The sequence below is a fragment of the Bradyrhizobium yuanmingense genome (assembly GCF_029167105.1).
GTDB lineage: Bacteria > Pseudomonadota > Alphaproteobacteria > Rhizobiales > Xanthobacteraceae > Bradyrhizobium > Bradyrhizobium yuanmingense_A.
Genome location: NZ_JARFML010000013.1, coordinates 168,897 through 225,251, shown reverse-complemented (window position 1 = coordinate 225,251; position 56,355 = coordinate 168,897). Strand labels below are relative to the sequence as shown.

At 61.6% G+C, this 56,355-nt stretch carries 56 protein-coding genes and 2 pseudogenes (2 of these 58 running past the window's edge); 38 read left to right on the top strand and 20 right to left on the bottom strand.

The features are described from left to right. Nucleotides 1-883, bottom strand: partial view of a basic amino acid/polyamine antiporter gene (locus tag P0R31_RS19310; RefSeq protein ID WP_275515589.1) — the 5' portion only. It extends 557 nt beyond the left edge of the window; the window shows 883 of its 1,440 coding nt (coding positions 1-883); its start codon is at nucleotides 881-883; the stop codon falls past the left edge of the window. Nucleotides 884-972: 89 nt separating this feature from the next. Then, nucleotides 973-1,254, bottom strand: a complete 282-nt coding sequence (locus tag P0R31_RS19305) for a DUF6894 family protein (RefSeq protein ID WP_275515547.1) — start codon at nucleotides 1,252-1,254, stop codon at nucleotides 973-975. A 247-nt stretch (nucleotides 1,255-1,501) separates the two neighbouring features. Here P0R31_RS19305 and P0R31_RS19300 point away from each other — a divergent pair, with 247 nt between their 5' ends. Beyond that, entirely contained in the window at nucleotides 1,502-2,215 is a 714-nt protein-coding gene (locus tag P0R31_RS19300) for a Bax inhibitor-1/YccA family protein (protein WP_275515544.1), read from the top strand. A 20-nt stretch (nucleotides 2,216-2,235) separates the two neighbouring features. Here P0R31_RS19300 and P0R31_RS19295 read toward each other — a convergent pair whose 3' ends face one another. Beyond that, nucleotides 2,236-2,739: a DUF1269 domain-containing protein gene (locus tag P0R31_RS19295; protein WP_275515542.1), complete on the bottom strand. Its 504-nt coding sequence runs from the start codon at nucleotides 2,737-2,739 to the stop codon at nucleotides 2,236-2,238. 373 nt (nucleotides 2,740-3,112) lie between these two features. Here P0R31_RS19295 and P0R31_RS19290 point away from each other — a divergent pair, with 373 nt between their 5' ends. The 12 genes and pseudogenes from P0R31_RS19290 (at nucleotide 3,113) to P0R31_RS19235 (ending at nucleotide 13,307) form a co-directional block, all read left to right on the top strand. Beyond that, nucleotides 3,113-4,546, top strand: a complete 1,434-nt coding sequence (locus tag P0R31_RS19290) for a basic amino acid/polyamine antiporter (protein WP_275515540.1) — start codon at nucleotides 3,113-3,115, stop codon at nucleotides 4,544-4,546. 25 nt (nucleotides 4,547-4,571) lie between these two features. Continuing rightward, nucleotides 4,572-5,834, top strand: coding sequence for an arginine deiminase (gene arcA, locus P0R31_RS19285; RefSeq protein ID WP_275515538.1), 1,263 nt, complete (start codon nucleotides 4,572-4,574; stop codon nucleotides 5,832-5,834). A 433-nt stretch (nucleotides 5,835-6,267) separates the two neighbouring features. Beyond that, nucleotides 6,268-6,915, top strand: coding sequence for an outer membrane beta-barrel protein (locus tag P0R31_RS19280; RefSeq protein WP_275515537.1), 648 nt, complete (start codon nucleotides 6,268-6,270; stop codon nucleotides 6,913-6,915). A gap of 33 nt (nucleotides 6,916-6,948) precedes the next feature. After that, a complete protein-coding gene (locus P0R31_RS19275) occupies nucleotides 6,949-7,182 on the top strand; it encodes a hypothetical protein (RefSeq protein WP_275515536.1) in 234 nt (77 codons plus the stop codon). Nucleotides 7,183-7,732: 550 nt separating this feature from the next. Then, entirely contained in the window at nucleotides 7,733-8,761 is a 1,029-nt protein-coding gene (locus tag P0R31_RS19270; protein ID WP_275515534.1) for an ATP-binding protein, read from the top strand. A gap of 85 nt (nucleotides 8,762-8,846) precedes the next feature. Next, nucleotides 8,847-9,476: a response regulator transcription factor gene (locus P0R31_RS19265; RefSeq protein ID WP_275515533.1), complete on the top strand. Its 630-nt coding sequence runs from the start codon at nucleotides 8,847-8,849 to the stop codon at nucleotides 9,474-9,476. A gap of 164 nt (nucleotides 9,477-9,640) precedes the next feature. After that, complete coding sequence (locus tag P0R31_RS19260) at nucleotides 9,641-10,276, top strand: response regulator transcription factor (RefSeq protein ID WP_275515532.1); 636 nt, start codon at nucleotides 9,641-9,643, stop codon at nucleotides 10,274-10,276. Between the two features lie 184 nt (nucleotides 10,277-10,460). Beyond that, complete coding sequence (locus P0R31_RS19255; RefSeq protein ID WP_275515530.1) at nucleotides 10,461-10,724, top strand: PepSY domain-containing protein; 264 nt, start codon at nucleotides 10,461-10,463, stop codon at nucleotides 10,722-10,724. Between the two features lie 149 nt (nucleotides 10,725-10,873). Next, nucleotides 10,874-12,226 (top strand): metal-dependent hydrolase family protein, encoded by a 1,353-nt coding sequence (locus P0R31_RS19250; RefSeq protein WP_275515529.1) that lies wholly within the window; start codon nucleotides 10,874-10,876, stop codon nucleotides 12,224-12,226. An 87-nt stretch (nucleotides 12,227-12,313) separates the two neighbouring features. Continuing rightward, nucleotides 12,314-12,495 (top strand): annotated as a pseudogene (locus P0R31_RS19245) (carboxymuconolactone decarboxylase family protein); the annotation flags it as partial. An 11-nt stretch (nucleotides 12,496-12,506) separates the two neighbouring features. Then, complete coding sequence (locus P0R31_RS19240) at nucleotides 12,507-12,911, top strand: hypothetical protein (RefSeq protein WP_275515528.1); 405 nt, start codon at nucleotides 12,507-12,509, stop codon at nucleotides 12,909-12,911. 150 nt (nucleotides 12,912-13,061) lie between these two features. Beyond that, nucleotides 13,062-13,307, top strand: coding sequence for a hypothetical protein (locus tag P0R31_RS19235; RefSeq protein ID WP_275515526.1), 246 nt, complete (start codon nucleotides 13,062-13,064; stop codon nucleotides 13,305-13,307). Between the two features lie 425 nt (nucleotides 13,308-13,732). Here the strand turns inward: P0R31_RS19235 and P0R31_RS19230 are convergent, their stop codons facing one another. From P0R31_RS19230 to P0R31_RS19210, 5 genes are all read right to left on the bottom strand, one after another. Then, entirely contained in the window at nucleotides 13,733-14,794 is a 1,062-nt protein-coding gene (locus P0R31_RS19230) for an aromatic ring-hydroxylating dioxygenase subunit alpha (protein ID WP_275515524.1), read from the bottom strand. Nucleotides 14,795-14,812: 18 nt separating this feature from the next. Next, the gene (locus P0R31_RS19225; protein WP_275515522.1) at nucleotides 14,813-16,171 is read right to left on the bottom strand and encodes an amidohydrolase family protein; all 1,359 of its coding nucleotides are present in this window, start codon (nucleotides 16,169-16,171) and stop codon (nucleotides 14,813-14,815) included. After that, a complete protein-coding gene (locus P0R31_RS19220; protein ID WP_275515521.1) occupies nucleotides 16,168-16,968 on the bottom strand; it encodes an ABC transporter permease in 801 nt (266 codons plus the stop codon). The genes P0R31_RS19225 and P0R31_RS19220 overlap by 4 nt, the downstream gene beginning before the upstream one ends. Then, entirely contained in the window at nucleotides 16,965-17,813 is an 849-nt protein-coding gene (locus tag P0R31_RS19215; protein WP_275515520.1) for an ABC transporter ATP-binding protein, read from the bottom strand. The genes P0R31_RS19220 and P0R31_RS19215 overlap by 4 nt, the downstream gene beginning before the upstream one ends. A 64-nt stretch (nucleotides 17,814-17,877) precedes the next feature. Then, nucleotides 17,878-18,864 carry an ABC transporter substrate-binding protein gene (locus tag P0R31_RS19210; RefSeq protein ID WP_275515519.1) on the bottom strand — a complete coding sequence of 329 codons (987 nt, stop codon included), beginning with the start codon at nucleotides 18,862-18,864 and terminating at the stop codon, nucleotides 17,878-17,880. A gap of 265 nt (nucleotides 18,865-19,129) precedes the next feature. On the opposite strand from P0R31_RS19210, the gene P0R31_RS19205 reads away from it, so the two are divergent. Next, nucleotides 19,130-19,924, top strand: coding sequence for a creatininase family protein (locus P0R31_RS19205; protein WP_275515518.1), 795 nt, complete (start codon nucleotides 19,130-19,132; stop codon nucleotides 19,922-19,924). On the opposite strand, the gene P0R31_RS19200 is transcribed toward P0R31_RS19205, so the two are convergent. The 4 genes from P0R31_RS19200 to P0R31_RS19185 are packed head-to-tail and all read right to left on the bottom strand — an operon-like array spanning nucleotide 19,925 to nucleotide 23,349. After that, entirely contained in the window at nucleotides 19,925-20,770 is an 846-nt protein-coding gene (locus P0R31_RS19200) for an alpha/beta hydrolase (RefSeq protein WP_275515517.1), read from the bottom strand. Nucleotides 20,771-20,783: 13 nt separating this feature from the next. After that, nucleotides 20,784-22,169 (bottom strand): FAD-binding oxidoreductase, encoded by a 1,386-nt coding sequence (locus P0R31_RS19195; protein WP_275515516.1) that lies wholly within the window; start codon nucleotides 22,167-22,169, stop codon nucleotides 20,784-20,786. Between the two features lie 5 nt (nucleotides 22,170-22,174). Continuing rightward, complete coding sequence (locus P0R31_RS19190) at nucleotides 22,175-22,990, bottom strand: cysteine hydrolase family protein (RefSeq protein WP_275515515.1); 816 nt, start codon at nucleotides 22,988-22,990, stop codon at nucleotides 22,175-22,177. Continuing rightward, on the bottom strand, nucleotides 22,987-23,349 hold the full coding sequence (locus P0R31_RS19185) for a cupin domain-containing protein (RefSeq protein ID WP_275515586.1): 363 nt from the start codon (nucleotides 23,347-23,349) through the stop codon (nucleotides 22,987-22,989). The genes P0R31_RS19190 and P0R31_RS19185 overlap by 4 nt, the downstream gene beginning before the upstream one ends. 253 nt (nucleotides 23,350-23,602) lie before the next feature. On the opposite strand from P0R31_RS19185, the gene P0R31_RS19180 reads away from it, so the two are divergent. Further along, nucleotides 23,603-24,505 (top strand): LysR family transcriptional regulator, encoded by a 903-nt coding sequence (locus P0R31_RS19180; RefSeq protein WP_275515514.1) that lies wholly within the window; start codon nucleotides 23,603-23,605, stop codon nucleotides 24,503-24,505. Nucleotides 24,506-24,765: 260 nt separating this feature from the next. On the opposite strand, the gene P0R31_RS19175 is transcribed toward P0R31_RS19180, so the two are convergent. After that, the gene (locus tag P0R31_RS19175; RefSeq protein ID WP_275515512.1) at nucleotides 24,766-25,644 is read right to left on the bottom strand and encodes a GNAT family N-acetyltransferase; all 879 of its coding nucleotides are present in this window, start codon (nucleotides 25,642-25,644) and stop codon (nucleotides 24,766-24,768) included. Between the two features lie 346 nt (nucleotides 25,645-25,990). Here P0R31_RS19175 and P0R31_RS19170 point away from each other — a divergent pair, with 346 nt between their 5' ends. From P0R31_RS19170 to P0R31_RS19160, 3 genes are all read left to right on the top strand, one after another. Beyond that, on the top strand, nucleotides 25,991-26,914 hold the full coding sequence (locus P0R31_RS19170) for a 2-hydroxyacid dehydrogenase (protein ID WP_275515511.1): 924 nt from the start codon (nucleotides 25,991-25,993) through the stop codon (nucleotides 26,912-26,914). Between the two features lie 13 nt (nucleotides 26,915-26,927). Next, a complete protein-coding gene (locus P0R31_RS19165; protein WP_092252113.1) occupies nucleotides 26,928-27,284 on the top strand; it encodes a cupin domain-containing protein in 357 nt (118 codons plus the stop codon). A 211-nt stretch (nucleotides 27,285-27,495) separates the two neighbouring features. Beyond that, entirely contained in the window at nucleotides 27,496-28,953 is a 1,458-nt protein-coding gene (locus tag P0R31_RS19160) for an NAD-dependent succinate-semialdehyde dehydrogenase (protein WP_275515509.1), read from the top strand. 114 nt (nucleotides 28,954-29,067) lie between these two features. Here the strand turns inward: P0R31_RS19160 and P0R31_RS19155 are convergent, their stop codons facing one another. Further along, nucleotides 29,068-29,757, bottom strand: coding sequence for a haloacid dehalogenase type II (locus tag P0R31_RS19155; RefSeq protein ID WP_275515585.1), 690 nt, complete (start codon nucleotides 29,755-29,757; stop codon nucleotides 29,068-29,070). 336 nt (nucleotides 29,758-30,093) lie between these two features. On the opposite strand from P0R31_RS19155, the gene P0R31_RS19150 reads away from it, so the two are divergent. Next, the gene (locus P0R31_RS19150) at nucleotides 30,094-31,470 is read left to right on the top strand and encodes an aspartate aminotransferase family protein (RefSeq protein ID WP_275515507.1); all 1,377 of its coding nucleotides are present in this window, start codon (nucleotides 30,094-30,096) and stop codon (nucleotides 31,468-31,470) included. Between the two features lie 32 nt (nucleotides 31,471-31,502). Here P0R31_RS19150 and P0R31_RS19145 read toward each other — a convergent pair whose 3' ends face one another. Next, entirely contained in the window at nucleotides 31,503-31,979 is a 477-nt protein-coding gene (locus P0R31_RS19145; protein ID WP_027544593.1) for an Lrp/AsnC family transcriptional regulator, read from the bottom strand. 113 nt (nucleotides 31,980-32,092) lie between these two features. Next, on the bottom strand, nucleotides 32,093-33,418 hold the full coding sequence (locus P0R31_RS19140) for an NAD(P)/FAD-dependent oxidoreductase (RefSeq protein WP_275515505.1): 1,326 nt from the start codon (nucleotides 33,416-33,418) through the stop codon (nucleotides 32,093-32,095). Nucleotides 33,419-34,076: 658 nt separating this feature from the next. Here P0R31_RS19140 and P0R31_RS19135 point away from each other — a divergent pair. From P0R31_RS19135 to P0R31_RS19085, 11 genes are all read left to right on the top strand, one after another. After that, nucleotides 34,077-35,741, top strand: a complete 1,665-nt coding sequence (locus tag P0R31_RS19135; protein ID WP_275515504.1) for an ABC transporter ATP-binding protein — start codon at nucleotides 34,077-34,079, stop codon at nucleotides 35,739-35,741. A gap of 37 nt (nucleotides 35,742-35,778) precedes the next feature. Next, entirely contained in the window at nucleotides 35,779-37,446 is a 1,668-nt protein-coding gene (locus tag P0R31_RS19130; RefSeq protein ID WP_275515503.1) for a peptide ABC transporter substrate-binding protein, read from the top strand. Nucleotides 37,447-37,520: 74 nt separating this feature from the next. Continuing rightward, complete coding sequence (locus P0R31_RS19125; protein ID WP_128263188.1) at nucleotides 37,521-38,471, top strand: ABC transporter permease; 951 nt, start codon at nucleotides 37,521-37,523, stop codon at nucleotides 38,469-38,471. 31 nt (nucleotides 38,472-38,502) lie between these two features. Further along, nucleotides 38,503-39,381: an ABC transporter permease gene (locus tag P0R31_RS19120; protein WP_128263189.1), complete on the top strand. Its 879-nt coding sequence runs from the start codon at nucleotides 38,503-38,505 to the stop codon at nucleotides 39,379-39,381. Further along, a complete protein-coding gene (locus tag P0R31_RS19115; RefSeq protein ID WP_275515502.1) occupies nucleotides 39,359-39,631 on the top strand; it encodes a hypothetical protein in 273 nt (90 codons plus the stop codon). Before P0R31_RS19120 ends, P0R31_RS19115 begins: the two co-directional genes overlap by 23 nt. A gap of 276 nt (nucleotides 39,632-39,907) precedes the next feature. Beyond that, complete coding sequence (locus P0R31_RS19110; RefSeq protein ID WP_275515501.1) at nucleotides 39,908-40,780, top strand: GNAT family N-acetyltransferase; 873 nt, start codon at nucleotides 39,908-39,910, stop codon at nucleotides 40,778-40,780. Between the two features lie 11 nt (nucleotides 40,781-40,791). Beyond that, entirely contained in the window at nucleotides 40,792-41,976 is a 1,185-nt protein-coding gene (locus P0R31_RS19105) for an alanine racemase (protein ID WP_275515500.1), read from the top strand. 22 nt (nucleotides 41,977-41,998) lie between these two features. After that, nucleotides 41,999-43,462, top strand: a complete 1,464-nt coding sequence (locus P0R31_RS19100) for an aldehyde dehydrogenase family protein (protein ID WP_275515499.1) — start codon at nucleotides 41,999-42,001, stop codon at nucleotides 43,460-43,462. Further along, the gene (locus tag P0R31_RS40875) at nucleotides 43,463-43,828 is read left to right on the top strand and encodes a hypothetical protein (RefSeq protein ID WP_343299327.1); all 366 of its coding nucleotides are present in this window, start codon (nucleotides 43,463-43,465) and stop codon (nucleotides 43,826-43,828) included. Nucleotides 43,829-43,890: 62 nt separating this feature from the next. Continuing rightward, nucleotides 43,891-44,571 (top strand): aspartate/glutamate racemase family protein, encoded by a 681-nt coding sequence (locus tag P0R31_RS19090; protein ID WP_271543961.1) that lies wholly within the window; start codon nucleotides 43,891-43,893, stop codon nucleotides 44,569-44,571. Between the two features lie 412 nt (nucleotides 44,572-44,983). After that, a complete protein-coding gene (locus P0R31_RS19085) occupies nucleotides 44,984-46,306 on the top strand; it encodes an NAD(P)/FAD-dependent oxidoreductase (RefSeq protein WP_275515583.1) in 1,323 nt (440 codons plus the stop codon). A gap of 167 nt (nucleotides 46,307-46,473) precedes the next feature. Here P0R31_RS19085 and P0R31_RS19080 read toward each other — a convergent pair whose 3' ends face one another. The 4 genes from P0R31_RS19080 to P0R31_RS19065 form a co-directional block, all read right to left on the bottom strand. Next, entirely contained in the window at nucleotides 46,474-47,964 is a 1,491-nt protein-coding gene (locus P0R31_RS19080) for an FAD-binding oxidoreductase (protein ID WP_275515497.1), read from the bottom strand. 834 nt (nucleotides 47,965-48,798) lie between these two features. Beyond that, the gene (locus tag P0R31_RS19075; RefSeq protein ID WP_275515496.1) at nucleotides 48,799-49,020 is read right to left on the bottom strand and encodes a hypothetical protein; all 222 of its coding nucleotides are present in this window, start codon (nucleotides 49,018-49,020) and stop codon (nucleotides 48,799-48,801) included. A 10-nt stretch (nucleotides 49,021-49,030) separates the two neighbouring features. Next, complete coding sequence (locus P0R31_RS19070; RefSeq protein WP_275515492.1) at nucleotides 49,031-49,207, bottom strand: hypothetical protein; 177 nt, start codon at nucleotides 49,205-49,207, stop codon at nucleotides 49,031-49,033. Nucleotides 49,208-49,266: 59 nt separating this feature from the next. After that, the gene (locus P0R31_RS19065; RefSeq protein ID WP_275515490.1) at nucleotides 49,267-49,416 is read right to left on the bottom strand and encodes a hypothetical protein; all 150 of its coding nucleotides are present in this window, start codon (nucleotides 49,414-49,416) and stop codon (nucleotides 49,267-49,269) included. A gap of 5 nt (nucleotides 49,417-49,421) precedes the next feature. Here P0R31_RS19065 and P0R31_RS19060 point away from each other — a divergent pair. From P0R31_RS19060 to P0R31_RS19025, 8 genes and pseudogenes are all read left to right on the top strand, one after another. Beyond that, nucleotides 49,422-49,592 (top strand): annotated as a pseudogene (locus tag P0R31_RS19060) (NADPH-dependent FMN reductase); the annotation flags it as partial. A gap of 353 nt (nucleotides 49,593-49,945) precedes the next feature. Then, nucleotides 49,946-51,232: a 3-oxo-tetronate kinase gene (gene otnK, locus P0R31_RS19055; protein ID WP_275515489.1), complete on the top strand. Its 1,287-nt coding sequence runs from the start codon at nucleotides 49,946-49,948 to the stop codon at nucleotides 51,230-51,232. Beyond that, complete coding sequence (locus P0R31_RS19050; protein WP_275515487.1) at nucleotides 51,229-51,876, top strand: class II aldolase/adducin family protein; 648 nt, start codon at nucleotides 51,229-51,231, stop codon at nucleotides 51,874-51,876. Before otnK ends, P0R31_RS19050 begins: the two co-directional genes overlap by 4 nt. A gap of 13 nt (nucleotides 51,877-51,889) precedes the next feature. Beyond that, complete coding sequence (locus P0R31_RS19045) at nucleotides 51,890-52,678, top strand: shikimate dehydrogenase family protein (protein WP_275515486.1); 789 nt, start codon at nucleotides 51,890-51,892, stop codon at nucleotides 52,676-52,678. A 108-nt stretch (nucleotides 52,679-52,786) separates the two neighbouring features. Then, nucleotides 52,787-53,896 carry an ABC transporter ATP-binding protein gene (locus tag P0R31_RS19040; protein ID WP_275515581.1) on the top strand — a complete coding sequence of 370 codons (1,110 nt, stop codon included), beginning with the start codon at nucleotides 52,787-52,789 and terminating at the stop codon, nucleotides 53,894-53,896. Then, complete coding sequence (locus tag P0R31_RS19035) at nucleotides 53,893-54,771, top strand: ABC transporter permease (protein ID WP_275515485.1); 879 nt, start codon at nucleotides 53,893-53,895, stop codon at nucleotides 54,769-54,771. Before P0R31_RS19040 ends, P0R31_RS19035 begins: the two co-directional genes overlap by 4 nt. Further along, on the top strand, nucleotides 54,768-55,574 hold the full coding sequence (locus P0R31_RS19030; RefSeq protein WP_275515579.1) for an ABC transporter permease: 807 nt from the start codon (nucleotides 54,768-54,770) through the stop codon (nucleotides 55,572-55,574). Before P0R31_RS19035 ends, P0R31_RS19030 begins: the two co-directional genes overlap by 4 nt. Before the next feature lie 22 nt (nucleotides 55,575-55,596). After that, nucleotides 55,597-56,355 carry the 5' portion of an ABC transporter substrate-binding protein gene (locus P0R31_RS19025; protein ID WP_275515484.1) on the top strand. 309 nt of this gene lie beyond the right edge of the window, so 759 of the gene's 1,068 nt are visible here — the first part of the coding sequence; it begins with the start codon at nucleotides 55,597-55,599; its stop codon lies beyond the right edge, outside the window.

Genomic DNA, 56,355 nt, shown 5'->3' with positions numbered 1-56,355 from the left:
TCAGGAGTGCCACGCTGATGAACATGCCGCCCCAGCGGCCGACGATCGCTTCCATGACGCCGGCCATGGATGGCGTCGGCAGATCCGCCAGCTCCGGTCGTAGCAGCACGCCATAGGATAGCAGCGTCACAAGAACGAGCAGGCTAAGCACCGTCAGAAAGCCGGCAACGGTTGCGAACCCAACATCGTTTCGGCTCAGGGCATAGCGGGAGTAGACACTGGCGCCTTCAATCCCGACGAAGACGAATACGGTCAGCAGCATCGTGCCGCGAACCTGAGTGAGCACATCTGAATGCTCCGGCTGCTCCGTTCCCGCGAAGTTCATGGAGAAAAGCCTGCCATCAAAGGCGATGGCGGCGGCGGCGATGAAAAGCAGGATCGGAATGATCTTCGCGTAGGTCGCGATCGTATTGAGCGTGGCGGCGTTCTTGATGCCGCGCAGCAGCAGAACGTGCACGCCCCACAGCAGGACGGACGCCGAAGCGATCGCTACCGCCGTCGTGCCGTCACCGAAGACAGGAAAGAACTGTCCGAGTGTTGCCTTGATCAAGACGAGACAGGCAACATCTGCAAGGCAGCATCCGATCCAGTACCCCACGGCCGAAGCGAAGCCGATATACTCGCCGAACCCAGCCCTGGCGTAGGCATAGATGCCGGCGTCGAGGTCCGGCTTGCGGTGTGACAAGGTCTGGAACACGAAGGCCAGCATCAGCATGCCGGTGCCGGCGATCGTCCAGGCGATCATCGCGCCGAGTGCACCCGTGGTCCGCCCGAATGATGCAGGGAGTGCGAAAATGCCGGAGCCGACCATCGACCCCACCACGAGCGCGATCAGCAGATTGCGCGAGAGTTTTTGGTCGACCTCGTTCGGCAACGAAGCCATGGCAAGGTGGCCTTCCAATCCGCGATCGGCGGGCACTGATGCCGCTCGATCCCGGCGAAGACCTTAGAGGCGGCTTTCCCGCTCGCACATCAGGGATTCTCTGTAGGAAGCAAGGGCAGGAAATGGCCAGTCGGTTCTGCGCCGCCTGCATGCCGTTGCGGTGGGGCAGCCGCGCCTTCGCCGGGTCTCGATGATGGCCCGGGAGCGGCTGCCAAAAGCACGACGCCGGCACGGCAGAATTCACCGGCCTTCGCGAGCTCGGCCGCAATGCGTCGGGCGTGCAGAACTGCCGCATCCTGATCGGAATATTCGCAACCGATCCCATCGGGGGTGAGACCGTATTTATCGACGATGTGAAAATAATAGCGCATGTCAGCCGATTAGGCCGCGCCGCGATCATCTCCTAGTGACAAACGCGTAAGGCGCCTCCTGCAAAAGGAGGACAGTGAGCAGCGGTTCCAGGTTGCCACTTTGTAATGCGCAGGATCGTCGCTGCGGCAGAAATTGCGGCGGCAACAGGGTGGTTTCCCCGACGGCGTTCGGGTGATTGTCCGATGCCATCCCCTGCGCCCGAGAGATAGCGTGGCTCCGTCAACAAGCTCTGAGAGGAGACGAGCAATGTCAAATTATGATCAGAACCTGGTGGCCTCGAGTGCGGGCGGTGGTGACACAGTCGCGGTGGACACCGGGTTGCGTGACTACATGCTGCGCATCTACAACTACATGACCGCAGGCGTCGGCCTGACCGCCGTCGTCGCGTGGCTGACCTATCAGCTGACTGGTCCGGCCTTGCTTCAGAGCCCGTTGATGTGGGTCTTCATCCTGGCGCCGCTTGCGCTGGTCTTCTTCATCGGCTCGCGTATCAATACGCTGTCGGTGGCGACCGCACGGCTTCTGTTCTTCATCTATGCCGCACTGGTTGGCGTGTCGCTTTCCACGCTGTTCCACATCTACACCAGTGCGTCGATCACACGCGTCTTCTTTATCGCAGCCGCGACGTTCGGGGCACTCAGCGTATTCGGCTACACCACACGGCGCGACCTGTCCAGTCTGGGCACCTTCTTGTTCATGGGCCTGATCGGCGTCATCATTGCCAGCCTGGTCAACCTCTTCCTGCAGTCTTCCGGACTGGACTGGCTGATCTCGGTCGTGGGCGTCGGCGTCTTTGCTGGGCTCACGGCCTACGACACGCAGCGGATCAAGGCGATGTACGACGGCAAGGATGATGAAACGTCGGCCGGCCGCAAGTCCGTGATTTCGGCGCTGTCGCTCTACCTCAACTTCATCAACCTGTTCATGATGCTGCTGCGCCTCGCCGGTGGTCGGCGCTGAGCGGGGCTCAAGGCGGCCAGTCAGGCCGCCGGCCGTTCGGCTGCGCTCGCGAGCGCGTCGCGCAGGGCCTGTTCCTTGCTGTCATCCAGGGACGTCTTCAGCACGGTCCCCCCGGCGTCCTTGATCTCCTTCAGCACCTTGTCTGCCGTCATGTTCTTGATCAGGACGAACAAGGCGGCGTTGCCGGTGTGGAGCGACGCAGACAATTCCTTCATGAAGGCATCGTCAATGCCGAAATCGGCCAGGGCGCCGCCAAGCGCACCGGATGCGGCGCCGACCGCGACGCCGAGGATCGGATTGAGGAAGATCACGCCTATCAGAAGGCCCCAGAAACTCCCGGTCATCGCGCCCATCGCCGTTGTGTTGACGAGCTGGTTGAGCTTGATGCCACCGGCATCTGTTTTCACTGCGATCACCGCGTCGCTGATTGTGATTAGATATTCCTTCTGCAGCCTGAGCAGCCGTTGACGCACTTCTTCGGCCTTCGCCTCGGATGGATACACGATCGCTACTAGGTCGGACATGCAAGCCTCCTACTGGTCGAGTTCTGCGGGCCAGACCTGTAGCCCGGCGAGACACGCTTAAAGATTAGCTGTCGGTCCGCCGGCGCGGCATCGGATAAAACCCTAGGCGTGCAGGATGAATTTTCTTGATCATCACCTAGGGGAAATCGGATCTAGCTTTCGCTAGCTGACGCTGAGCTCCCGTGCCACGCGGTCACGAACCATGGGCGGTGAAGAATGTCTGACGTTAGATGTTCGCTTCCCGGCGAGGAGATTCCCTATCCCGGACTAGGTGATCACCCGATATTCCGAGCCGGGATCAAGGCGCATCGTGCGAGCGGTCGGGCAGTCGATCGTGGAACTGTCGCGCACCATCGTGTGGCGAGGTCCTCACATGACCGCGAACCCATCAATCCAAAAGCTCTCGCTGTTCGCCTTGACCGGGATGGTGGTCGGCTCAATGGTCGGCTCGGGCATCTTCTCCCTGCCGAGAACCTTCGGTATCGCCACCGGACCGTTCGGAGCCATCTTCGCCTGGTGCATCGCGGGCGGCGGCATGTACACCCTCGCGCGGGTGTTCCAGGCGCTGGCGGAACGAAAGCCCGAGCTCGATGCCGGCGTCTATGCCTATGCGAAGGAGGGGTTTGGCGACTATCCCGGTTTCCTGTCCGCATTCGGATACTGGGTAGGCAGCTGCATCGGCAACGTCTCCTATTGGGTGCTGATCAAGTCGACGCTGGGCGCTTTCTTCCCGGTCTTCGGGGACGGCAACACCGTGATCGCGATCGTCGTCGCCTCGATCGGAATATGGCTGTTCCATTTCATGATTCTGCGCGGTGTGCAGCAGGCGGCGGCGATTAACACCATCGTGACGATCGCGAAGATCGTGCCGATCCTCGTCTTCATCATCATCCTGATCGTCGGGTTCAAGGCGGAACTGTTTCAAGCGAATTTCTGGGGCGGAGAGGGCATGCCGGACAAGGGCTTGTTCGAGCAGATTCGCGCGACCATGCTGGTTACCGTATTTGTCTTTCTCGGCATCGAAGGCGCCAGCGTCTATTCACGCTACGCCAAGGAACGTGCGCATGTCGGCGCCGCGACCATTCTGGGGTTTACGATCGTGACGAGCCTGATGGTGCTCGTGACCATGTTACCCTACGCTGTGCTTCCCAGAGCCGAGATTGCCGGCATGCGTCAGCCGTCAATGGCGACGGTGCTGGAGGCGGTCGTCGGACATTGGGGCGCGATCTTCGTCAGTGTGGGGCTTCTGGTGTCGGTGCTGGGGGCCTATCTGGCCTGGTCGTTGATTTGCGCCGAGGTGCTCTCCGCCGCCGGCCGGACCAGGGACATGCCAGCCCTGTTCGGCACGGAAAATGCGAACAAGGTACCGGCCGCGGCGCTTTGGCTCACCAATGCGATCGTTCAGCTCTTCGTCATCAGCACCTATTGGTCTCAGGATGCATTCGCATTGATGCTCAATCTGACGAGCGTGATGTCGCTGATCCCGTTCTTCCTCGTCGCAGCCTTTGGGCTCTTGCTCGCCAGGGGAGGCGAGACCTATGGGAAAGGCAGCAGCGACAGAACGCGTGACATGATCTTCGCCGGCATTGCTGTCGTCTACACGCTGTTCCTGATCTATGCCGCCGGAATGAAGTTCCTGCTGCTGTCCTTGATCCTCTATGCGCCGGGCACGGCACTCTACTTTTGGGCGCGTCTGGAGCAGAAGGCGAGGATTTTTACGGCCGTCGAGTGGGTCATCTTCATCGCCGCCGCCGTCGGAGCTGCTGTCGGGATCCACGGATTGGCCACCGGCTACATCACCATCTAGGCAAGGCAACTCCGGGAGAATTCCCATGGCAAAGCAGGCGTCGGACAGCTCGGTTTCCTTCGGGGTCCATTCGGAGGTCGGTCAGCTCCGGAAAGTGATGGTCTGCTCACCCGGCCGCGCACATCAGCGCCTTACGCCGTCCAACTGCGACACCCTGCTATTTGACGATGTGCTGTGGGTCGAAAACGCCAAGCGCGATCACTTCGACTTCGTGCAGAAGATGCGCGACCGCGGGATCGAAGTCGTCGAGATGCACAATCTGCTGGCGGAGACGGTCGCGATTCCCGAGGCCAGAAAGTGGATTCTCGACAACCAGGTCGTTCCCGATCAGGTCGGCCTCGGCCTCGTCGACGAGCTGCGAGGCTACCTGGAAAGCCTCAAGCCGCGTGATCTAGCCGAAACGCTGATCGGGGGCGTTTCGACCCATGATTTCCCGGATGCCCATGGCGGCGAGATGCTCAAGCTCGTCCGCGAGGCCGCCGGCATGACCGAGTATCTGCTGCCGCCGCTTCCCAACACGCTGTATGCGCGGGACACGACCTGCTGGATCTACGGCGGGGTGACGCTGAACTCGCTCTATTGGCCGGCGCGGCACGAAGAGCCGATCCTTGCGGCAGCCATCTACATGTTCCATCCGGATTTCGCCAGCAAGGTCAATGTCTGGTGGGGCGATCCGACGCGGGACCACGGGCTTGCGACATTGGAAGGCGGCGACGTAATGCCGATCGGCAAGGGCAACGTGCTGATCGGGTTGAGCGAGCGCACCTCGCGGCAGGCGATCAGTCAGGTCGCCGCCGCCTTGTTCAAGAAGAAGGCGGCGGAGCGCGTGATCGTGGCTGCGATGCCGAAGCTCCGTGCGGCGATGCATCTCGATACCGTCTTCACGTTCGCCGACAGGGATTGCGTTCTGCTGTATCCCGATATCGTCAACAACATTGCGGCGTTCTCCTACCGGCCGGCCGACAATTCCGCCGGCCTCGAGCTGCGCAGGGATGAAAAGCCGTTCGTGGACGTCGTCGCCGAAGCCCTTGGCCTGAAGAAGCTGCGTGTGATCGAGACCGGGGGCAACGCCTATATGCGCGAGCGCACACAATGGGACAGCGGCGCCAATCTGGTTTGCGCCTCCCCAGGCGTGGTGTTCGCCTATGACCGCAATACCTACACCAACACCTTGCTGCGCAAGGAAGGGATCGAGGTGATCACCATCGTCGGGGCAGAACTCGGTCGGGGCCGGGGCGGCGGTCATTGCATGACATGTCCAATCATCAGGGATCCGGCGGACTACTAGACCATGCGGATCGACCGGGCTCGGTCGTGAAGCCGGCGATTATGGAGCGCCGCTTCCGCCCATCTTGTACGTGCGCGGTCGATCGCAAGCGCAGCGTTGCTCCATGCGTTTATTCCGTGGCGGCGAGGGAGAACCTTTCGGCAATTTCCGAAATGCCGATCGATCGATTCAATCACTGATTTTGAATCATATCACTAACACGCCACAATCGTCGCCCAATCTGAGGCGATTCCTGGTGCACGCAAAGCCATCGAGGAACACCATGCGCGGGTCGAGAACTCTTTTGGCGGTCCTGGGGCTGTAAGGAACCGGCACTGCTTGGGCCGCGGACGCTGGTCTCACCGAGCTGAAGGCAAGCAGCCCCGTACCGTATCACTCCGCTCCGTCCTGGAGTGTCGTTGGCTCCGTCACACCCAACTTCACGGACAATGCCTTGTTCAGCCGGGACAACCGCAGGTCGGATTTCTTCTACGAGCCCGACGTGAGCGTCAGGCTGGACGGCAACCTCACGGATGACCTGTCGTACCGGATCTATGCGCGCGCACAATATGACGCCTTTGCAAGAGAGAAGGACGGTAACGCCGCGGTGGCGCGGATGGGAGCGCGCCTGACGGAGAATTGGAACGGCTGGCGCTTCTCCGCCATCTACGAGCATCGATACGATTTCGACGGGGTCTACCGCGATCTCGCTTTCACGTCGGACGATTTGATGGGCTCGGTGGCGCGCGACTTCCGCGTGAACAATGTGACATTCTCACCGCTGTTGCTCCTGACCTACCGGTTCTCCGACCTCGCGGAAGCTCGCCGCTGGCGCTTCGATGCATTGCTCGGCATAGAGGTCAAACTCGATCCAAAATGGTCGATCGTGAGCACCCCGTTGTTCGAAGCCTTCTGGTTCACCGACGGGCTGAACCGGGGACGACAGGATCAAATCTACTCCGCGGATATCGGCCTGAAGTACAATTTCGCCAGTAACGTTTCGCTGACGACGACCGTGCTGTACGAAGCGCGAGAATCGAACGTCATGGTGCGGCGCTACAGGGATCTCAGGATCGGTCCCCGGCTCGACTTTGCCTTTTGAGAGGTCTGCAAGATGACGTTGAGGCGTGTTTCGGTGCTGATCGGAATCATTGTCAGTTTGACGGCAGCATCCGCCGCCGCGGACCCGCGCGACTCTGCAGACCGGAGCCAGCGTCTGGATACAAATGCACTGAGGGACGATGCCGGCACACAGCGGCTACGGGTGCCGTCTCATCCGCTGGTGATCGCGCCGCCGCAACAGGCAGCTCCAAACGCCAAGAAGGGAAAGAAGCAGAAGTCGAGCACGAGCGGCGCCATGAGCCGTTAGCACATCGCGTCCCCCGCATGGTGCGATCGCCTCGGTGCGATCGTGAAGGCTATTTGCTGCGCTTGAGTATCTGTTGCGCCATATTTGAATTGCAGCGGGATAATCCGGCAAAAACTGCGCATCCGATCCCTCCCGATGTCGTCTCACCGATGCAAGATTTTATTCCGTCAGCAACACTACCTGGTGGTGTAAGCAACCTGACGGTGTATACTCTGCCGACCCAAGGGCGTGCGTCTGCCGATCCGTTGATGGATACTCGCCGGCGGGGCAGGGAGGGGACTCTCGATCCTCCTTCAATGTATTGAGCTTCAATATGCTGAGCTTCAATGTCGGGCGTCACCGCTGATAGTGAGTGCGTACCGTGAAATCACATAGCTCGCCCGCCTGTGAGTCGAGTGGAACCAATGTCAGAGGGTGGTTGCGACTTGGCTCGCAAGAAAGACTCGGCTCGCAAGAAAGACCCGGCTCGGAAGAAACCTGCGATCGCCTTTACTGGGTCTTCTCACCCGATCTGCTTTTTGCAGCACGCCCTTCGTTTGGAGGGCACTTCGTGTATGAGGGGATCAATCCGGCGTTCGAGCTTCGTCTCGGCGTCACGTCGGAAGACATCCGCGAGATGGACGTTTCCAACTGCCTCGGCAGCGATGACGCCAGAGCCGTCAGCGAAGCTCTCCGCGCGTGTCTGGCAGAAGGAACGGAGGTCAGGATTGGCCATTCCCTTTCGTTTGGCGGCGAGCGACAGAACATGGAAACGACCGTTGTTCCGATCATGGATGCCGTGGCCGATGGTGCGGTCCGGTTGATCGGCAGCCACCGCATCCTAGACAAAGGACCTTTCCATAACGGTGCTGAACGCTCGCTTGCGCAGGCGAGCGTCAATTTGCTGTCCATTCAGGAAGAGATCCAGCAACGGATTGCATCTGATCTGCACGACTCGACGTGCCAGCATCTGATTGCCGCGAGCCTTGGCCTGATGCGAATCCGACAGACCATGGGCGATCAGGTCGGGGCCGCGCGTCTCTGCGATGAGATCGACGCGTCGATCGACGAGGCGCTCAGGGAAATCCGCGCCTTTGCCTACCTGCTGCACCCGCAAAATCTGACAGACGACGGGCTCAAGGACACGATCGAGCATTATGCCGATGGATTCGCGGCGCGTACGTCGTTGCGGGTCACGACCAGGATCGTGTCTGGTGTCGATCGACTGCCCTACGAGAAGCAGCGCTCATTGCTTCGGGTCGTTCAGGAAGCGCTCACGAACGTATTCCGCCATGCAAGGGCGACGGAAGTGAGCATCGTCATCCAGAGGGCCGGCGGCCATTTTCGACTGACCGTCAGTGACAACGGGCGCGGGCTTCAGGCCGGCCGCACGAACCAGGCGATATCGGCCGGCGTGGGAATTCCAGCCATGAGAGCAAGACTTGAGCAGATCGGAGGTTCGCTGGAGATCCGCTCCGATCCGGCAGCGCATCGTTCCGGCACCGTTCTGTGCGCAGTCTTTCCGCATGCATTGGTCGGGAACAGCAGAAACCGGCGAAAGGACGCCACTGTCGTGAGGGCCCCCGCAGGCACCCACTGAGGGAAGAAAAACACTAGTCACCGGTGGCGGGCGGAAACGAGCTCGTTTCGGCCCCGGCAGCCGAGTAGCGACAGGAGTGCTCGCCATGAAGCGCATTCTCATAGCAGACGATCACGAAGCGGTACGCTCGGGTTTGCGCGCGGTGCTCGAACAACGAGCGGATTGGGAAGTGGTCGCCGAGGCGAACGACGGCAGCAAGGCGCTGACAGCGGCGATCGAAAGCCGGCCTCACGTGGCAATCGTCGATTTTTCCATGCCGCGAATGACCGGACTGGAGGTCGCGCGGCGGATCAGGGAGTATCCGCTGCAGACCGAGGTTCTGATTTTCACGGTGCATGAATCCGGTCTACTCGCCCAGCAGGCATTTGAAGCCGGTGCGCGCGCTTTCCTGGCGAAGTCGGACGCAAACAGATTGCTGATGGCGGCCGTCGATTCTCTTCTGGCGCACAAGCGGTTCTGTACCGAAAAGTGCCGGAACGAGCTGAGCGGCGGATCTGGCAGCAAAGCAGACAAGCATCCGGGGCTCACGCCGCGCGAGCAACTCGTCGTTAAGCTGGTTGCAGAGGGCTACAGCAATAAGGGCATCAGCGCGATCCTCAACCTCAGCGTCAAGACCACTGAAGCTCATCGGGCCGCTGCGATGCGCAAGCTGGACGTGAGCTCGACCGCAGGGCTGGTCCGATACGCCGTCCGCGCGCAGCTGGTCGAGGTATGACAATGCCTTCCTGGGGCTGCTTGGCCCGCGGCCACGTCGGTACATTCGCCCCGGCCATCTCGGGGTTTTGCAGGATAATGCTTCAGCCCGCGATCGGTATGATCGCTCGACTGTTCTGATGCCGATGGTCTCCGCCGATTGCGGTCGGATAGGAGAACGATGCCGTGAAACGCATCTTGATTGCGGATGATCATGAAATTGTGCGTTCAGGGCTGCGCGCAATCGTCGATACGCGCTCTGACTGGATCGTTGTCGGTGAAGCAACGAATGGTGAGCAGGCCGTCGCATTGGCGCTGGAGACAAAGCCGGACGTGGTGATCGTCGACTATTCGATGCCCCTCATGAACGGGCTGGAGGTCAGTCGCCGATTGAAGTCACTTCGTTTGCGCAGCGAAGTGCTGATTCTGACGATGCATGAAAACGAAGAGCTGCTGACCGACGCCATTCTGGCGGGTGTCCGTGGCTTCTTGTTCAAATCGGATGCGAGGAAACACCTGCTGTCCGCCGTCGAAGCGCTGCTGGATCGCAGACCTTATTTCACCAGCGTGTTGCTGGAGAAATTGCTCCACGACTACCAGCTCAACAAGTCGAATAAGTCGGATATATTGCTCACCTCGCGCGAGCAGAGCGTAGTCCAACTGATAGCTGAGGGACATACCAACAGGTCCATAAGCGCCATTTTGCAGTTGAGCGTGAAGACCGTCGAGACCCATCGCGCTTCGGCGATGCGCAAGCTGGGGATGTCGTCGACCGCTGAACTCGTCCGTTACGCCATCCGCAAGAAACTGGTGGCGCCGTGAGGGGCACCGCGGGCCGAAGATGTTTCGCCAGATGCGTGATCCGAGGGACATCGACTGTCTCCAGTTTGGGCCGCATGCTGCCGCTGTGTCGGTATTTATCCCTTAGCGCCCTAGGCTAAATTTGGGAGTGTCTCGACTCCGCAATGCTGCCAGACTTGTCAGCACCCGCTGCAAGGAGGTTCGTATGAACAGGAGCGCACCTGTTGTTTTCGCAGCCGTTCTGTCGGCAGTTGCCGCTAGCGTCGCGCATGCTGATCGGCCGGGGGCTGACTGGATGCCAATCCAGCAGGTCATCGAGAAGGTTCTCAAGTCGGGCTTTACGCTGGTCAGCAAGATCGAAGCCGATGACGGTCGTTGGGAAGGCGAAGGAATCAAAGATGCTCAGAGGATGAAGTTTCACGCCGACCCCAAGACGGGCGAGATCATATCTGCAAGGCCTGATCGCTAGATCGTACGGCTCTTGAGGGAGAAAGCGCCGCGACGGCCTTCCGCGATGAGGGCGGATGCGGCGGCCGGGTTCTCGGTGGCGACAATCCCCGACATTGAGGTGACGATCAGAATCAGGCGTGGCCCAAAAAGCAACAGAGGGTTCTTCAGATGGACATCGGATGGCAGAAAACCATATTTTCAGGAGTAGTTGCACTCCTGTCGACTTTCCCTCAGTCAAGTGGTGCGCAGCAAAGGTCCGACATCACTCTTTTCGAGAATGTCCGTATCTTTGACGGCAAGAGCACGGCACTCTCGGCACCCTCCAATGTTCTGATCAGGGGTAATGTGATCGAAAGCATCTCGACCGTCCCGGTTTCAATCGATCGCCGTGCCGATGTCCTCGTTGTTGCAGGGGGTGGTCGCACTCTGATGCCAGGTTTGATTGATGCGCACTGGCACGCGATGCTGGTCGCGGTGAGTCCAGCAGAATCCATGGGTGACGTCGGTTACAATAATCTGGTTGCGGCCCGTGAAGCAACTGACACACTTATGCGTGGCTTCACCACGGTCCGCGATGTGGGCGGCCCGGTGTTCGGCCTCAAGAAAGCGATCGACGGCGGGGTCGTCGAGGGGCCGCGCATCTATCCGTCGGGCGCTATGATTACCGTCACAAGCGGGCATGGAGACTTTCGCGAGCTGACCGATCTGCCACGGACGATCGGCGGTATGCTGACCCGGATGGAGCAGGTCGGCGGAGCCATGGTTGCGGACAGTCCCGACGAAGTGCGCCTAAGAGTGCGCGAGCAACTGATGCAAGGTGCTTCTCAGATCAAGTTAACCGCTGGCGGCGGAGTTTCCTCCCCTTTCAGCCCTATCGACGTGTCAACATTCACAGAGGCAGAGCTGAGAGCTGCCGTTGAAGCGGCTGAGAACTGGGGGACCTATGTTGCCGCGCATGCGTTTACGCCGGCGGCTATCCAGCGGGCAATCAGCGCCGGTGTGACTTGTATCGAGCATGGGATGCGAATGGATGAACCAACGGCAAAGTTGATGGCCGAGAAGGGCATCTGGTTGAGCATGCAGCCGCTTCCCGAAGAGTTGAGATTGAACTTCCCGATCGGCTCTGCCCAGCGCGCCAAGGCAGAAGAGATCTGGCCTGGCATTGCTCGAACCTATGAGCTAGCGAAAAAGTACAAGATCAAGACGGCGTGGGGCACGGATGTCCTGTTTTCACGCACCTTGGCGCGGCGCCAAGGCGCCATTCTGGCCTCACTTGCGCGTTGGTTTAGCCCCGCCGAAGTGCTCATTATGGCAACTTCTACGAACGGTGAATTGCTGGCTCTATCCGGCAAACGCAATCCCTATCCGGGAAAGATTGGCGTTGTGGAGCACGGCGCTCTGGCCGATCTGCTTTTGGTCGAAGGAAATCCACTGGAGAATATCGATCTTGTCGGCGACCCGACGAAGTTCATCGTTATCATGAAGGACGGAACGATCTACAAGAATGCGTTGGCACAATAGCGCGCTTATTCTTGTATAGCGGGGCGCTTCGAGCTGCCGCGAAGCACGTGTCCGTGACACCGCCGATCGTGAATCTCGCGATGCAAGGCGCTAAACCAGTCGCACGAATTGAAGTTGCACGTCACGGGCGCCTTCAAGAATGGCTGACCAAGGAGGAGATCAAGGAGATCCTGCTCCAGGTCGCAGTCTATTGCGGCGTGCCCGCCGGCATCGATGCCTTCCGCAATGCGCGCGAGGCCTTCAACGAGGTCGACGCGGCCGGCTCCTGAGCGCCTTTCCCATGGCGACCCCGGATTACGAGCTCTTCGCCATCCGCCACGCCACGCGCGATGCCCAGCGCAGCGAGCACTTCATCGGCGGCGACCCGGCCGATGCCGATGGACTATTTCATGTGGCTGGCGCCGGGAGGCGGGCGCTGCTTCGTTATCGACACCGGCTTCAACGCGGAAATCGCCCGGCAGCGCAGGCGGACTTTCCGGCGCTGCCCGTGGAGACACTGTGCGCCTTCGATATCGACCCCGCCGACGTCAAGGACGTGATCCTCACCCATCTTCTACTACGACCATGCCGGGAATTTCGACCGCTTTCCGAACGCGCGGTTTCATCTCCAGGAGCGCGAACTCGCCTACGCCACCCGCCGCTACATGCAACACCCAGGGCTGTCGCATTCCTTGGAGGTCGATGATATCTGCGGCATCTTGCGGCTGAACTACGCGCGCCGGGTGCTGTTCTATGACGGCGATGCCGAGATCGCGCCCGGGCTGACGTTTTATGCGGCGGTGGACACTTCGCCGGGCTGCAATTCGTCCGCGTCAACACCCGCCGCGGCCCCGTCGTGCTCGCTTACGACGTCAATCATTTTTACGAGAACATCACCAGCGAACGGCCGTTCACGACGGCCTTTCATGTCGGCGACATGCTCGTGGGCTACGACAGGCTGCGCGCCGCGGCGCCCAGTGCGGACCACATCGTTCCACGTCACGATCTGCTCGTCATGATACTTTATCCGGAAGCCGAGTCCGGATCTGGCCGGATCGCGGTTCGCTTGGATGTGGCGCCGTCCCGGCCGGCTCATTCCTAGGACGGCGGGAGGACCACGCGCCGCCTGCTTGTCGAGCTTCTCTCCGAGGGTGATGCACAAACCTTTCGCTACTTGGCTCCAACTGGATATCGATTACTCTAGCTAGCCCAAGCTTACCCATGATGGATTGGAGCGAGAGTTTAAGTTTTTCAATTGGTTAGAAGGCCGCGTCTGCACAATGTGTGCACCGCGAGATCAAGAAAAATCCCATCACAGCCAATGTGAGCAGGCTTTATAGTGGATGCGGGCGGCATCGAGTATTTGCGCGTCGATGCGTTGGCTCGGCGACAGTTTTCCCAAAATGCCCGGGGGAATGATAAGCAGTACGGCGATGCTTGGAGCTATTTGCTAGCATGCAAAATGTGGAAGCGCGCTCCAATCGCCACTGCTTTCCATTGTCGGCGTACAAGGCAACGAGTATTTGACTACACCGCCAGATGACTCCGCTCCAGCGCACCGGCGTTCATGGCCATCGGATTCGGAACCTCTTCCTCGTCATGCTCGTGCAGCAGCTCGAGCAGGCGCTTGCGCATCAACATGCCGGGACGATCGGACGGCATGTGCTTCTCGATCTTGCGGCCCATATCGACGATCGCGTCCGGGTCGGTCGATTCCAGGATGTCCCGATCTTCTGCGATAATTGCGGCATCCCAATCGATCAGTTCCTGCGTCGAGCAGTCCGCCTCGGTGTCGTTGCGGAACAGCAGCTGCACCACCTGGATCTTGCCGTCGGCGATCGGCGTTGCGCAGTTAAAGATGATATGCCGGATGCCGGAGGGATATTCCATGTCGAGCCGGCGGCAGAACGGCATGAACCATTTGTTGCGCATGTGCCGCTTTGTATAGGGCTCTGTCGTGCCGGAGATCTTAGCCGCGATCGGCGGGTTTTTGACGGTGACGATGGTTTCTGCCTCGAAGCCGTAATCGGTCTCGACGATTTCGTATTTCTCCGGCCGCGGCTGATCGATATCGCCGAACGTGTTCTTATGCACGAAGGCGAAATGAGCGTTGTCGAACGAGTTCTCCATCAGCCGCAGCGCCGCCGTGTTCCAGGTGTCGTAGAACTGGAAGATGCGGCGATAGGCGGGATCGCTGTCCTCTGGAATGTCGGGAACGTCGCGCAGCGGCTCGTCCAGCGCAACCCAGACATAGCCGTAGCGCGTTTTCGTGTGGAACGCGCGCGCCTTGGCGTCGGGGATCGGTTGCTCGAACGGAAACTGCGGGATCATCACCAGCTTGCCGTCGCGGTCGTATTCCCAGCCGTGATAGCCGCAAACGATGTTGCCGTTGCGGCACCAGCCCTTGGAGAGTTTTGCAGTGCGATGGCAGCAGCGATCCTCCAGTGCCGCGGGTTCGCCCTTGGCGTCGAGAAACAGCACGATCGGCTCACCGAGCAGCGTGAACGGCTGCGGCCCGCGTTCGAGTTGTTCGATTGGCATAATCGCGTACCAGAAGCGGCGAAGCACCGGTTGTTTGGTGGCCAGCATGAGGTGTCTCCCAAAAGTTCAGGCGGCGATGCGCGTCACGACGCGCGCCGCGTCGGATCGAAGTCGTGCAAGGTCGAGGCCGGGGATGGTGCCGTCGTCGACGACGGTCCGCCCGCCAATCAGCAGATGGCGAACACGGCCGCCACCGCAGGTCACCGGCGCGATCAGGAGATCATGCATGCCGAAGTGGCGCGGCTGGTCGAGATCAAACACGGCGATGTCCGCCTGCTGGCCGGGCGCAAGCCTGCCGACCTGCGGCAGGCCGAGCACCCGCGCGCCGCCGGCTGTGGCCCAGTGCACGACATCTTCGGCGGTGACGGCATTCGCGCCTTTCACCGCACGATGGGTGTGCCAGGCGCTGTGCATCTCGCAGACCATGTCGGCGGCCTCGTTCGACGCTGCACCGTCGACGCCGAGCGACACCGCGCCGCCTAGCGCCGCGAGCGAGTCGGCCGGCGCGACACCGGAGCCGAGCCGGCAGTTCGACTGCGGGCAGTGGGCCATGCCGGTGCCGGTCTCGGCGAGAATCTTCACCTCGTCACCGTCGAGATGCACCATGTGCGCGTACCAGATATCGGGACCGAGCCAGTCGTGGTCGGCAAGCCAGTGCACCGGGCGCTTGCCATGCACCGACATGCAGAAGTCGACGTAGTCCGACGTCTCCGACAGGTGGCTGTGCAGCCGCAGCTTCATGCGCCGCGCCGCGGCAATCACTTCACGAAGCTCGCCCGGCTCCAGTGACCAGGTCGGCGTGGTCGGCGCCATCGCGACCTTGGTGAGCCCGGCCGGAGAGGGATCATGGAAACGTTGGGCGCAGGTTTCGACCGAGGCCAGCATGCGCTCGAGCGGTTCGACCGGCGTCGGCGCTCCGTCGCCGCCGCCGACGTGGCTCGTCTTGGTGCCGCCGCCGCGGCAGAGCACCAGGCGCAGGCCGAGGCTGCGGGCGACTTCGAAGATCACCGCCGCCGGATCGAACCGATAGGTATCGCTAAAAAGATAATGGTGATCGGCGACGGTCGTGGTGCCGGACAGCAGAAGCTCGGCGAGGCCAATCCGGGCTGCGACCGCCAGCGCCTCCTCGTCGATCTTCGACCAGTAAGCATAGGGCACGGACCGCAGCCAGCCGGCGAGCGGCTGATTGATGCCAGTCTGCACCCCCTTCAAGACGCTCTGGAACAGGTGATGGTGGGTCGAGATCAATCCAGGATAGATCACGCAGCCGGAGGCATCCAGCCGGCGTTCACCGGCCTCCGCCGTGAGTGCGCCGATCGCCATGATGACACCGTCGCGGATCCGGATCGATCCGTGGGCGCGCATCGCTTCGCCGGGAAGGCCGGTGAAAATCCCCTCGGCATTCTCGATCAGCAATGCGCTCATGTTTCGGTTCCAAGCTCGCTCTCGTGCCAGTTTGACAGGGCGAGCTTGGACAGTCCCACCATCGCGCCGAACAGCAACACGCCAGTAACGGTGATCAGGAACAGTGCGGCAAACATCCTGGGAATGTCCAACTGGAATCCGGCATCGAGAATCTCATAGGCCAGTCCCGATGAGCGGCCGCCGGTGCCGGCGACGAACTCGGCGACGACAGCGCCGATCAGCGCGAGCCCGCAGGAAATGCGCAGTCCGCCGAAGAAGTATGGTAGAGCGCCGGGAATCCGCAGCCGCACCAAAGTTTTCAATCGGCTGGCCCGGTTCATGCGGAAATAGTTGGCGAGCCCGGGATCGACGCTGCGCAGGCCGAGGGTAGTGTTGGAGATGATGGGAAACAGCGCCACCAGCGTCGCGCACACCGTCAGTGAGATCTGCGTGTTCTTGACCAGGATGATGATCAGCGGCGCGATCGCCACGATCGGCGTCACCTGCAGCAGCACCGCATAGGGAAACAGGCTGACCTCGATGACGCGGCTTTGCACAAACGTGAAGGCGATCAGCGTCCCAAGCACAACGGCAGCGGCGAACGCCTGCAGGGTAATGCGCAAGGTGATCAGCAGCGCGCGCAGCAGCGAGGGCCCATTCTTGATCAGGCTGGCGAAGATGTCGCTCGGCTTCGGAAACAGGTAGACCGGAATCGAACCGAGGCGGCAGCCGATTTCCCAGATGGCAATCATCGCCACGCCGACGGCGAGCGGGGCCGCGATGCGTACGAAGGTCTCTGATTGCAACAGCGGCTTCATGGCGTAGCTCCCGATGCCGACGGCAACGACGCTTCGGAAAGCCAGGTCGACAGTTCGCGGCAGTATGCGGCGAACCGGGCGCTGTCGCGAAATCCCTGAGTGCGCGGTTGCGGTTCATCGATGGTCATGGTGCGGAAGATGCGGCCGGGGTTGGCGGCCAGCACCACGATCCGCGTCGACAGGAACACCGCTTCATAGATCGAGTGGGTGACGAAAGCCGTGGTCAGCTTGCGTTCCCACCACAATTTGATCAGGTCGTCGTCGAGTTTATTGCGGGTGAATTCATCGAGCGCGCCGAATGGCTCGTCCATCAACAGCAGGTTGGGCTCGGTGACCAGTGCCCGTGCGATCGACACCCGCATTTTCATGCCTCCGGAGAGCTGGCGCGGGTAATGCCGCGCAAATGCCGAGAGGCCGACCCGGGCGATGGCGTCGCTGACCCGCGGATCGGCCTTGCCGCGTGGCACGTCTGCGAGGTCGAGCGGCAGCCGCACATTGGTATCGACCCGCGCCCAGGGCATCAGGGTCGGCTCCTGAAATACGAAGGCGAGCCTGCGGCCGTCCTGGCCGACCTGTCCGAAATCGCCGCGCCACCACAAAATCCGACCGTCCGAGGGCTGGATCAAATTGGCGATCAGCTTGAGCAGCGTGCTCTTGCCGCAGCCGGACGGGCCGATCAACGTGAGGAATTCACCCTCGGCGATCGTGAGGTCGATCGGTGCCAGACCTTGGGTGCCGTTGGCGAAAACCTTTTCCGCGGACAGCACCTCGACCGCCGGCGGACGATCGGCTGCGCGGCCCGCGGTGTGCGCGTCCAGGGGACCGCTGGGCAAGGGAGCATTCATGACTGGCTTCTTCGTGGTGTAGTGATTGTTGGATCGTTGCAAGCTGCGTGCCTCGGCGCCTGTACTAGAAGGCGACCTTTAGATCCTTGACGAAGCGATCGGTGAACGCTTTTTGCCATTCGGTCTTAGGGTCGAGCAGGTTGGCCGCGACCAGGAAGTCATAGGTCTGCTTCCATCGCGCCGCCGTGATGATGCCGATCCCGCCGGCGGCGGCGTCGCCGCCGTCAAGCGCTTTGGTCTGCTTCAGTTTGTCGATCGCGAATGCAATCTGGGCGTCGGTCATTTTCGGGTTGTCGGCCTTGATCAAGGCGTTGGCCGGCTCCGGGTTTCTGAAATAGTCCCGCCAGCCCTCAAGCGATGTCTTGACGAAGCGCGCCACCACATCGGGTTTGTCGGCGAGCATCTTCTCCGTCGTCACGATCGTCGAGCCGTAGGGCGGATAGCCACCGTCGGCGAACAGGAAGAATTTTGCCTTCACGCCCTGCTGTTGCGCTTGGAACGGTTCGGACGAGAGATAGGACTGCTGCGACACCGTGGGGTCGGCAAAGAACGGTTGCAGGTTGAACGTATACGGGCGGATCTGATCGTCAGTGAAGCCGTATTTGGCACGCAGCCACGGCCAGAACGTGGTCCGCGACGAACCGGAAATCAGGATCGGCTTGCCTTTCAAGGCGGAGAGATCCGCCACATCGTCATGGGCCATGATGCCTTGCAGATCGAACTGGAATGAGGACGCCACCGTCACCAGTGGCAGTCCCTGTTCGCGGCCTTTCAGCACCTGGATGTCATAGCCCATCAGGAAGTCGGTCTGGCCGGCCAGCAGGAGCTGCGATCCATTCACCTGGGGGCCACCCATCTTGATGGTGACGTCGAGCCCGGCCTTTTCGTAAAGCCCGGTTGCCTTGGCCTGGTAGAAGCCGCCATGCTCGGCCTGGGCGAACCAGCTTGTCAGAAAGGTCACCTTGTCGGCGGCGGCCGAGGGGACGACGAGGGCAAGGCAGGCTGCGGTGGCGAGCAGGGCGCGGGACACGATGGTCATGATGGCGTTCATGGCAACCTCGGTGTGATCTCGATCGGATGGAATTCCAATGGAAGGCGGAATCCCGGTGGCAGCGTTCCCGGCACGCAAAAGATGCACGCAGCGTCTGTCATCCGGAAGCATTTTGATTCGAGACATACGTTGCCTTTTAGGCAACGCACAAAAAGCGGTATCGCGCCTCGGCTTGCACCATTGTCAACGGCTCGGCGATGTCATAGTCGGACATCATGGTCGTACGCGCCGCAACGGCGCGGTGCTGCGTGAAAAGGAATCCAACATGAACAAGCCGCGCCGCCGGGTCTGGTGGGACGAATATGCCTCGCATGAATTCGAAGGCCTCGATCCGGCGAGCACCATCGCCATCCTGCCGATCGCCGCCATCGAGCAGCACGGGCCGCATCTGCCGGTCGGCGTCGACGCGGCGATCAACCGTGGCATGCTCGAGACGCTGATCGATCGTCTGCCCGATGATCTCGACATCCGGATCCTGCCGATCCAGCAGGTCGGAAAATCCAACGAGCATCTGCGGATGCGCGGTACCCTGACTTTGCCGGCGGCGACGCTGATCGAGGCCTGGACCGAACTCGGAATGTCGGTCGCGCGCGCCGGCGTGCGGAAACTCGTGATCGTCAACTCGCACGGCGGCAACGACGAGGTGATGGGCATCGTCGCGCGCGAACTGCGGGTGCGCGCCGACATGCTGGTGGTCAAATCTGCCTGGTCGCGCCTCGGCAAGCCGGCTGGCCTCTACAGTGAGCGCGAGCTGAAGTTCGGCATTCACGGCGGTGACTTCGAGACTTCGCTGATGCTGCATTTCCGGCCGGAGCTGGTCGACATGGCGCGCGCGCAGGATTTCCCGTCCGTTGCCGAGGACGACGAAGCGGCCTTCGATCACCTCAGGCCGACCGGGTTCATTGCCTATGCCTGGATCGCCGGCGATCTCAATCCTGACGGCGCGGTTGGCGAAGCGCACAAGGCCACCGCCGACAAGGGCCGTCTCACCGCCGAGCACGCCTCAGGGCAATTCATCAAGCTGCTATGCGACGTGAAGGCGGTGAAGTTGCCGCGCTGATCAGCCGCGCTCGAATAGCTGCCGGATCAGGGTAGTGATCCGTCCCGTCGGCGAGCCCAGCGCGAGCATGACCGAGAAGTGGTTGGCACCAGGAATTTCCTCATAGCTCACCGGCAATCCGTTGACAGCGCGGTGCGCGGCCATGTCGGCGGTCTGCTGGCGCAGCATCGGCAGTTCGGCCGCGCCGACCACCAGCGCCAGCGGCGCCGAAGGGCCTCCTGGGTGCAGCAGCGGCGAATTGCGCCGCGACGCCGCTTCGTCGAGCTTGAGCTTGACGTTGAGAAAGCTGTGGCGGATCGGTTCGAGATCGAAGATGCCGCTGATCGCGATGCCCGCCTTCACGCGCGGATGCGACAGCGCCATCGTCGCCAGATGTCCGCCTGCCGACCAGCCGGATACGACAATGCGGCGAGGATCGCCGCCGAGCGCGGGCAGCTGGTCCACTAGGACGTCGAGCGCCCGATGGATCTCGGCGACTATCTCGTCCATGGTCGCCTCTGGCGCCAGAGTGTAGCCGATCAGCGCGACATTGATGCCGTGCGCCATCGGTCCCTCGGCGAACCAGGTGACCGTTTCCTTCGAGCGCATCTGCCAGTAGCCGCCGTGGATCAGCACCAGCGTCGGCCCGCCGTCGGCGGCTTTGAGGAAATCGGTCCGATTGCGGTCGCGTGGGCCGTATCTCAGGTCGAGATGCGCGAAATGCCTAGCCCGCACGGCGGCGGAACGCTGCTCCCAGCTCGCGACGAGTTCGGCGCTCCCCGCGACGGCGGCGCTGTTGTTGAGGCCGAGGTCGCGCTGCTCCTGGTTCATCGACCGCCAGTTCGTCTCGCCGAATACCGTCGTCATCGTGATGTATCCGTCACCGCTCCGCCACGAAGCTGCGCATCTTGCCGGGATTGAGCAGGCCGTAGGGATCGACTTCGTGCTTGAATCCCAGCTGATCGACATCGACGCGCTTGTAGCGGCTGCCATCCTCGACGGTGTACACATGCGGATTGGCGATAAAAACCTCGCGCGCCTCGTGGAGGCGGATGATCTCGTTCAGCCGCTCCGCATCGGTGTACCGCACCACCGGCAGGCCGCTGCAGGTCAACTGGCCGTTAAAGCGGATGAACTCGAGGTGCTGCAGTACTTCGCCCGGGAACATCGCGCGCATCTCCTCGACCTTCTGCAGGAGCCGGTCATGAGGGTACAGGCATTGCAGATAGGTCACGGTGCGGTCGTTCTTGAGCACCTGCAGGGTGGTATGATTCCAGGTGTATTCATACAGTGGCACCTTGCCGGGGCCGTCGTCGGTCGGCATCTCCAGGGTGATGGTACCGCGATCGCCGAGGAGACTCCTGAAGTTTTCCAGCGAGCCTTCGGCGATCATCGCGATCACGATGCTCTTGCCCTCGGGACAGCAGGATTTGAGTGCGCCAAAATACGACGGCAGCGGCCATGTGATGGGCGACAGCAGCTTCTTGACAATGCCGTCGGACAGCGCGGCCTCCCGGCCGAATTCGACCGCGGCCAGGAAATCGTCGAAAGCGACGACCACATCGATCCATGGCTGCGCCGGCGCCAGCGGCATTTCGAGGGCGGTGACGATGCCCGTGGTGCCATAGGCACGGTTGATCTTCTGCGCCGCGTCGTCGCGCAGTTCGATGATGCGGGGCTCCGGCTCCATGGTGACGATGCGCGCGGCGAGGATATTGCCAGGCTCGCGCAAGCCGCCATAGATGATCGAGCCGATGCCGCCGGATCCGCCGGCGACGAAACCGCCGATGGTCGCGGTACGCTTGGTCGAGGGATGCATCCGCAGCTCATAGCCGGAGGGCCGTGTAGCGGCGTCGATCGCATTCATTTTGGCGCCGGCGCCGACACGGATCTGTCCGGGTTTGATCCATTCGATCGTGTCGAGCGCGGTGATATCGAGCAGCACGCCGCCGGCGAGCGGCACGGCCTGGCCATAATTGCCGGTACCGCCAGCCCGTACCGTCAGCGGCACCCGGTGACGTACGCAGGCCGCGACGACGCGAACGACATCGGCCTCGTCGCGTGGCGAAACGATCAGATCGGCCGACTTGTCGTTGAGCTGTTCGTTGAGGACCGGGCTGTACCAGAAGAAATCGCGCGAGCGTCGGCGCACGACGACGGGATCGGTTACGACCGGGATATCGCCGAGATCGGCGAGGAGCGGTGCCAGTCTATCCGCCGATGGATGCCGGTTGGATTCGGCGTTGAAGAGCGTGAGATCGTTCATGGCGCTTACCTCGGCGATCGCGGCCGGCGGCTGGCCAGGGCAGTGGTAAGGACGGAAGATTCCAGCACGAAGCCGAAGCATTGGTTTACGTTGTAGACGGTCGCAGCCATGCAGTAGTCCGGCGATGTGGTGGCGGCGCAGTCGCGCAGCAGCATGCAGTCGTAGCCGTGGAAGTTGGCATCCTGCAGCGTGCAAAGCACGCACTGGTCGGCGTTGACTCCGGCGAACAACAGCGTCGTAACATTGAGGTTGCGCAGGATGCTATCGAGTTCGGTGTCCCGGAAGCCCGACATGCGATACTTGGCGACATGGATGTCCGTGGGCTCGACGGTCAGTTCCTCGACGATCGAGGCCGACCAACTGCCGCGTTCCAGCACCCGCGCACCGGAGCCGGGCAACCGATCGCCGAGGCCGACACCCGTGCCGGACGGCTTGTAGACATGCAGCAGAGCCGGACTGAGGTTGAGCCGATCGGGACGGTTGCCCCAGTTGAGCCAGATCACCGGAACGTCGATACCGCGCATCACCGGCAACAACCGTTGCAGCGGTGCGATCGGCGCACGCGCCGGTGTCACGTCGACGCCGATGTGGGCGAGCCAGCCGTCCGGATGGCAGAAGTCGTTCTGCATGTCGATGACGATGACGGCGGTGCGTGCGAGATCGAAGGTCACAAACTTGGCACCGGCATCGATCGTTACCGGCTGGGGCTCGACCGGCGGCCGCACGAGGTTTGCCTGGCTCGCCGAAACCGACCAGCGGTTGCGCGCGCTGGCACCGAGCGGCAGGAGGTCATCGACCGATTGGAGACGAATATTGCTCATCGTTGACCTGCCACCTCGCGTCCCTGCAACACGGCGATGTCGTCGGCCTCGACCTCGATCGGTTCGCCGCCGCGGATCAATTCGGCAAAGCCTTCGTTCGGTGTCATCACCGTCAGGCAATACAGCTTGCCGGCCCCGGTGTTCTCGATCACGTGCTCGGAGCCGGGATGTAGCAGCAGCGAGTCGCCCTTTCTTATCGGCACTGTCTTGCCGTCGCAGCGCGCTATGCCTTCGCCGTGCAGCACATGGAAGAATTCGTGCGCGGCTGCGTGTTCGTTGGGCGGTGTCGCGCCGCCCGGCCGGAAGATCTCGATGACGAAGATATTGTCGATCCGGTCACTCTCATGGTCGAACAGCATCACAAAATAGTTGGTGTCCGTCGGCGCGATGCGAAAGGCCTTGGACTGAGCGAGGTTTTCGACGCTGAACGCCATAGAGGTAACTCCTGATTGCGGTCGGTTCGGCGGCGTGAGGCGTACGCGACGAGCCACGACGGATTCAGCACGCCAAAGGGCTTGCACAAAAGCGCTTTATTTCGCAATCATCGTTGCCTTTTTGGCAACGTCACAGCGTCCGTCGGAGCGAGGCGCTTTTCCAAGCAGGAGCAAGGGGATGCTACACAGCCGCCTGTTGACCTATGTGGACGAGGTCGCGCGCAGCGGTTCGATCCGCAAGGCTGCGAGCCATCTTAACGTCGCAGCCTCCGCCATCAGTCGCCAGATTCTTGCGCTTGAAACCGAGCTCGGCACGCCAATTTTCCAACGGCTGCCGCGCAAGCTGATTCTGACTGCGGCGGGTGAGGTGCTCGTCGGCCACATTCGCCAGACTCTGAAGGAATTGACCCGCGCCCAGGGCAAGATCGAGGAACTGAAAGGTTTGCGCCGGGGCGAGATCACGGTGGCGATGATGAGCGGTCTCGCCTCGAACCTCGTGCCCGGCACGGTCAAGCAGTTTCGCGCGTCCAACCCCCGGGTACGGCTCTGCCTGACGTTGCTGACCACCGGCGAGGACATACAATCCGCCGTCGCCAGCGGCGAGGCCGACCTCGGCATCGGCTTCGATTTCACCCGCGGCAGTCATTTGAAGGTGCTGGCTCGCGCCGCCGGCAAGCTCGGCGCGGTGATGGCGCCGAGCCATCCGCTCGCCAAGCGCAACCAGATCCGGCTCGGCGACTGCGTCGACTATCCGCTGGTGATTGCCGACGCATCGACCGTGATCCGGCCTTACCTCGATTCGGCATTTGCGAAAGCTTCGCTGGAACCGCTGCCGATCATCGAAACCAACGCCATTGAAATCATGCGCCACGCCGCCATTCTTGATAATGGCATCACCTTTCTTACGCCGTTCGACATCGAGTTCGAGCGGCGCGTCGGCCGCCTTGTTTACGTGCCGGTGCGCGAGCTGGCGCACGAGACGCAGACGCTCATGCTGATCGGCCACGAGCGCGGGACGAGCGCGATCGCCAGCGTGCTCGCGGAAATGCTGAAGGCGATGATGCGCGAGGCCGCGGCGTGAGCGACCGGGCGTCGTCAGACAGCGAGTGTACCGGGCGCGCGCGAGTTATCCTCAGTCCGGATGGGTATAGCGCCGTACGCGATACCCTCGATCTTTCTAATGCACGTTTTGCGGGTGGCGTGTGCACGCGGGATTTCGTGCGCTTGGGTCCGTTTCGCGAGCGACTCGTCCATCTGCTGGTCGCCCTGGCCACGGCCCATCTCTGTAGGGTCGCGATCGGCACCGTTGGCACCCGTTCTTACCGAGCTCGCTTCATAGCCTCAGCTCAATGCGTGACCGGCCAGCCCGTACACCCATGGCTCATTTTCCTTGCGGTTCAGGAATGGCCGGCCCTTAGACATCGTCGTGACGGTCTCGGTGATCGCGAGGCGGCTCTGTTGAAGGAAGTCGGCAAACAGACCCGTCTGCTCCCGCGTATCGACGCGGACGAATTGTCCCGCGAGATCCCTCAGATGCACGGCGGTGAGATGGATCGCGTCACAATCGTTGCTGGCGACGATCGGGCCGATCACATGACCGCGCCCGAATTCGCGCTTCATCGAAAAACCGACGGCCTCTCCGTCGCGGCGCAAGACGGAGATTGACGCGCCTTCGGAAAGCAATGCGAGCAGCTTCTGCCGGTTAGTTCCAAAGGCGCGTTCATCCAGTGCCGCGATCTCTCCGATGCTCGCCGTGGACAGTGAAGTCAATTCACCGTCGAGAGCCGGCACCGGCGGAGGTGGTGAGACGAGTTCTCCCTGCCACATATATGCGGTGGCTTCCTTCGTGAACCCCAGCGACAGATACAGGTGATAGGCGGCATGGGTTGAGTTGAGGGCCAAATTTCGGTCGCCACACCGCTCGAAAACCTGTTCCATGAGCCAGCGGCCAGTACCTTGTGCCTGGGTTCGGGGCGATGTGATCACCAGGCCGATCGTCGCGAATTCCTGGCTATAAGGGAACCACATCGCGCTGCCGAAAACGCGGTCTATGCCATCAACGGCGACGATGCCGTGGCCGGCGCGGCGCAGGAAATCCCAGTCCTTGGGGCGATGCGGCCAGCCGACACCGATCGAAAGCGCGTGGAGCAGCTTCACATCAACGTCGTTGATGTCCTTGGCCACCAGTTCAAAGGACTTCACGCGTACCGTTCGTCCCATTTAGCTCATCCATTCCTTTGCGGGGCTCAAAGCCTGCGGCCTATGCCCCCCGGCCTTCTGCTGCGTGCCGCACAAGCCCTCTTTTGCAGCAGCATAGCGCGGAACGCCAGCAGGTTTCGCCTGTTTGGCAGGCGGTATTCGGAATGTTTCGCCGCCAGTGCAACTCGAATCAGCAGGGAAAGCTACTGGTTGCCGCCTATCGATATCCGGCAACAGCACGCAGGGTGAGCCCCAGTGAACGTTGAAGGCTTCGCTGGAGGGCTCGCCGCCTTTCCAGCCCTCGGTGGCCGGCCAAGCCGGTCTCAACGCGCCGAATCCCGTGCGGGGACCTGAGAGGACCACGTCGATGGCGCTCCTTTTCAATTCCGATGCTGCTCGGGCGGCTATTTTCCGGCAGGCCTTTGCGCGCGAGCTCCCTGATCTCGGGTTCTATCATTCCAGCGAATGCTTCGAGCCGGAAAAGATACGGTACCTAATAACCTGGAACGCGCCAGACGACGTCTCGCGCTTTCGAAATCTGGAAATGCTCTTTTCCATCGGCGCCGGGGTCGACCAGTTCAAGCCAGAGACCATACCTGGCCACGTCAGGCTCGTGCGCATGGTCGAGGATGGCATCATACGCATGATGCAGGAGTATGTCGTGCTTGGGGTGCTGACACTCCATCGCGAGATGCTTGCCTATCGGGAGCAACAGGGAAGACGACTGTGGCAGGCTCTTGCAACGCCCCAGGCGGCCGATCGGCGCGTCGGCTTTCTGGGCCTCGGCATGTTGGCGCAAGCTGCGATTGATCGCCTCAAGCCGTTTGGATTTCCGCTTGCCGCGTGGAGCCGCAGCAACAAGAAGATCGAGGGCGTCGCCTGCTTCCACGGCGATGGTCAGCTTGGCGACTTCCTGCGAGGAGCCGATATCCTCGTCTGTCTCCTGCCCCTGACGGAGCAAACAAGCGGCATCTTGAACGCACAGCTGTTCTCTCTCCTGCCGGCTGGAGCAAGGCTGCTTCATGTCGGCCGCGGTCCGCAGCTTGACCAGGGCGCACTCATCGAAGCACTCGACAGCGGGGGCCTCGCCGCAGCGATGCTCGACGTGACCGATCCCGAGCCGCTGCCGGAAGCCCATGCGCTCTGGTCGCATCCGAAGGTAATCATCACGCCGCATATCGCGTCCGTGACGCAGCCGCATACGGCCGCGCAATCCGTCATAGAGAACATCCGGCGCCACCGCGCCGGACGAAATCCGATCGGCCTCGTCGATCGAACGCTCGGCTACTAACAGGAAAGATGCCATGTCACTTTTGATTGCCATCGACACCAATCCGGATTTTGTACCGAAGAAGGCCGTGCCGGATCCGGAACGGCTCATTTCGGGCAATCCATCCTTCAAGACCTGGGCGCAGGACGCCTCGAAGGGTGAGAAAGTGCTGACGGGCGTCTGGGAGGCAACTCCCGGCGAGACCCATTCGATCAAGGGCACCACCTTCGAGTTCTGCCACATCATCTCGGGTCTTATCGAAATCGAGGAAAAGGGTGGCGAGACGAAGACTTTCCGCGCCGGCGACAGCTTTGTGATGAAGCCGGGCTTTGTCGGGGTCTGGCGCACGATCGAGACCGTGCGAAAGATTTATGTCTGCCATTATGACTGAGCACGGTGCCTGACGGCGGCGTCACTGAACGACGGCCAGAACAATCGACTTTCGAGATCCCGTCTGACCGGATTCGACGCCATCAGACGCTTCCTTCTCGATGAAAAATGCGGCGTGCGGTGCTGTATCGCTCGGTTGAGACCGCTTTGTCTCGCCAATCGCATATCCAGCAGTGATGGCGGTTTGACCCCAAGGGTAAGGGAACAAATACATGGTTGCATTGAAAGACAAGGATCTGTTTCGCCAGCAGGGACTGATCGGCGGCCACTGGCGCGACGCGAGTGCGAAGGCAACGGTTGATGTCGTCGATCCTGCCAGCCAGCAAGTTCTTGGCACCATCCCGGATATGGGGTGCGAGGAGACCAGGGCTGCCATCAACGCTGCGGCCGACGCGTTCAAGCATTGGAGGACCAAGGCCCATGCAGAGCGGGCAGCGCTGCTGGAGCGCTGGTACGAGCTCATGCGACACCATGAGCAGGATTTGGCTCTTCTGCTCACGCTGGAGCAGGGTAAGCCACTGGCGGAATCGCTTGGCGAAATCCGCTATGGGGCCTCCTTCGTCAAATGGTTTGCGGAAGAGGCGCGCCGGATCAACGGATCGACGATCCCGTCACCCACGATCGATCGCCGCATTCTGGTTATGAAAGAGCCGGTCGGCGTCTGCGGGATCATTACGCCCTGGAATTTCCCCAACGCGATGATTACACGCAAAGTGGCGCCTGCGCTTGCCGCGGGCTGCACCGTCGTCATCAAGCCCTCCGAATTCACGCCGTTTTCGGCCCTCGCGATCGGTGTGCTGGCGGAGCGGGCAGGAATTCCACCGGGCGTGATCAACATCGTGACGGGCATGCCGGCGGACATTGGCAAGGAGCTGATGGCCAATGAGACCGTCCGCAAGATCTCGTTCACGGGATCGACCCGCATCGGCGCGTTGCTGATGAAGGGCGCTGCCGACAACATCAAGCGGCTCAGCCTCGAGCTCGGCGGCAATGCGCCGTTCATCGTCTTCGATGATGCCGATATCGACCGCGCCGTCGAGGGCGCGATTGCATCTAAATTCCGCAACGGCGGACAGACTTGCGTTTGCTGCAATCGCATTCTGGTGCAATCTGGCATCTACGATGCCTTTGCACAGAAGCTCGCCAGCAAGGTCGCGAAAATGAAGGTCGGCGCCGGCACCGAAGAGGGGGTCGCAATCGGGCCGATGATCAATGGCGCTGCGATCGAGAAGATCAGGCGGCACGTCACGGACGCCCTGGACAAGGGCGCAAAGATCATCTCGGAGAGTGAGGCGGTGCCGGAAGGTCGGCAATATGCCCGGCCTCTCGTGCTCGGTGGCGCGACGACTGAGATGCTCCTGGCTTCGGAGGAGACCTTTGGGCCGGTCGCACCGCTTTTCCGCTTTGAGACCGAGGACGAGGCGATTGCGATCGCCAACGGCACGCCATACGGCCTGGCGGCGTATTTCTACACTGAGAACCTGAAGCGTTCCTGGCGTGTTGCCGAGGCATTGGAGTTCGGCATGGTCGGCCTGAACACCGGTCTGATCTCGACGGAGGTCGCGCCTTTCGGCGGTGTCAAACAGTCGGGACTGGGACGCGAGGGATCTCAGCTCGGGATCGAAGAATATCTCGAGAGCAAGGCTCTCCATGTCGGTGGCCTGGACTGAGCGTCCATCGGATCTGAAACAAAGAAAAGGGGGGCGGCTGAACCGCCCCCTTTTCCTTGACCAGCGCAGATCTCTATTACTGAAGCGCGGCGAGAGATCCCGAAAGAACTGCGCTCAGGCGATTTTGCGAAGAGGCTCCAGGCCGACTGCGGCAGCCAAGCCGCCGATGCCTGAGACCTCGGTGTATTCATAGAAGGGGTTCGCCGGCTCGTGACCGCGGTTCACCCACACCTTGCTCTTGATACCCAGATCGTAGGCGGTCATCAGATCGTAGCGGAACGAGGAGGAGACGTGAGTGATATCTTCCGGGCCGCAGTCCAGCTTGTCGAACATGTATTCGAAGCCTTTCATGTGCGGCTTGTAGGCGCCAGTCTCCTCGGCCGTGATGACCGTGTGGAAGGGAGCGCCGAGCTTCTCCACGTTGGACATGATGAGGTTCTTCATGGAGTTCGACAAGATGACCAGCGGGATCTCCTTGGCAACCTTGGCCAGGCCAGCCGGGACGTCCGGATGTGGACCCCATGTGTGGATCTCTTCATTGATGCGCTGGGCATGCTCCGGCTTAAAGACCACACCATTGCGTTTGCAGGCGCGCTCCAGCGCGTTGTGCACGACCTCGAAATACGGTTTCCACGCGCCGAGAACCTCGTCCAGACGGTAGGCTGAAAAGTCCTTGATGAGCTTTGCCATCGCCGCAGCAGAAACCTCCGAGCCGTAGACTCGGGTCGCGGCGCCGGCCATGTCGAAATTGGTCAGCGTGCCGTAGCAGTCGAAGGTGATGTATTTCGGTCTGAATGTCGCCATAGCTCCAATCCTTGATCTCGCACCGCTTGCCGGTACGACACGCACCATAGCGAGCAGCCGACGAGATAAAGCGCCGATGTCGCGGTGGTCGGGAGCAGATTGTGTCGTATCGCATCGGAGCCGTGGCAGAGAGTTGCGCGACGACGGCTCTCCCGGTTAGCCTCGATGCCGTCGCCGCACCATGCCGGCATAACATGCCGCAGTGGTGCCCAATCAAAGTCAAAACGCCCTCCGTCCGTGTCATGCCTGGGAGCAAGTGCTGTCTTCGGCAACTTATGTTGAGCCCGGACACAACGGGCTGTTCGCACAAACATCGCGGCCGACCTGGAGGACAATATGTTGAGAAACTCGCTAGTTGAGCTCGATCGCGCGCATCTGATTCACCCGGTCTCTTCTTATCGCAGCCACGAGGCGACGGGCGTCCGCGTGCTGAAGTCAGGCAAGGGCGCGACGCTGACCGATGTCTCGGGACGTCAATTGCTGGACGGCTTTGCGGGTCTGTGGTGTGTCAATGCCGGCTACGGACAGGACAGCATCGTAGAAGCGGCTACGCGACAGCTGCAGGAGCTGCCTTATGCGACAGGCTATTTCGGTTTGGGCTCGGACCCGGCGATCCGGCTGGCGGCCAGGTTGGCTGAGTTGGCGCCTGGCGATCTGAACCATGTCTACTTCACGCTGGGTGGCTCCGATGCCGTCGACAGTACAATCCGGTTCATCAGGTACTACTATCATGCCAAAGGGAGGCCGCAGAAGGACCAGTTCATTTCCGTGGAGTCTGGCTACCACGGATCATCGACGGCAGGGTCTGGCCTGACTGCGCTGCCGGCCTTTCATACGGGCTTTGGAGTGCCATACAACTGGCAGCACAAAATTCCGTCCCACTACGCCTATCGCAACCCTGTCGGTTCGCATCCCCAGGCTATCATTGCGGCGTCGGTCGCGGCCTTGCGGGCGAAGATCGCCGAACTCGGCGCCGAACGCGTCGCCGCCTTCTATGTCGAGCCGATACAGGGGTCAGGAGGTGTCCTCGTTCCGCCGCCGTCCTGGCTCAAGGCCATGCATGCGGTCTGCAAGGAGCACGATATTCTGTTCGTGGCCGATGAGGTCATCACCGGCTTTGGCCGTGTCGGTCCGCTCTTTGCCTGCGAGGAAGATGATGTCGTGCCGGATCTCATGACCACGGCAAAGGGGCTGACCTCGGGGTACGTGCCGATGGGGGCCGTTCTCATGTCCGACGGCGTCTACAACACGATTGCCGACGGCGCCGGCAAGGCGGCCGTCGGCCACGGCTACACCTATTCCGCGCATCCCGTCAGTGCAGCCGTTGGGCTCGCGTGCCTTGATCTCTATGAAAACGGCTTGCTGGAAAACGGCCGGAAGGCCGGGCATCGCCTGATGCAAGGTCTTCGCGCGCTTGCCGATCATCCGCTCGTCGGCGATGTCCGCGGTCGCGGCATGCTGGCTGCTATCGAGCTTGTGACTGACAAGGAGCTCAAGACGCCTCTGCCGGCGGAAGCCGACGCGGCGCGCCGCATCTTCGACCGCGCATGGGACAATGGTCTCGTGATCCGCGCTTTTGCGCAAGGCGTGCTGGGCTATGCGCCGCCGCTGTGCTGCACCGATGACGACATCGATGGCATTATTGAGCGGACAAAGACTACGCTCGACCAAACGCTCGAAGACAAGGACGTCCGTGCGGCGATGAAGGGATGATCACCGCGCTGCCGGCGCCGTTGTCTTAGTTCTTAGCCATTGAAGATGCTTTCGAGCGGAAGATGGGATTTCACGATCGGGGACTTCAGCACGACGAAACTGAAGTACTTGTCGATACCGATATCCATCTCGACCAGGCGTTCCATGACAGCCTGATATTCGCTGATCCCCGCGGTGATGAACTTGACGAGATAGTCGTACCCGCCCGAAACCAGATGGCATTCGACGACCGAATCGATCTTTTCGATCGTCGTGAGAAAGCGAGCGAAATCGATCTGCCGGTGATTTTTCAAGGTGATTTCAGCGAAGACCGTCAGAGTTTGTCCGAGCTTGGCAACATCGATCTGGGCGGAATAGCCGGTGATGAAGCCCTCCGTCTGGAGCCTCTTGACGCGCATTAGGCACGGGCTCGGCGAAAGATTTATCAGCTCTGCGAGCTCGACGTTGGAAATGCGCCCGTTCTTCTGCAGTTCGCATAAAATCCTGATGTCGATCTTATCGAGCTTCATAGCAATGCCATCAGATGGGGCCGACAACGGCGTCGGGGCTTTGAGTCTTCAGCGTCATATGCATCTTCATAGCATCAACCAGCAGCTTTTCCCAACGAGGCGGAAACTGCAATTCAGAACTCGCTGACCTTGCCCCAGGCGCTCATTCTCAGCCGTTCCGGCCTGTAGGGGCGCGGGTCGACGATCGGTGCCCGACCGGTGATGATGTCGGCGATCATGTGCCCGGTGCCGGGCCCGATCCCGAAGCCGTGGCCACTGAACCCCGCCGCGAGGATGAAGCCTGGAATGGATTCAACTTCGCCGATTGCCGGAATGCCGTCCGGTGTGCTGTCGATGTAGCCGGCCCAGACGCTTGAGATGGCGAGGGGCCGTAGCTCGGGGACAAGCTCGCACGCGCGTCGATGCGTCAGCCGAATCTGCCTCATGTCGGGGCGGGGATTGAGCGTTCGGTTCAGCTCCATCGGGGTCACCTCATCGAGCCTCCATTTCGCCAGGGATTCGTGGCCTTGCCGCATGCCCTCGAAGGCCCCGGGGCTGAGGCTTCGCCAGCGGCGGGCGAACATGGGGAGGAATTCGCGGCCGAACCTGACCTGCTGCGGCGTCGGATCGACTCGCGCGCGCCCGCTGATGGCGAGCGTGTATCCGCCGTTGCCGCGCCGTGTGAGCGACAGCTGCGCAGTGTGCAGGGCATCAGGCAGGCCTGCTGCGCCAGGAGCCACGGCGAGAATGGATTGGCGCACCGATGCCTGAGGGAAACGAATTCCAAGCTGGTTGCAGAACGAAGAAGCCCACGCGCCTCCCGCCATCACCACCGTTTTCGTCCGGATCGTGCCGGCCTCGGTCACCACCCCGCTGACCCGACCGGCGCTGAGCTCGATGCCGCGCGCGGCGCAGAGCTGGTGCACAGTACCGCCTGCCGCCATGATCGCACGCGCGGCGATGGGGACGGCTTTTGAAGTGTCCGCCGTCCCGTCTGTCGGTGAGAAGACGCCGCCCTTCCACTTACGCCCCGTCGCCTTGCCCCGACCGCTCGCCTCTTCCGAGCTCAACATATGCGTCGTGACGCCAACGGTCCTGGCGAAGTCCCCCCACTTGGCCCAGCCCGCCAGCTCATTCTCGTCGTTCGACAAATACAACAGGCCGCAGCGGCGAAAGCCCGTGTCTTCACCCGTTTCCTGGGCAACTCGTTCCCAGAGATCGAGGCTCTTGGTCGCAAGCGGCAGCTCGCGTGCGTCGCGGTTCTGTTGGCGGCACCATCCCCAGTTGCGGCTGGACTGCTCGGCGGCGACGCGGCCCTTCTCGAGCAAGGCAACCTTGAGGCCGCTACGCGCGAGATAGTAGCTTGTGAACACGCCTACGACACCACCGCCGACGACGACGACGTCCGCTTCACGAGGAAGGGACGGACTGGATTCGATATGCAGGAGCGGCGCGCTCATCCGACAGGGATCTCCGGTGGTCGCCGTAGCGTAACCGAGGAATTGCGGCAGCCCCCGCGGACTTTCGTCGTGAGACCGAATATCCTGCGGTTTACTGCCTTTGACGCAGGCTAATATTGCGAAAATACCTTGCTTGCGTCGCAGCTTGCAGGCGGCGAGACTGATGCACGTGTTCCTGCGATCCGTCGCGCGCCTTCCTGACAGGGGGTCACGACAGGCCCGGCGGCGCAGATTGAAATGCCAAATCGGACTTCGTTTTCAGAAGTTCGTGCTGCCCGGATGCCGGCTTTCGGCGACTCCGCGGTGATTGAAATCGTCAAGATCGACAGAACCAACTGATCGATCGGCCAAAGTCCATAGAGGCAACTTTCATGAGCCGTGTCCAGGAGCAGGCCTTCGCGGAAGCGATCAAGCCATGACGCGGATGCCGTCTGAGGTTCGCTTCGATCGAGGTGGCCGATCAGGTCGGCACTGCGCTCCGAGCAACAGCTCTTGCTTCTTGCGCGAAGAGACCTGAATCATGTCGCAGCCTCCAATGAAGGAATGGCAAGTTGAGCGGCGAATTATTGACCTGTCCAAGGAGCGTGGAGGCGCAAGGAGCCGAAGGCGCCGGCCGCACGAAGATGACGGCACTGGCTTGAAAGAGGAGGATGCTCGCATGTTCTCTGGCATCCAGGTGGCAAGTCCCGCCGATGTCGCGCTGTCGGTGCGCGAGCTGACCGTAAGTTTGCCGGAAGGAATGGAGAGGGCCAACGCCGTCGAGAACATCTCCTTCGATCTGAAGCGCGGACAGATTCTCTGTATCATCGGGGAATCCGGATCGGGCAAGTCGGTCACCGCCAATGCGATCATGGGCCTTCTCCCGAAGGCGATCCGGATCCCTTCGGGTGCGATTCAGCTGGACGGAATGAACATCGTGGGCCTCTCGCCCGAGAAGCTCCGTAGCCTGCGCGGCCGCGTCGTCTCGATGATCTTTCAAGATCCTCTCTCGGCACTCAACCCGCTGATGACCGTGGGCGCGCAGATCGAGGAAGTGATGGCAGCGCACGACGTCGGCACGCCGGCCTCGCGTCGCAGCCGGGCCATAGACTTGCTGATTGAAGTGGGTCTGGCTGATCCGAAGCTCATGTATCACCAATATCCCTTCCGGCTTTCGGGCGGGCAGCGGCAGCGGGTGATGATCGCCATGGCTCTTGCGCTTGAGCCCGCCATCCTGATCGCGGACGAGCCGACGACGGCTCTCGACGTCACGACCCAGGCGCAAATCCTCAAGCTGATCCGCGACATTCAGCGCCGCAAGGGGATGAGCGTCATGTTCATCACCCATGACTTCGGCGTCGTGGCCGAAATCGCCGACAGCGTTTTGGTCATGGAGAAGGGGCACATCGTTGAACAGGGCGGCGCTGTCCAGGTTCTGCAGTCGCCCAGTCATCCCTACACAAGGCGCCTCATCGCAGCAGTCCCGCACTTGACGGGCGAAGACCGTGCTCTTGTGGAAGCTCCGGCCAACGAGCCGATCCTCAAGGTCGAGGGGCTGGTGAAGACCTACCGCAGTGGCAGCGCGCTGTTCGGAAAACAGCGGATCGTGCCGGCGGTGAACCAGGTATCGTTCGATCTGGCGCCCGGACACACGTTGGGGGTCGTCGGCGAAAGCGGCTCGGGCAAGTCCTCGCTGGGCCGGCTGTTGATCAAGCTGCTCGACAGCGACGACGGCCGGATCCTGTTCGAAGGTCGCGACGTCGCCAAGCTCTCGGAGGCCGAATTCCGTCCGCTACGGCCGCAGATCCAGATGATCTTCCAGGATCCCTTCGCCTCGCTCAATCCGCGCTCGACGGTTGGACAGATCCTGACCGTAGGTCCGGCCGCGCATGGAATGCCTTACGCGAAGGCGTGCGACGAGGCACGGTCGCTGCTGTCGCGTGTCGGTCTCGATGCCGGAGCTTTCGGCCGCTACCCGCACGAGTTCTCCGGCGGGCAACGTCAGCGCATAGGCATCGCCCGCGCGCTGATGTTCAAGCCGAAGCTCCTGATTGCCGACGAGGCGGTCTCCGCGCTCGACGTGTCGATCCAGGCGCAGATACTCAAGCTGCTGGACCAGATCCAGCGCGAGACCGGCGTCTCGATGATCTTCATCACCCACGACCTGCGTGTCGCCAGCCAAATCTGTGATGAGATCGCGGTCATGCACAAGGGCCGGGTCGTCGAGAGCGGGCCGCCGTCGCAGATTTTTCTGCGCCCGCAGTCGGCCTACACGCGCGAACTGGTCGCAGCGATTCCCGGGGAGCAGCAGGGCGGCGCACGGGCCTTGGCGGCAAATTCATGAGAGCCACGGCGGACAGCGCCATCTGGAGGGAGATACGATGACAAAACGCTCTGGAAATTCGAGCTACTCACGACGCGACGCGCTGCGCGTAATGGCCATCGGCGGGGCAGCCAGCCTGCTCGCGCCCAACCTGCTCGGCAAGCCGGCTTACGGCCAGACTCGTCGGGAAAAGCCGACTGGCCGCATCATCGTCGGGCTTTCCCAGGAGCCCACAATCTTCAATCCCCTGATGGTGAAGATCGAGGTCGACGATGGCGTTCATTTCTCCGTCTTCGATGCCCTGTTCCGCGTCGATCCCAAGGGCGTCATCCAGCCGAATCTCGCCGCGGAGGTCCCGAGCCAGAAGAACGGCGGTATCTCGGAGGACGGCCTTAAATGGCGAGTCCGCCTGCGCGACAACGTTCGCTGGCACGACGGCGCTCCCTTCACGGCCGAGGATGTCAAATTCACCCTCGAGCTCATCACCAACCCAAAATTCCGCAGTTGGCGCACCGCGGGTCATTCCCTCGTCCGCGACATCACGGTGGTATCGCCACAGGAGATCACTTGGCGCATGGAAGAGGCCTTCGCGCCCTACCTGTCGTTCCTGACCGAAACCTTCATCGTCCCCAAGCATATCCTGGAGAAGGAGGCGGACCCGAACACAGCCGCCTTCAATCAAGCTCCGGTCGGCACCGGTGCTTTCAAATGGGGCAAACGCGTAGCAGGCGACCATCTGGAGCTTGTCGCCAATCCCGACTATTTCGGCGAAGGTCCCTACATCAATCAACTGGTCTTCAAGTACATCCCTGATCTCACAGTCCTCTACACTCAATTCAAGAGTGGCGACATCGACCTCGTCGGTCAGGCTTACATCACGCCTGACAATTACCAGGAGGCCCGCAAGCTGCCGGACCGTGTGGTGACGCTGGTGCCGAGGTCCTCGGTCGAGACGATCTATTTCAACCTCGAGCGGCCGCAGTTCAAAGAGCTTGCGGTCCGCCAGGCGATCTATGCCGCCATCGACAGGAAAGCGATCCTCGAAGGGCTCTATTATGGTGTGCCGAACGCCACGGAAACCTTCATGCCGCGGCAATCGTTCTATCATAATCCGAACTTGCCGGTTCAGGAGTTCAGCCTGAAGCAGGCGCGAGAGATCCTGGATAAGGCGGGCTGGCTACCGGGGCGCGACGGTATCCGCGCCAAGGATGGGGTGCGTCTGTCCTTCGCGAATTCGGCGACATCAGGCGACCATCTGCGCGAGCAGGTTCAGCAATTCCTCAAGCAGTCACTGGCCGAGATCGGCATCGAGATGACGATATCGAACTTGCCCTCAGCGGTGATCTTCGGCGATTTCTGGGTCAAGTCGCAATTCGATACGATGTTCGCGGGCATCACCTATCTGATCGGCGCCGATCCGGACGTGACGAATCGATTTCATTCGCGGGCAATTGCTGCGAAAGGCGGTCGTGGCTCGAACACCGCTCAGTATGCTAATCCGGAAGTCGATGCCCTTCTCGATAAGGGCGCCCGCTCCTTCGATCCCGATGAGCGGCGTGCGATCTACCACAAGGTCCAGGAACTGGTCCGTCGCGACCTGCCCTTCATGCCGCTGTACCAGAGCACGTCCGTCCATGGGTGCAAGAGCGCGATTCGAGGCGTGATACCGAACCCCAACACCCGCACAGAATCGTGGAATGCCGCGAGCTGGTATCGGACGGCTTGAGCACGGCGGCCGCCGCTCAACTTTCGGGAAGGCCGGCGGCCATCCAATGGCACTATCACGTTACTGAGGGCCAAATGCGCGCATTCCTGCTCAGCCGTCTTTCGCAGAGCCTCGTGCTGCTGGTGATCGTTTCGATGATCGGCTTCGTCATCCTGAGCATCAGCCCGGGCGGCCCCCTGTCGCAACAGGGGCTCGATCCAGGGATGACACAGGCGGATATCGCCCGCATCAAGGAGCAGCTCGGGCTCAACCGGCCGCTGTGGATCCAGTATCTCGATTGGGCGTGGCGCCTCGTTCAGGGTGATTGGGGCCATTCCTTCCGCGGCGGCACGCCGGTGCTGACGGTCATCGGCCGGCACGTCTTTGCCACGCTCCTTCTCATGGGCACATCGACGATGATCGCGATAGCGGTCGGCACCTGGATCGGCATTCGTGGCGCCACGCACCGTTATTCCCTGTTCGATTATCTGGCGACCGCCGGAGCCATGGTCGCACTGTCGATTCCTACCTTCTGGTTCGGGCTCGTCGGGATCTACATCTTCTCGCTGCGGCTGGGCTGGTTGCCTGCGGGCAACATGTACACGATCGGCGACGGCTCGGCGCTGAACTATCTGCATCACCTCATCCTGCCGAGCATCGTGCTGTCGCTGGTCCATGTGGCGGTCTGGAGCCGCTACATGCGGACGGCAACGCTCGACGCCATCAGCCAGGATTTCGTGAAGACGGCGCGCGCCAAAGGCGTGAGCGAGCGCCGGGTCTTGATGAAGCATGTCGTCGGTAACGCGCTCCTGCCGATGATCACGCTGGCCGGAGTGCAGTTGCCCAGCATTCTGACCGGCGCATTGGTGACCGAGACCGTCTTTACCTGGCCGGGAATGGGACGCCTGTTTCTGGACAGCCTCAACTACAGCGACTACCCGGTCGTGATGGGGCTGCTGATGTTCTCCGCCGTCCTGGTCATTCTCGGAAACCTGATTGCCGACATCGTCGTCGCTATTGTCGACCCGCGCATACGTCTGGCTTGAATCCGCAACGCCCTGCAAGGAGCCGACCGTTATGACCGCTCTCGCCGTAAGCACAGCGCCAAGCCGATGGTGGCACAGCCGCGCGGCATACCGCTTCATGAACCATCGCCTGGCGCTGCTGGGTCTGGCAATGATCACGCTGCTGACGCTGGCATGCGTCGTGGGCCCGTATCTGCTGCCATATGACTCTCTCAACATTGACTTGCGCGCACGCTTCGCTCCTCCGATGACCGGAAATCATTATCTTGGCACCGATCCGCTCGGACGTGACCTGGCGGCTCGACTGCTGATGGCAGGACGGATCTCGCTGCTGGTGGGATTTTCGGCGATGCTGATATCGATCGTGATCGGAGCACTGGTCGGCGTGGTCGCAGGATATCGCGGCGGCTGGATCAGCGCAGTCCTGATGCGGACGGTCGATGGGTTCCTGTCCTTTCCGTCGATCTTTCTCGTGCTGGCCCTGGCTGCAGCTTTGCGGCCGAGCCCCCTCATGATCACGGTTATCATTGCGCTCACGAAATGGATGGAAGTTGCCCGCATCGTCGAGACCGAGGTTCGCTCGCTACGCGAACGCGAGTTTGTCCAGGCCAGTCGAATGCTCGGCTTGAGCGGAACGCATATCATGTTTAGGGAGATCTTGCCCAACGCCATGGGCCCGATCATCGTCGCCGCCAGTTTGACGGTTGCCCGCGCGATCCTTCTCGAAGCCTATATCAGCTTTCTAGGTTATGGGATTCAGCCGCCGCTGCCGAGCTGGGGCAACATGCTCAACGGCGCCCAGCAATATCTGGCGAGCGCTCCATGGCTCGCCATCATTCCCGGCGCCGCGATTACGATCGCAGTGACGAGCTTTAACTTCATCGGCGATGGCTTGCGCGATGCCCTCGATGTTCGAAACGACCACATCTGATCAGCTCGCGCCAAGCCGCGGCTTGAGCACGGCAGGATATGAGAAAAGCAAACTAACTCCCTCGGAACGCTTGCTACTTCCGGCGATGCAGCGCGCTGCGGCGTTTCGGTTTTTGCTGTCGCGCCTTTGGGACTTATATCTGCCCCGCAAAGCTACGCTCTTAAAGCCACACGATCCGGGTCACTTCGAGCGCATGTTGCGTATGCTACGTGGAGAAATCCCCATGATGATCGCCGAAATGGCGCCCTAGCGACGATTGGGGGTAAGTATGACGCCGACTTTCGAACTCCGCGCCGCGGCAGCTCTGACGGCCCGCCTTCGAACGGCGTCTTGGCGCGCCCGCCGCTGACCGCAGATTGGCCGCCTCGAGCCACGAACAATGAAATTCTATGCCGAACTTTGCTCCAGTCCAATTGTGTAATGCTGTCTGGTGCAACGTACAGTGCGGACGATGCGAGGATCAGGTGGCCCTCACCGTCAATCAGGTCCTGGCGACAAGTACCGCGAGCAAGAGAAACGTCGACCAATGATGAAGCCCGCAGCCTACAAGGCCGGAGATCGCGACGATCGAGCCGCGGTGCTGGTTCCGTTCGCCAAGTCGCATCTGGAAGGCGCCCTGAAGCTCTCGCAGGAAATGTCCTGGCCCTATCGGCTCGAAGATTGGGATGTCGCGCTACAGCTGGGCCAAGGCTTTGTTCTGGAGCGCGCTGGGACGGTGATCGGGACCGCGGCATGGTGGCCGTATGGCGAGACCCGTGCTTCCGCTGGTATGATCATCGTCGCGAAGACTGCTCAGGGCCGTGGCTATGGGGCCCGGCTCATGGATGCGTTGTTGACGTCCGCGCGTCCACGAAGCATTGCGCTGAATTCGACCGCCGAAGGCCAGGCGCTTTACCAGCGGCGCGGTTTCGTCCCCGTCGGGGTCATCCACCAGCATCAGGGACTTCCCAGAGGACGCCATGAGCCGCCGCCGGGGCTCGTCAGGCCGATGGCTGCCTCGGATTTCGAGGCGATCATGCGACTCGATCGCGACGCTACGGGCTTGGAGAGACGACACATGCTCGAAAAGCTGCTCAAAAGCGGTGATGGCTATGTCCTGCAGCGCGACGGCACGGCCCGCGGCTACGCCATTTCCCGGCTGTTCGGCCGCGGGCATGTCATCGGTCCTGTCGTCGCCGAAACCGCGACCGATGCGCAGGCGCTGATCGAGGCTGCGCTCGCGCGGCTCGGCAGTGTTTTTGTCCGCATCGACACCTCTGCCACATCGCAACTCGGGGATTGGCTTGAAGGCATCGGCCTGGAGCAGGTCGGCGATGCCACCACCATGATCCTGGGCACGCCGGCGCTATCGCGCGGGCCGGCGCGCGTGTTTGCGATTCCCAATCAGTCGTTCGGCTAGGAGACATCGACGTGCGACGCGAGGAGACGAGCGGGGCGGATCACCAGAACGGCGAGGCGGCCGCAACGATCGGCACATTGGCAACGCCGGCACTCCTGCTCGACGAGCATCGGCTCGATCGCAATCTCACCCGCCTGTCCTCCCGCATGGCCGAGCGGGGCGTCGTGCTGCGTCCTCACATGAAAACCGCGAAATCGATTGATGTGGCCCGGCGCGCCTATCCGTCCGGATCGGGGCCGATTACTGTCTCTACCCTGGCCGAAGCCGATTACTTCGCGCGGCACGGTTTTCGCGACATGACTTATGCGGTGGGTCTGGCGCCCCACACAGCTGAAAGAGCGATGCGTCTGCGCAAAGCAGGCGTTGACCTTAAAGTACTGCTCGATTCGCCGGAGCAGGCAAGAATGCTCGGCGCCGCCGGTCGTGCCGCTGGTGTGACACCGACCGCGTTCATCGAGATCGACTGCGATGGTCACCGCGGCGGGTTGACCGCGAACAATCCAAAGCTCATTGCTGTCGCGGTCGCGCTAGGCGAGGCCGGCGTCAAGCTTGCCGGCGTTCTTACCCATGCCGGCGAATCCTACAGCCTCTTCACGCCCGAGGCTCTCGTCACGGCCGCGGAGAATGAGAGAGCGGTGGCGGTTGCCGCCGCGGAGGCCTTGCGGGCAGCCGGGCACCAATGCCCAATTGTGAGCGTCGGCTCGACGCCGACAGCGCATTTCGCCGAAGACCTGACCGGCGTCACAGAAATGCGGGCGGGCGTCTACATGTTCTTCGACTTGGTCATGCACGGTGTTGGTGTCTGTACGACGGAGGACATCGCCATCTCGGTGCTCGCTACCGTGATCGGCACCAAGTCTGAGAAGGGTTGGATTTTGGTCGATGCGGGCTGGATGGCGCTCTCGCGCGACCGCGGCACCGCGGCGCAGCGGGTCGACCAGGGATATGGTCTGGTCTGTGACGTGGCCGGCAAGGTCTATCCGGACCTGATCGTTTCGCAAGCGAGCCAGGAGCACGGCATCCTCGCCATCAGGCCCGGGTCGTCGGGCGCTTTGCCCGATCTTCCGATCGGCGCGAAGGTCAGGATTCTCCCCAATCACGCCTGTGCGACGGCCTCGCAACACGAGTTGTACAACGTCGTGTCCGCCGGCAGCGAGGCGATCGAAGCGCGATGGCCCCGGATGCGCGGCTGGTAGGCCGCCGAAAGGATCGCTTCCAATGACCTCGCCTCTTCGACACCTGACGGAAGCTGGCCTCCTCGGAAAATTTTACATCGACGGAGAATGGCGGAAGCCGATCGGATCAGTCGCGGCAACAGCAACCGTGGTCAATCCGGCGACGGAGCAGCCGATTGCTGACGTCGCGCTCGGCGATGACGATGACGTGGACTGCGCCGTCGCAGCCGCCAGACGAGCCTTCGCCGGCTGGTCCGCGACACGGCCCGCTGAGAGAGCGGCGCTGCTCGACCGGATTCGCGCTTTGCTTCTTGAGCGCCTGGAGCTGTTCGCGCAGGCGCTTACCTGCGAGATGGGAGCTGCGATTAGCTACGCGCGTCGCGCTCAGGTGCCGTTGGCCGCCGAACATATCCGCGTCGCCCGCGAAAATCTCGCGAATTATCCTTTCCTCGCCGCGCGCGGCAGCACCGCGATTATGCGCGAGCCAATCGGCGTCTGCGGCCTTATAACGCCATGGAATTGGCCTCTCTATCAAATCACAGCCAAGGTCGGTCCGGCGCTCGCAGCAGGCTGTACGGTAGTGTTAAAGCCGAGTGAGCTGTCGCCGCTGAGCGCTTTGCTATTCGCGGAGTTGATGGACAATGCGGATTGTCCGCCCGGCGTCTTTAACCTCGTCAATGGGACAGGTCCGATCGTTGGCGCCGCTCTGGCGTCGCATCCAGAGGTCGACATGATCTCGATCACCGGCTCGACGCGGGCCGGCGTTCTCGTTGCGCAAGCGGCGGCGCCCACCGTCAAGCGCGTTGCCCAGGAGCTCGGCGGCAAGTCGCCGAATATCATCTTGCCGGACGCCGATCTCAGCCGTGCTGTTCCGCTCGGCGTCGGCGCCGCCTTCCGCAATCTCGGCCAATCCTGCAGCGCACCGGCGCGTATGCTCGTGTCTCGCTCGCACATGGAAGAAGTCGAGACTTTGGCGGCAGCGGCCGCTTCAGAAATGGTGGTCGGCGATCCCCTTGCGGAAAGAACGACTCATGGTCCGATTGCGAACCGTCCACAATTCGAGCGAGTCCAGGCCATGATCGGTGTCGGCCTGGAAGAAGGCGCCAAGCTCGTCATCGGCGGGCCCGGGCGGCCCGGCGATCTTCGGATTGGCTTCTATGCGCGGCCGACCATCTTCTCGAACGTCCGTCCCGACATGAGGATCGCGCAGGAGGAGATATTCGGCCCGGTGCTGTCGATCATTTCCTACGACACCGTGGACGAGGCGATCGCGATCGCCAATGACACTGTCTACGGCCTCGGCGCGCACGTGCAGGGCACCGATATGGAGACGGTACGGGCGGTCGCCCATCAGATTCAGTCGGGCCAAGTGCATCTCAATTATCCCGACTGGGACCCCAACGCACCTTTTGGCGGCTACAAGCGCTCCGGGAACGGCCGCGAATACGGCATCGAGGGCATGGAGGAGTATCTCGAGACGAAGGCCGTCCTCGGATTTTACCGATGAATGCTGGCAACATCTGCTTGGCACCGCGCAAAACTGGTCTGCGCTGCGATCGGCCGGTTATTTGATGATGCGTCTTCACCCCCGAAGAACGTTCCGGCCGTCGTTCACAACGCAATGGAGCGCGCCTGCCGCCGCAACAACATCCTGTCCCGCGCCGAAGGCGCCGACACGATCTATAACCGCATTCCGACCTGGGGACCGTATCCGGACGTCCCCCCAAAGCTATGCTGCAATCCTTCCGGCAAATCACGGCCAGGTATTGCAGTCCAAGACCTGGAGATCGCCGTTTGCGGAGGCGAGGAAGAAGAAACTTCTAAGCATCTGCTGAACTCCGCCAGAAGCGGGTTCTCACGCTGCACAGGTTGAACAACTGGTCCAAACATCCATTTCCGCCAACTCAGCGCTCAGCGACTAGATGGAAATTATATATGTCAGTTCAAAGTACGAGAGGTTCCGCCAAAACGGTGGCGTTCATCCATACGGTTTCCGGCGTCGTTTCCGAGTTCGAGGGCCTCGCCAAAAAACATTTGCCCGATTGGAAGCCGTTCGCGATCCTCGACGAGAGCCTCTTGAGAAACACCATTGAGTGCGGGTCGCTCTCCGATTTGACGAAACGGAGGCTCGCGACCTACGTATGGTCGGCAGCCGACGCCGGGGCAGATGCGGTTGTCGTCACATGCTCGACTCTCGGACCGGCAGTCGATGCCATTGTGGCGCTCTGCCCTGTGCCGCTGTTCCGTATTGATGAAGGTATGGCCAAAGCCGCTGTAGAGCTTGGAAACCGCATAGGCGTCCTAGCGACCTTATCCACAACGCTGGTGCCGACAGTGGATTTGCTGAAGCGCCAGGCATGCGAGGCGGGCAAGGCGATAGCGATCGACCATGTGCTTGTTGAGGGAGCGTTTCAACTCCTCGCCGATGGGGACGTCGAAGCCCATGACGCGCAGATCCGTCAAGCTCTCGAAGGGCTGTCGCAGAAGGTTGATGTGGTCGTTTTTGCGCAGGCCTCGATGGCTCGTGCAGTGCGGGGCACGGCCCACAGTCTTCCAGTTCTGACAAGCCCCGTGCTTGGGGTTGAAAACGTGAAACGGCGTTTAGAGCAGCGATAGGGACCAGGTGGGAGAGGCTGCAAATGGTTCGCCATCCTCGAAAACCTTCGATTGCAGCACCTGTAACAAGACTGATTGGGACATGCCAAAGGCCCCTTCGTCGCGCTCATCAAAGGCGACGACATTGGCGTCGACGTTCCGATGCCGCTATTTCGCGTCGCCGACCATCGCGACGCAAACGGGAGTTTCTAAACGCCGTCGAGTGCGATCCAACGGGCGAGCAGTCGCGCCGCCCCCTGCGCCGAACTGGGATTCGATAGCGCTTGAGCAGCTCGTATCAATCAAGCGCTCAAAAACCCGAGCATCTTGCGAAGTTCTAGATGATTTCAGCACATTCTGTTGCGCGCACGATGCGATGAAGGGTTGATCGGAACTTTGCTTCCGCATTCCTGGCAGCCGAGGTTCGGTGGACATGTCGCCCCACGTCGAGCGCATTCACAGCGATGAGCGTCTTCCCGCCGAGGCGGACGTCGTCATCGTCGGCGGCGGCATTCTCGGCTCTACGGCCGCCTACTACCTGGCAAGGCGCGGCCTCTCTGTGGCGCTGCTCGAGAAGGGCCACGTCGCCTGTGAACAATCGAGCCGAAACTGGGGTTGGTGCCGCCAGCAGAACCGCGACCGGCGCGAACTGCCGCTCTCCGTGCTGTCCATGCGGCTGTGGGACGAGCTCACGCGCGATATTAATCGGGACCTCGGATTTCGTCGCTGCGGTCTCGTCTATGCGACCCACGACGAGGCTGTGCTCGCCGGCTGGGAAAAGTGGCGCGAGATCGCCAGGGAGTACGACGTCGACACGCGCGTGCTGAGCCGGGCGGAGGTGGCCGAGCGCGTCCCGGAAGCGCGCGACAAATGGGTGGGCGGGACCTATTCGGAGCGGGACGGCAAGGCCGAACCCGCGCTCGCTGCGCCGGCTATCGCCGAAGCGGCCAGAACTCTGGGCGCCACAATCCACCAAGGATGCGCCGCGCGGGCGCTCGACTTGGCCAACGGCAAGATTGCTGGCGTGCACACGGAGAAGGGCTACATCAGAACCAGCGCGGTGCTGTGCGCCGCCGGCGCCTGGTCCTCGCGCTTCCTTCGGCCGCTCGGCATCAGTTTCCCCCAAGCGAGCATCCGGCAGACCGCGCTGCGTTCTACCCCGACAATTAACATAGGCGAGGCGGTCTCCACACCCTACTGCACCATCACGCGTCGACTGGACGGCAGCTATACGCTTGCGATCAGCGGCAAGGCGAACCTCGAGATTACGCCTCAGGCTATCAGGTATAGCCGGGAATTCATGCCGCAATTCTTGCGTCGCCTGAAGAACGTCAGGCTCGGCGTCGGCCACTCGTTCGTGTCGGGGCCGGATTCAATGTCGGCCCTGCTGACCAACGATGATCGGATCTTCGAACGGAATCGCGTGCTGGATCCTCCGCCCTTGAAATGGCTGGTGAGCCAAGTGGTGGAGAGTGTCCGGAAAACCTTCCCTCAACTCGGCGAAATCAAGATCGATAGCGCCTGGGGCGGCTTCGTCGATTGCACGCCGGACGCGGTGCCTGTGGTGTCGCAGGTGGATGGGGTGAAAGGCCTCGTCCTCGCGGCGGGCTGCTCGGGTCATGGTTTCGGTCTGGGCCCGGGGCTCGGCTATCTGGCCGCAGACCTTGTCGTCAACGACACGCCTTGCGTCGATCCTACACCGTTCCGGCTGTCGCGTCTGGTCGACGGCTCGAAGCTGGACATCTCCGCCATCTGAAGATCGAGCCGGAAGTCGGCAGTTCCGAAGGAGCGTTTCCTCCCCAACTTGAGCCACTCCTTGGGGGTGGATTTTTCTTTAGAAGCGATTTGGATGATCGAGGAGCTTAGCCGAGGGCGCAGCGTTTGGGCCTGGACGAAAGTATCGCCAGCTCGCCGGACGGTGGTTCATGAGCCGGGCGTCTCGTCCAGCGGACGAACGACCGCGCCGGAGTTCATGATATCAGCCGGATCAAAGGCGGTCTTGATCCGGCGCATTGCCGCGATGCGCCCAGGATCGCCGTACCGTTCCAGAAGGTGCTTCTTGAACCGCCCGACGCCGTGCTCCGCGCTGAACGTGCCGCCGAGCGCCGCGGCCGTGTCGTAGAGTTGCAGCGACAGGCTGCCTTCGATCCGCTTGGTGAACTCCAGCCGGTCGACATTGGGAGGAACGAGCACGTTGTAGTGCAGATTGCCGTCGCCGACATGGCCGTAGACGGACAGCTCAAGGTTGGCGTCATACGATCGCACCTGCGCGCCGGCCAGATCCAGGAAGCGCCGAATGGAGGAAAGCGGTACCGAGATGTCGTGTTTGACTGATCCGCTCCGGCGCTTCTCGCCCTCGGGGATGGTCTCGCGGAGCCGCCACATCGCGGTCCGCTGCGATCCGCTCTGGGCCAGCAATGCGTCGTCGAGCCATCCGGCCTCGATCGCCTCGGCCAGCACGGCTTCCATCAATTCGTCGAGATCGAGATGGCGTGAGGAAGAGGCGAACTCGACGAGGACAGCGCCTGCTGGGCCGGCCCCAAGGCTGGGCGGATCGGTCATTGCATCGGTCGCAAGTGCGATCGATCGGGCCGCCATGAATTCGAATGCGGTCAGCAGATCCGCGGATTCGCGGCGGACCAGAGCGAGAAGCTCGGCAAGCGGCGCGCCGCTCGCGAGCTTCAGCCAGGCGGTCGCGCGGCGGGTCGGCAAGGGCGCGAGACGCAACACTGCGCCGGTGACGATGCCGAGCGTCCCCTCGCTTCCGACGAAGCACTGTTTGACGTCGTAGCCGGTGTTGTTCTTCCGCAGCTTGCGCATGTCGGAGACCACCGTGCCGTCCGCTAGCACCGTCTCGATTCCGAGCAGCAGATCGCGCGTCATCCCGTACCTGACCACCGACAGCCCGCCGGCGTTGGTGCCGATGTTGCCGCCTATCCGGCAACTCCCTTCCGCGCCGAGACTGAGCGGCAGCAGAAGCCCGGCGGCCGCCGCGGCGTCCTGTATGTTCTTAAGGATGGCGCCGGCATCGACAGAGATGCTCATGGAGACGGGATCAACCTCGCGAATCCTGTCCATCCGCTCGAGACTCACGACAATCTGGGTTCCGGACGCGTCGGGCGTCGCACTCCCGCAATAGCTGGTGTTGCCGCCTTGCGGAACGATTCCGATCCCGTAGTGCGCCGCCAGCCGTACGACGTCAGCGACTTGCTGCGTCGTGGCCGGCTTCAGCACAGCAAACGTCGATCCCGTGAAGAGCTGGCGTTGATCCGTTGTGTAGGCGGCGATTCGCTCTGGGTTCTCAACAACGCCCCCGCTGTCCAGAAGGTCACGAAAGGCCCGAACGTGTACTGACTGGGACAATGTTTCAGCTCCCGATTGGCACTGAATCATCTTTGCGCGTTTGTGCGGCATTGCTTGCCGTTCGGGGGCGCTTCCGACGAAGCCAATGCCGAATTGCTACGATTGTCGGCAGCTTGCACCGCGCGTCGAACCCCTTCATGAGGCCTTTGGGACTTCAGAGGAGCAATTGATGGCGTTACGGATCGCGGCTTGATGCTCGAAATGGAGCGCCGCCCGTTCGCCCGGTTGATACCGGTAGCCAAGTCCGTGGGTTGCCCTGTGCTGAAATGAAGAACGGCTCGTACTTCAACGGGGATTGACTGACACTCTCTCAGCCACACCCTTGTCCATCAAACTAGTCAAAGCCCAAGGCGGATATCGCACAGCGCATCGCAAGCCGCTTGAGGTCGAAGCAGCGGTAGTCCACGTCGTGGCTAGTCCTCGTTGGGGGGCGAAATCCGGTTCGTTACAAATCGACACTGCCTTTTGGGTTGTGGTTCCACCACAATGGCGCCAATGCGCAGCGAATGATCCAGCGTGGAGGCGTCTCATTTTCTCGGATGGATTAGGGAGAACGCGATGTCTGTATCTTGAACTCTTTAATCAGCGGGTCCCAGGTTCGAGCCCTGGTGCGCCCACCACCCTTAAGAGGTTGGCCCGCAAGGGCTTTTTTCATTCCATCAAAAGAAAAGACCGAGTGTTGTGCGACGCTTTTGGTGGTCGCATGTCGCACAACGTGCGACGTCTCAGATAATCGGGGAATTATCACATCGAGCTCAGACGGTCCTTGTTTGCGGATGGCTGGGAGAGATGGAGCGTACGCCTCGCCTAGGAAGGCGGAAATCGTCGGGTTGATTGCGTGCTACAACGCCTCCACCGGATTGACGAGACTCTACCGGTGTCCGTTCAGCCCTTCATCCCTTCCTTTCGAACCTGCAATTCAAGCCAGTCGATACCGGAGTCGGCACGAGCCGCATTGCGGGCGCGGTAGTGCTTCACGATGGTCTGCGCGCTTCGGTATGAATTCAGCCGTGTGCTGAGTTGTGGCGCCTCTTTGATGTCGACAAGTTCACCAGTCCTGCTTTGCCGGAAGGCGTGCCGGCCCTCGACGTCGCTCTCGTTGCGCATAGCTAAACGGTCAGTCTGGCGCTGCCCGGTAAACAACGCCAGATGAAAGCGACTTGCCGGGAATGTTGGGTATCGTCTGCTGAAAGTGCGGCGTAACCGTTTCGCCGATACCACGGGCGGCGGCAGGTGTCGCCATGGCGACGGCAATGGCAGCATAGGCTGCACTTAGGATGAATCGCATTTTCATGGTCGTGTTCTCCTTCGGTCGCATGGAGGTGCTGATGCTGTTTTCCGAAAGTGGCCTGCTCACCTGCCAACCACAGTCTTGATTGAGTCGACGAATACCCAGAACGAGGCGGCGAACAGGCCGACATCCTTCGAAAGAAACTGACCCGGCGCGACGGTGATCGCGGGCGCCCCGAGCTCCGGCACGACGACTCCCGGCGTCGAGAGCATGAAGCTCGAGCACGATCGCCGTCGGGCCGATCGGTCAGACCCTCTCGGCTGACGGCCAGCCGACCGGTGAGGGCGGCAACGCGCTCGAGCAGTCCTTTCTCCGCTTTGCCGACGATCTGGTGTGGTGGGTGGAGGCCGGCAAGGCACAGCGGCAGCGCAAGGCGCCACCGTACTGAGTGCGACGTAGGGAGATGCAGGATCTTTGCGACTAACTCCGAGCCCGTTCGGGTCCATGTCCAAAGACGTGGCTGGATCAAGGCGTTGGGCTTCGCGCTACTTGGGCAGCTGGCATGTTGGTTCCGGCCGGAGCACGAGGCCTCGTGCAGTTGCCGGATTGGCTTGCATTCTCGCGGATGCTTGGCTGCGCGATTGGCGGCTACATTATCCCACCATACGGAATGTGAAAACAACATCGCGCCACGGCTATCAAAACGACGTCGGATATGTCTCCAGCGGCGGGCGGTATTGCACATATTTGATATATCATGTATCAGAGTTCGCGGATATTTGCTTGAGGTCTGCGAGACGCATGACGAAGCTCATCTTCGGAGTGGTGGCGGACGATCTGACGGGCGGCATGGAAACGGCCGCCATGCTGATCGCTGCCGGAATCGAATGCGGATTTGTCACCGACCCCGATCTCGTCGGCAGCTGCGGCGATGTGCCGGCTATCGTGGTCGCGCAGAAGACGCGGGTGATCCCCGCGAACAAAGCCGTCGGTATGACCGCGAAGGCGGCACGGGCGCTGCTCGCGCGGGACGTCAGGCAAATCTTCTTCAAATATTGTGCGACGTTCGATTCCACCGACCAGGGAAATATCGGTCCGGTCTCCGACCTGCTGATGCAGCTGACCAGCGCCGAATACACCGCCTTCTGCCCGGCTTCTCCCGCCCTTCGAAGGACCGTCTATAACGGTCATCTGTTTCTCGGGACCGAGCTGATCTCGGACTCGCCGAAACGCAATGACCCGCTGACACCCATGACCGATCCCGATCTCGTGCGGGTTCTGCAGCGCCAGACGCGGGCCAAGGTTGGCCTTCTGGCGCACTCGCAGGTCGACGCCGGCGCGGACTCGGCCGGACGCGTGATCGCGGAAGCGGCGGCTCGGGGTATCCGCTACTTCATTGCAGATGCGATTTACGATCGGGATCTCAATACGCTTGCCACGCTCACTTGCGATTGGAAGCTGATGACGGGCAACGCGACGATCGTGCAGCACTACCCGGACATCTGGAAGGCGCGCGGGCTCGTCGCCGCCGACAGGAGGCCGCCCAGTCTGCGCGCGGTTGGCGGCGGCGGCGTGGTCCTCGCCGGGAGTTGCGCTGAGCGGACGTTGGAGCAACTTGCTGAATTCGAGAAGAGCCATCCCTTGCTTCGCATCAATCTTCTGAACGCTGAAGATGTGGCGGCGACGGTTGGCGATGCGCTCGACTGGGCGCGGCCGCGGCTGGGCCGCGGTCCCGTTGGCTTCGCCACCTCGGGCGCTCCGGAGGCCGTTAAAATGGCTCAGCAGCGGTACGGCCGAGAAGGCGCGGCGGAACTCGCCGAAACCATTCTTGGTCGGCTTGCTGTCTCTCTTCGCGGTGTCGGCGTGCGGCGCTTCGTCGTGGCCGGTGGCGAAACGTCTGGTTCGATCGTCGAACAGCTCGGGATTCGGCGCTTGCGGGTCGGTCCCTATGGCGGGCCCGGCATCGGCACTGCGGTGACCGAAGACGAGGATCCGGTGGCCCTCTGCCTGAAGTCCGGCAAGCTGGGCCCTGTCGACCTGTTCGCGACGACTCTCGAAGCGATGTTGAATCCGGAGGCGGTGAATTGAACGAACGCGAACTTAGGCAATCCGTGCTGGAGACTGTAGCGCGCCTGGAAGCCAAGGGCTTCAATCACGGCAGCAGCGGAAATGTCAGCGCTCGCATCGGAGAAGACATTCTCATTACACCGACGGGCGGCAATAGCGGCAATACGACGATCGACGATCTCGTCCGTTTGAAGCGCGATGGAACGGTGGTTGGAGACGGCTTGCCCTCGAGTGAATGGCACATGCATCTGGCGATCCTCAACGCCTATCCGCATGTCAACGCGGTCGTGCACAGCCATGCCGACTGCTGCGTCGCGCTGTCCTGCCTCGCAAGGCCGATTCCAGCATTCCACTACATGGTCGCCAGTTTTGGTGGAAATGATGTGCCTTGCGCACCTTACGCAACATTCGGCACCAGGGCTCTCGCCGAGGGCTCCGTCGCCGCGCTGAAACAGCGCAAGGCCTGTCTGCTCGCGAACCACGGGATGATTGCCGTGGGCAAAGGGCTGCAGGCGGCGTTCGACCTCACCGTGAAGCTCGAAACCCTTGCCCGCCAGTATCTGCTCGCCTGTCAGGCCGGCGAACCCGCGATCCTAGCCGATGACGAAATGGCGCGAGTGGTCGAGCGCTACGGCAGTTACGGCCGCGCCGCTTTGCCGGCCTGAGAAGGACAGCTTCATGGAGATCACCGGCAAGACCAAGATCATGTTCGTGCTCGCCGACCCGATCGATCATGTGCGGGCGAGTGCGGTGATGAATGCCTATTTCGGATCGATCGGCGACGACCTGGCGGTGTCGCCGATCCACGTCCTGCCCGGCGATCTCGGCCACGTCGTTGCAAGCATCAGGCTGATGCGCAACGTCTTCGGCTTCGGCGTCACGATCCCGCACAAGACCTGCGTGACCGAGCATCTGGATGACATGACGGAGGCGGCACGGCGCATCGGCGCGGTCAACTTCGTCAAGCGAACGGCCGAAGGAAGTCTCGTTGGCGACAATCTGGACGCGAGGGGATTCATCGTCAGCCTCGCTCAGCATGACGTCGCGGTTCGGGATCGGAAGGTGCTCCAGGTCGGTGCTGGTGGCGCGGGACGTGCAACTGCATTCGGCTTGGCGGAGGCCGGCGCCCGCGAACTCATGATCATGAACCGGGATAAGGAGAAAGCTCGCGCGCTTGCGGCCGCCGTGGCTGCGCATTATCCCGCGACGAAGGTCAGCGCCGGTCGCGCGGAGGCACGCGCATTCGATCTCATCGTCAATACGACGTCGCTCGGCATGAAACCGGACGACCCGCTTCCGCTGGATATCGAAGGCGTCGGTCCCGACGCCACCGTCAGCGACATCATCGTCCATCCTGCCGTCACGCGGCTTCTCGCAAGGGCGGCTGCGCAGGGCGCAAAGGTCATCGGCGGAAAGCCGATGCTCGATGCGCAGATGGCCCTTGTCGCCGGGTTCATCGCGCGATAGCCTGATATATCAAATATTATATCGAAGCGAAGCCGTGCCGGCGGCTTTGGATTGGGTGCAAGGGTCGCCCGCATCGAGGCAGACAGAAGGAAGCGAGGCTCCGTGGATATTGCATCGGCCAGACAATCGGCGTCGGGCGCATCGATCCGCATCAGTGGCTTGGAGAAGCGCTTCGGTGCCGTATCCGCCGTCGATGGCGTCGATATCGATATTGCTGCCGGTGAGTTTGTCGCCCTGCTCGGACCAAGCGGCTCCGGAAAGACCACGATCCTGATGAGCGTCGCAGGATTTGAATTCCCGACCAGCGGCACCATTCACGTCGATTCCGAAGACCTGACCTATGTTCCTTCGAACAGACGCAATCTGGGAATGGTGTTCCAGAATTACACGCTGTTCCCGCACATGTCGATTCTCGACAATGTTGCCTTTCCCCTGAAGATGCGCGGTCTCCGGACGGCTGAACGTCACGCGCGCGCCGAAGCCGCGCTCGCGACCGTGCGGCTGGCAGGCTATGGCTACCGTCGCCCGAATGAGCTTTCAGGCGGCCAGCAGCAACGCGTGGCGCTCGCGCGTGCCATCGTCTATCAGCCGCGCGTCCTGCTGATGGATGAGCCGCTCAGTGCGCTCGACAAGAATCTGCGCGAAGACATGCAGCTCGAGATCAAGCGATTGCACGCCGAGCTCGGCATCACCGTCATCTTCGTCACCCACGACCAAAGCGAGGCGCTAACCATGGCCGACCGGATCGCCGTCCTGAGGGACGGCAAGATCCAGCAGATCGGGCCGGCGCGCCAGCTCTACGAAAGGCCCGCGAATCTCTTTACTGCTGGCTTCATCGGCGAGATGAATTTCGTCGACGTCGCCGTCCAAAGCGTCGGCGACGACATCTCCGTGGCTCTCCCATGGGGTGAAACATGGCGTCTGCCGGCCACGGCGGCCGTTGAGCCGGTTGCAGCCGGCGAGGCCGCGGTGCTGGCCGTGAGGCCTGAGCGGCTACAGTTCGGCGCCGGCTCCAGCGGGCAAGTCATCGCTGTGACGTTGAGCGACATCGTCTATGCCGGGGCGGCGCTGCTGCTGATCGGACGTCTGCCTGACGGCACCGAGATGCGGGCGCGAATCCCCGGCGCCTCGCAGCTCAGCTCTTTGGCCCCAGGCGACGTTGCGTCCTTCGCGATCCCTCCGGAGGCGATGCTGCTCTACCGGGGAGAGCGGCAATGATGGAGGCGCGGCGATCGCATTTCTGGCGTTCCGATGGCCGTCGGCTGAGTGGCCTGTCGACGTTGCTGCTGCTGCTGCCATTTTTCGCCCTCGTCGCCTTCGTCTTCGTCTATCCGATCCTGCAGCTCCTGGTGATCAGCATTCTCGAGCCGCATCCGACCTCGGAGAATTACGCGCGCGTCGTCGAAAACCCGGTTCACATGCGCGTCCTGCTGCGCACGCTCTGGACCGCAACGCTGGTGACCGCCTTGTCCGTGGTCCTCGGCTTCCCGGTGGCCTACTACATGAGCCGGGCAAAGGGAACGGTCGCCGCCCTTGTCGCGGTCTGTGTCATCCTGCCGCTCTGGTCGAGCGTCCTGGTGCGCACCGCCGCCTGGTCATTCCTGTTCCAGCGCAACGGGCTGATCAATTCGGCGTTGATGTCTCTCGGTCTGACGTCACAGCCGTTCAAGCTGCTTTATACCCAGAGCGCCGTGGTCATCGCCATGACCCATGTGCTTCTGCCGTTCATGATCCTGCCGATCTACGGCGCACTACGCAGCATTCCGAGCGACTATGCGCGTGCGGCCGCCGTGCTCGGCGCAACGCGCCTGCGGACCTTTCTGGAGGTCATCCTCCCCTTGAGCCTGCCGGGCGTCGTTTCCGGTTCGCTGCTCGTGTTCCTCACGGCGATCGGCTTCTTCATCACGCCCGCCCTGCTCGGTTCGCCGCAGGAGATGATGATCTCGACGCTCGTCTCAAAGCAGATCCGTGAGGTCCTCGATTGGCCCTTCGCTGCAGCGTTGGTCGGGGTACTGACCGTATTCGTGACGTTGCTTGCGGTCATCTTCAGCAAGACGCTTCGCTTCGACCGGCTGATGGGGAATGCCTCATGAAGCCGCCGACCGACCGCGGATCGCTCGCGCTGGCGGCCTATGTCTATGCCGTGCTGGCCTTCATCATCGTGCCGTTGGTCATCGTCATTCCAATGTCGTTCAGCCAGAACGACTATCTGACATTTCCGCCGTCCGGTTTCACGCTGAAATGGTACTCGGAATATTTTGACAGCAGGCAATGGCGTGCCGCCACCTGGCTCAGCGTGCAGGTAGCCTTGCTGACCGCTCTTTTCGCGTCGGTCATCGGCACAGCCGCGACCTATGCAATGATCCGCGGCCGCAGCCGGTTGGTCACCGCTTTCCAGATCCTGCTGATCGGGCCGATCATTGTGCCGCATATCGCACTCGCCGTCGGCCTCTATCTGTTTTTTCAGACGATCGGACTCTCCGGCACGATTCCGGGCTTCGTACTCGCGCATACGGTGCTCACCTTGCCCTTCGTCGTTTTCACGATGGCCGCCGCCTTGGGAAAGGTCGATGCCAATCTGGAGGCGGCCGCCATGAGCTGCGGCGCGACACGCTTTCAAGCCTTCCGCCTGGTCACGCTGCCGCTCGTCCTGCCGAATCTCGTCAGCAGTGCGCTGTTCGCCTTCATCATCTCCTTCGACGAGCCGGTGGTGTCGTTCTTTCTGTCCGGTGTGCGACAGAAGACGCTGCCGCGTCGAATGTTCGAGGATATCGAGCAGAATCTGACGCCGGTGATTCCCGCGATCGCGACGCTGCTGATCGTCTTGTCCATTTTGATTCTGCTGGGGGCCCAGGTCCTCCGATCCCGCAGCGTTACCCGGATAGCGAGCCAGTGAGAAGCCAGAGAGGAGATCGTCGATGCTGAAAACAGGTTGGATGTGGAACTCGGCAGCTGTCGTGCTTGCTTCGGTTCTTTCCGGAGCGTTGCCGGCTGCCGCTGAAAAACTGGAAGACCAGTTGGTGATTGCAACGACCGGTGGCCTGATGGGCAACACCCTCGCGAAATATTTCTACGATCCCTTCCAAAAGGCCAAGAATGTCGAAATCGTCCCGGTCGCAATCGAGGTGCCCGATCAGTGGGCGCGCGCCAAGGCGATGCAGCGAACCGGCAAGGTGGAGTTCGACATCGTCACGGCAACAGGTCCCGACCTGGTCGGACGCACCGACATGCTCGAGAAGATCGACTGTGCGAAACTGCCCAACGTTCAGAAGTTCGGCGTCTCCGACGCCTGTCAGCCCTACGGCGTCGCCCGCACGACCGGCGGCATGCTGATCACCTACAATACCGAAACGTTCAAGAACAAAGCGCCCAAGACCTGGGCCGACTTCTGGGACGTCAAGCAGTTTCCCGGGCCGCGAGGGCTCCCCGACACCGGCGACAGCGATTGGTGGGTGCCAGTAGCCGCGCTGCTCGCCGACGGCGTCAAGCCGGAGCAGCTTTTCCCGCTGGACATCAATCGTGCCTACAAGAAGCTGGATGAGATCCGACCCAATGTCGCGGTTTGGTGGAAGACCGGCGACCAGGTGCAGCAGATCATGCGCAGCCGCGAGGTCGTCATGGCCATGAGCTATTCGGGCCGCGCGCTCGCCGTGGTGAAGGAGGGCATACCGGTTGCC

Bases quoted from the DNA above. Each gene is read 5' to 3' on its own strand.
- P0R31_RS19190 (WP_275515515.1), bottom strand. From the start codon at position 22,990: ATGAGCAATATTCGTCTCCAATCGGTCGATGACCTCCTGCCGCTCGGT.
- P0R31_RS19075 (WP_275515496.1), bottom strand. From the start codon at position 49,020: ATGCGCAACGAGAGCGACGTCGAGGGCCGGCACGCCTTCCGGCAAAGC.
- P0R31_RS19240 (WP_275515528.1), top strand. From the start codon at position 12,507: ATGGCGACCCCGGATTACGAGCTCTTCGCCATCCGCCACGCCACGCGC.
- P0R31_RS19030 (WP_275515579.1), top strand. From the start codon at position 54,768: ATGAAGCCGCCGACCGACCGCGGATCGCTCGCGCTGGCGGCCTATGTC.
- P0R31_RS19230 (WP_275515524.1), bottom strand. From the start codon at position 14,794: ATGCTGGCCACCAAACAACCGGTGCTTCGCCGCTTCTGGTACGCGATT.
- P0R31_RS19200 (WP_275515517.1), bottom strand. From the start codon at position 20,770: ATGACGACGGTATTCGGCGAGACGAACTGGCGGTCGATGAACCAGGAG.
- P0R31_RS19085 (WP_275515583.1), top strand. From the start codon at position 44,984: ATGTCGCCCCACGTCGAGCGCATTCACAGCGATGAGCGTCTTCCCGCC.
- P0R31_RS19080 (WP_275515497.1), bottom strand. From the start codon at position 47,964: ATGCCGCACAAACGCGCAAAGATGATTCAGTGCCAATCGGGAGCTGAA.
- P0R31_RS19225 (WP_275515522.1), bottom strand. From the start codon at position 16,171: ATGAGCGCATTGCTGATCGAGAATGCCGAGGGGATTTTCACCGGCCTT.
- arcA (WP_275515538.1), top strand. From the start codon at position 4,572: ATGGCAAAGCAGGCGTCGGACAGCTCGGTTTCCTTCGGGGTCCATTCG.
- P0R31_RS19180 (WP_275515514.1), top strand. From the start codon at position 23,603: ATGCTACACAGCCGCCTGTTGACCTATGTGGACGAGGTCGCGCGCAGC.
- P0R31_RS19135 (WP_275515504.1), top strand. From the start codon at position 34,077: ATGTTCTCTGGCATCCAGGTGGCAAGTCCCGCCGATGTCGCGCTGTCG.
- P0R31_RS40875 (WP_343299327.1), top strand. From the start codon at position 43,463: ATGCTGGCAACATCTGCTTGGCACCGCGCAAAACTGGTCTGCGCTGCG.
- otnK (WP_275515489.1), top strand. From the start codon at position 49,946: ATGACGAAGCTCATCTTCGGAGTGGTGGCGGACGATCTGACGGGCGGC.
- P0R31_RS19290 (WP_275515540.1), top strand. From the start codon at position 3,113: ATGACCGCGAACCCATCAATCCAAAAGCTCTCGCTGTTCGCCTTGACC.
- P0R31_RS19150 (WP_275515507.1), top strand. From the start codon at position 30,094: ATGTTGAGAAACTCGCTAGTTGAGCTCGATCGCGCGCATCTGATTCAC.
- P0R31_RS19165 (WP_092252113.1), top strand. From the start codon at position 26,928: ATGTCACTTTTGATTGCCATCGACACCAATCCGGATTTTGTACCGAAG.
- P0R31_RS19110 (WP_275515501.1), top strand. From the start codon at position 39,908: ATGATGAAGCCCGCAGCCTACAAGGCCGGAGATCGCGACGATCGAGCC.
- P0R31_RS19255 (WP_275515530.1), top strand. From the start codon at position 10,461: ATGAACAGGAGCGCACCTGTTGTTTTCGCAGCCGTTCTGTCGGCAGTT.
- P0R31_RS19205 (WP_275515518.1), top strand. From the start codon at position 19,130: ATGAACAAGCCGCGCCGCCGGGTCTGGTGGGACGAATATGCCTCGCAT.
- P0R31_RS19140 (WP_275515505.1), bottom strand. From the start codon at position 33,418: ATGAGCGCGCCGCTCCTGCATATCGAATCCAGTCCGTCCCTTCCTCGT.
- P0R31_RS19070 (WP_275515492.1), bottom strand. From the start codon at position 49,207: ATGAAAATGCGATTCATCCTAAGTGCAGCCTATGCTGCCATTGCCGTC.
- P0R31_RS19195 (WP_275515516.1), bottom strand. From the start codon at position 22,169: ATGAACGATCTCACGCTCTTCAACGCCGAATCCAACCGGCATCCATCG.
- P0R31_RS19045 (WP_275515486.1), top strand. From the start codon at position 51,890: ATGGAGATCACCGGCAAGACCAAGATCATGTTCGTGCTCGCCGACCCG.
- P0R31_RS19065 (WP_275515490.1), bottom strand. From the start codon at position 49,416: ATGCTCTCGACGCCGGGAGTCGTCGTGCCGGAGCTCGGGGCGCCCGCG.
- P0R31_RS19295 (WP_275515542.1), bottom strand. From the start codon at position 2,739: ATGTCCGACCTAGTAGCGATCGTGTATCCATCCGAGGCGAAGGCCGAA.
- P0R31_RS19100 (WP_275515499.1), top strand. From the start codon at position 41,999: ATGACCTCGCCTCTTCGACACCTGACGGAAGCTGGCCTCCTCGGAAAA.
- P0R31_RS19155 (WP_275515585.1), bottom strand. From the start codon at position 29,757: ATGGCGACATTCAGACCGAAATACATCACCTTCGACTGCTACGGCACG.
- P0R31_RS19210 (WP_275515519.1), bottom strand. From the start codon at position 18,864: ATGAACGCCATCATGACCATCGTGTCCCGCGCCCTGCTCGCCACCGCA.
- P0R31_RS19160 (WP_275515509.1), top strand. From the start codon at position 27,496: ATGGTTGCATTGAAAGACAAGGATCTGTTTCGCCAGCAGGGACTGATC.
- P0R31_RS19305 (WP_275515547.1), bottom strand. From the start codon at position 1,254: ATGCGCTATTATTTTCACATCGTCGATAAATACGGTCTCACCCCCGAT.
- P0R31_RS19185 (WP_275515586.1), bottom strand. From the start codon at position 23,349: ATGCTGTTCGACCATGAGAGTGACCGGATCGACAATATCTTCGTCATC.
- P0R31_RS19125 (WP_128263188.1), top strand. From the start codon at position 37,521: ATGCGCGCATTCCTGCTCAGCCGTCTTTCGCAGAGCCTCGTGCTGCTG.
- P0R31_RS19090 (WP_271543961.1), top strand. From the start codon at position 43,891: ATGTCAGTTCAAAGTACGAGAGGTTCCGCCAAAACGGTGGCGTTCATC.
- P0R31_RS19035 (WP_275515485.1), top strand. From the start codon at position 53,893: ATGATGGAGGCGCGGCGATCGCATTTCTGGCGTTCCGATGGCCGTCGG.
- P0R31_RS19265 (WP_275515533.1), top strand. From the start codon at position 8,847: ATGAAGCGCATTCTCATAGCAGACGATCACGAAGCGGTACGCTCGGGT.
- P0R31_RS19220 (WP_275515521.1), bottom strand. From the start codon at position 16,968: ATGAAGCCGCTGTTGCAATCAGAGACCTTCGTACGCATCGCGGCCCCG.
- P0R31_RS19120 (WP_128263189.1), top strand. From the start codon at position 38,503: ATGACCGCTCTCGCCGTAAGCACAGCGCCAAGCCGATGGTGGCACAGC.
- P0R31_RS19170 (WP_275515511.1), top strand. From the start codon at position 25,991: ATGGCGCTCCTTTTCAATTCCGATGCTGCTCGGGCGGCTATTTTCCGG.
- P0R31_RS19175 (WP_275515512.1), bottom strand. From the start codon at position 25,644: ATGGGACGAACGGTACGCGTGAAGTCCTTTGAACTGGTGGCCAAGGAC.
- P0R31_RS19215 (WP_275515520.1), bottom strand. From the start codon at position 17,813: ATGAATGCTCCCTTGCCCAGCGGTCCCCTGGACGCGCACACCGCGGGC.
- P0R31_RS19130 (WP_275515503.1), top strand. From the start codon at position 35,779: ATGACAAAACGCTCTGGAAATTCGAGCTACTCACGACGCGACGCGCTG.
- P0R31_RS19250 (WP_275515529.1), top strand. From the start codon at position 10,874: ATGGACATCGGATGGCAGAAAACCATATTTTCAGGAGTAGTTGCACTC.
- P0R31_RS19145 (WP_027544593.1), bottom strand. From the start codon at position 31,979: ATGAAGCTCGATAAGATCGACATCAGGATTTTATGCGAACTGCAGAAG.
- P0R31_RS19300 (WP_275515544.1), top strand. From the start codon at position 1,502: ATGTCAAATTATGATCAGAACCTGGTGGCCTCGAGTGCGGGCGGTGGT.
- P0R31_RS19115 (WP_275515502.1), top strand. From the start codon at position 39,359: ATGTTCGAAACGACCACATCTGATCAGCTCGCGCCAAGCCGCGGCTTG.